Annotated in this window: 37 protein-coding genes and 1 other RNA gene; 7 read left to right on the top strand and 31 right to left on the bottom strand. The window is 70.5% G+C overall.

The annotated features are described in order from the left end of the window. The first annotated feature begins 6 nt into the window (after positions 1-6). The 3 genes from VGT80_RS15815 to VGT80_RS15805 all read left to right on the top strand — a co-directional run bounded on the left by VGT80_RS15815 (position 7) and on the right by VGT80_RS15805 (position 3,782). A complete protein-coding gene (locus VGT80_RS15815; protein WP_327457472.1) occupies positions 7-2,340 on the top strand; it encodes a UvrD-helicase domain-containing protein in 2,334 nt (777 codons plus the stop codon). Between the two features lie 89 nt (positions 2,341-2,429). Continuing rightward, positions 2,430-2,873 carry a hypothetical protein gene (locus tag VGT80_RS15810; RefSeq protein ID WP_327457470.1) on the top strand — a complete coding sequence of 148 codons (444 nt, stop codon included), beginning with the start codon at positions 2,430-2,432 and terminating at the stop codon, positions 2,871-2,873. Positions 2,874-2,915: 42 nt separating this feature from the next. Next, the gene (locus tag VGT80_RS15805) at positions 2,916-3,782 is read left to right on the top strand and encodes a 50S ribosomal protein L11 methyltransferase (RefSeq protein WP_327457468.1); all 867 of its coding nucleotides are present in this window, start codon (positions 2,916-2,918) and stop codon (positions 3,780-3,782) included. Here the strand turns inward: VGT80_RS15805 and VGT80_RS15800 are convergent. After that, a complete protein-coding gene (locus VGT80_RS15800) occupies positions 3,779-4,123 on the bottom strand; it encodes a GIY-YIG nuclease family protein (RefSeq protein WP_327457466.1) in 345 nt (114 codons plus the stop codon). The genes VGT80_RS15805 and VGT80_RS15800 overlap by 4 nt on opposite strands. 97 nt (positions 4,124-4,220) lie before the next feature. Here VGT80_RS15800 and VGT80_RS15795 point away from each other — a divergent pair, with 97 nt between their 5' ends. Further along, positions 4,221-6,032 carry an aminopeptidase P family protein gene (locus VGT80_RS15795; RefSeq protein WP_327457464.1) on the top strand — a complete coding sequence of 604 codons (1,812 nt, stop codon included), beginning with the start codon at positions 4,221-4,223 and terminating at the stop codon, positions 6,030-6,032. Here the strand turns inward: VGT80_RS15795 and ligA are convergent. From ligA to VGT80_RS15690, 21 genes are all read right to left on the bottom strand, one after another. Continuing rightward, positions 6,029-8,122 carry an NAD-dependent DNA ligase LigA gene (gene ligA / locus VGT80_RS15790; protein WP_327457462.1) on the bottom strand — a complete coding sequence of 698 codons (2,094 nt, stop codon included), beginning with the start codon at positions 8,120-8,122 and terminating at the stop codon, positions 6,029-6,031. The genes VGT80_RS15795 and ligA overlap by 4 nt on opposite strands. 50 nt (positions 8,123-8,172) lie before the next feature. Next, positions 8,173-9,864 carry a DNA repair protein RecN gene (gene recN, locus VGT80_RS15785; RefSeq protein WP_327457460.1) on the bottom strand — a complete coding sequence of 564 codons (1,692 nt, stop codon included), beginning with the start codon at positions 9,862-9,864 and terminating at the stop codon, positions 8,173-8,175. A 126-nt stretch (positions 9,865-9,990) separates the two neighbouring features. After that, positions 9,991-10,995 (bottom strand): outer membrane protein assembly factor BamD, encoded by a 1,005-nt coding sequence (locus tag VGT80_RS15780; RefSeq protein ID WP_414693917.1) that lies wholly within the window; start codon positions 10,993-10,995, stop codon positions 9,991-9,993. A gap of 105 nt (positions 10,996-11,100) precedes the next feature. Further along, positions 11,101-11,994 carry a UDP-3-O-acyl-N-acetylglucosamine deacetylase gene (gene lpxC / locus VGT80_RS15775; RefSeq protein WP_327457458.1) on the bottom strand — a complete coding sequence of 298 codons (894 nt, stop codon included), beginning with the start codon at positions 11,992-11,994 and terminating at the stop codon, positions 11,101-11,103. A 348-nt stretch (positions 11,995-12,342) separates the two neighbouring features. Continuing rightward, a complete protein-coding gene (gene ftsZ, locus VGT80_RS15770; protein WP_327457456.1) occupies positions 12,343-13,830 on the bottom strand; it encodes a cell division protein FtsZ in 1,488 nt (495 codons plus the stop codon). Positions 13,831-14,151: 321 nt separating this feature from the next. Next, positions 14,152-15,489 carry a cell division protein FtsA gene (gene ftsA / locus VGT80_RS15765; protein ID WP_327457454.1) on the bottom strand — a complete coding sequence of 446 codons (1,338 nt, stop codon included), beginning with the start codon at positions 15,487-15,489 and terminating at the stop codon, positions 14,152-14,154. Positions 15,490-15,508: 19 nt separating this feature from the next. After that, the gene (locus tag VGT80_RS15760; RefSeq protein WP_327457452.1) at positions 15,509-16,234 is read right to left on the bottom strand and encodes a cell division protein FtsQ/DivIB; all 726 of its coding nucleotides are present in this window, start codon (positions 16,232-16,234) and stop codon (positions 15,509-15,511) included. A 148-nt stretch (positions 16,235-16,382) separates the two neighbouring features. Further along, complete coding sequence (locus tag VGT80_RS15755; RefSeq protein ID WP_327457450.1) at positions 16,383-17,330, bottom strand: D-alanine--D-alanine ligase; 948 nt, start codon at positions 17,328-17,330, stop codon at positions 16,383-16,385. A 118-nt stretch (positions 17,331-17,448) separates the two neighbouring features. Further along, entirely contained in the window at positions 17,449-18,057 is a 609-nt protein-coding gene (locus VGT80_RS15750) for a class I SAM-dependent methyltransferase (protein ID WP_327457448.1), read from the bottom strand. Next, positions 18,057-18,962: a UDP-N-acetylmuramate dehydrogenase gene (gene murB / locus VGT80_RS15745; RefSeq protein WP_327457446.1), complete on the bottom strand. Its 906-nt coding sequence runs from the start codon at positions 18,960-18,962 to the stop codon at positions 18,057-18,059. The genes VGT80_RS15750 and murB overlap by 1 nt, the downstream gene beginning before the upstream one ends. Before the next feature lie 10 nt (positions 18,963-18,972). Next, positions 18,973-20,394 carry a UDP-N-acetylmuramate--L-alanine ligase gene (gene murC, locus VGT80_RS15740; protein ID WP_327457444.1) on the bottom strand — a complete coding sequence of 474 codons (1,422 nt, stop codon included), beginning with the start codon at positions 20,392-20,394 and terminating at the stop codon, positions 18,973-18,975. 46 nt (positions 20,395-20,440) lie between these two features. Further along, a complete protein-coding gene (gene murG / locus VGT80_RS15735) occupies positions 20,441-21,538 on the bottom strand; it encodes an undecaprenyldiphospho-muramoylpentapeptide beta-N-acetylglucosaminyltransferase (protein WP_327457442.1) in 1,098 nt (365 codons plus the stop codon). Positions 21,539-21,549: 11 nt separating this feature from the next. Next, complete coding sequence (gene ftsW / locus VGT80_RS15730) at positions 21,550-22,737, bottom strand: putative lipid II flippase FtsW (RefSeq protein ID WP_327457440.1); 1,188 nt, start codon at positions 22,735-22,737, stop codon at positions 21,550-21,552. Then, positions 22,734-24,143, bottom strand: coding sequence for a UDP-N-acetylmuramoyl-L-alanine--D-glutamate ligase (murD, locus tag VGT80_RS15725; RefSeq protein ID WP_327457438.1), 1,410 nt, complete (start codon positions 24,141-24,143; stop codon positions 22,734-22,736). The genes ftsW and murD overlap by 4 nt, the downstream gene beginning before the upstream one ends. 19 nt (positions 24,144-24,162) lie before the next feature. Next, positions 24,163-25,278: a phospho-N-acetylmuramoyl-pentapeptide-transferase gene (mraY, locus tag VGT80_RS15720; protein WP_327457436.1), complete on the bottom strand. Its 1,116-nt coding sequence runs from the start codon at positions 25,276-25,278 to the stop codon at positions 24,163-24,165. Beyond that, a complete protein-coding gene (locus VGT80_RS15715) occupies positions 25,278-26,681 on the bottom strand; it encodes a UDP-N-acetylmuramoyl-tripeptide--D-alanyl-D-alanine ligase (RefSeq protein ID WP_327457434.1) in 1,404 nt (467 codons plus the stop codon). Before VGT80_RS15715 ends, mraY begins: the two co-directional genes overlap by 1 nt. Continuing rightward, complete coding sequence (locus VGT80_RS15710; RefSeq protein ID WP_327457432.1) at positions 26,674-28,125, bottom strand: UDP-N-acetylmuramoyl-L-alanyl-D-glutamate--2,6-diaminopimelate ligase; 1,452 nt, start codon at positions 28,123-28,125, stop codon at positions 26,674-26,676. Before VGT80_RS15710 ends, VGT80_RS15715 begins: the two co-directional genes overlap by 8 nt. Beyond that, the gene (locus VGT80_RS15705) at positions 28,122-29,873 is read right to left on the bottom strand and encodes a penicillin-binding protein 2 (protein ID WP_327457430.1); all 1,752 of its coding nucleotides are present in this window, start codon (positions 29,871-29,873) and stop codon (positions 28,122-28,124) included. Before VGT80_RS15705 ends, VGT80_RS15710 begins: the two co-directional genes overlap by 4 nt. Next, the gene (gene ftsL / locus VGT80_RS15700) at positions 29,870-30,253 is read right to left on the bottom strand and encodes a cell division protein FtsL (RefSeq protein ID WP_327457428.1); all 384 of its coding nucleotides are present in this window, start codon (positions 30,251-30,253) and stop codon (positions 29,870-29,872) included. The genes VGT80_RS15705 and ftsL overlap by 4 nt, the downstream gene beginning before the upstream one ends. A gap of 67 nt (positions 30,254-30,320) precedes the next feature. Further along, positions 30,321-31,268, bottom strand: coding sequence for a 16S rRNA (cytosine(1402)-N(4))-methyltransferase RsmH (rsmH, locus tag VGT80_RS15695; RefSeq protein ID WP_327457426.1), 948 nt, complete (start codon positions 31,266-31,268; stop codon positions 30,321-30,323). Beyond that, positions 31,265-31,735, bottom strand: coding sequence for a division/cell wall cluster transcriptional repressor MraZ (locus VGT80_RS15690; protein WP_327457424.1), 471 nt, complete (start codon positions 31,733-31,735; stop codon positions 31,265-31,267). The genes rsmH and VGT80_RS15690 overlap by 4 nt, the downstream gene beginning before the upstream one ends. 360 nt (positions 31,736-32,095) lie before the next feature. Here VGT80_RS15690 and VGT80_RS15685 point away from each other — a divergent pair, with 360 nt between their 5' ends. The 3 genes from VGT80_RS15685 (at position 32,096) to VGT80_RS15675 (ending at position 34,921) form a co-directional block, all read left to right on the top strand. Next, positions 32,096-33,115 carry a fatty acid desaturase gene (locus VGT80_RS15685; protein ID WP_327457422.1) on the top strand — a complete coding sequence of 340 codons (1,020 nt, stop codon included), beginning with the start codon at positions 32,096-32,098 and terminating at the stop codon, positions 33,113-33,115. 73 nt (positions 33,116-33,188) lie between these two features. Then, the gene (locus tag VGT80_RS15680; protein ID WP_327457420.1) at positions 33,189-33,509 is read left to right on the top strand and encodes a hypothetical protein; all 321 of its coding nucleotides are present in this window, start codon (positions 33,189-33,191) and stop codon (positions 33,507-33,509) included. Positions 33,510-33,580: 71 nt separating this feature from the next. After that, on the top strand, positions 33,581-34,921 hold the full coding sequence (locus tag VGT80_RS15675) for a PQQ-dependent sugar dehydrogenase (protein WP_327457418.1): 1,341 nt from the start codon (positions 33,581-33,583) through the stop codon (positions 34,919-34,921). A gap of 30 nt (positions 34,922-34,951) precedes the next feature. Here VGT80_RS15675 and rnpB read toward each other — a convergent pair. From rnpB to VGT80_RS15630, 9 genes are all read right to left on the bottom strand, one after another. Continuing rightward, an RNA gene (rnpB, locus tag VGT80_RS15670) (RNase P RNA component class A) lies at positions 34,952-35,343 on the bottom strand. Positions 35,344-35,408: 65 nt separating this feature from the next. Beyond that, a complete protein-coding gene (locus VGT80_RS15665) occupies positions 35,409-35,741 on the bottom strand; it encodes a hypothetical protein (RefSeq protein WP_327457416.1) in 333 nt (110 codons plus the stop codon). A 113-nt stretch (positions 35,742-35,854) separates the two neighbouring features. Further along, a complete protein-coding gene (locus VGT80_RS15660) occupies positions 35,855-36,469 on the bottom strand; it encodes an FMN-binding negative transcriptional regulator (protein ID WP_327457414.1) in 615 nt (204 codons plus the stop codon). Then, the gene (locus tag VGT80_RS15655) at positions 36,469-37,191 is read right to left on the bottom strand and encodes an N-acetylmuramoyl-L-alanine amidase (protein ID WP_327457412.1); all 723 of its coding nucleotides are present in this window, start codon (positions 37,189-37,191) and stop codon (positions 36,469-36,471) included. The genes VGT80_RS15660 and VGT80_RS15655 overlap by 1 nt, the downstream gene beginning before the upstream one ends. Positions 37,192-37,202: 11 nt before the next feature. After that, entirely contained in the window at positions 37,203-38,096 is an 894-nt protein-coding gene (locus tag VGT80_RS15650; protein ID WP_327457410.1) for a DMT family transporter, read from the bottom strand. Positions 38,097-38,101: 5 nt separating this feature from the next. Continuing rightward, positions 38,102-39,187, bottom strand: a complete 1,086-nt coding sequence (locus VGT80_RS15645; protein WP_327457408.1) for a hypothetical protein — start codon at positions 39,185-39,187, stop codon at positions 38,102-38,104. Between the two features lie 10 nt (positions 39,188-39,197). Then, positions 39,198-40,340 (bottom strand): acyl-CoA dehydrogenase family protein, encoded by a 1,143-nt coding sequence (locus VGT80_RS15640; RefSeq protein WP_327457406.1) that lies wholly within the window; start codon positions 40,338-40,340, stop codon positions 39,198-39,200. Positions 40,341-40,361: 21 nt separating this feature from the next. Continuing rightward, positions 40,362-40,745, bottom strand: coding sequence for an Ig-like domain-containing protein (locus tag VGT80_RS15635; protein ID WP_327457404.1), 384 nt, complete (start codon positions 40,743-40,745; stop codon positions 40,362-40,364). Further along, a complete protein-coding gene (locus tag VGT80_RS15630; protein ID WP_327457402.1) occupies positions 40,742-41,944 on the bottom strand; it encodes an acyl-CoA dehydrogenase family protein in 1,203 nt (400 codons plus the stop codon). Before VGT80_RS15630 ends, VGT80_RS15635 begins: the two co-directional genes overlap by 4 nt. Positions 41,945-42,149 lie beyond the last annotated feature (205 nt).

The raw sequence follows: 42,149 nt of genomic DNA, 5'->3' as shown, positions 1-42,149 counted from the left end.
CTTCCGATGTCCGACTCCTCCGGCCCCTCCCCCGATCTGCCTGCCCCGCGCGTCAGCGATCTGGCGCGCCCGAGCGCTCCGATGGGCGACTACATGGCCGGGCTGAACCCCGAGCAGCGGGCCGCGGTGGAGGCGACCGAGGGTCCGGTGCTGGTGCTGGCCGGCGCCGGCACCGGCAAGACCCGCGTGCTCACCACCCGCCTGGCCCACATCCTGGCCACCGGCCGGGCGCGGCCATGGGAGCTGCTCACCGTCACCTTCACCAACAAGGCCGCGCGCGAGATGCGCGAGCGGATCACGGCCATCATCGGGCCCCAGGCCGAGGGGCTGCGCTGGCTCGGCACCTTCCACTCGATCGCCGCCCAGATCCTGCGCCGCCACGCCGAGCTGGTGGGGCTGAAGTCCAACTACACCATCCTCGACGACGACGATCAGGAGCGGCTGATCAAGCAGCTGCTGGAAGCCGAGAACATCGACCCCAAGCGCTGGACGCCCAAGGCGCTCGCCGGGATGATCGACCATTGGAAGAACCGCGGCTGGACGCCCGACAAGCTGCCGCCCCAGGAAGGCGCCCATTTCGCCAACGGCAAGGGCGAGACCCTCTACCGGCTCTATCAGGCGCGGCTGCGCATCCTCAACGCCTGCGACTTCGGCGACCTCTTGCTGCACAACCTGACCATCTTCACCGGCCACGACGACGTGCTGGCCGAGTACCATGGCCGTTTCCGCTACATCCTGGTGGACGAGTACCAGGACACCAACGTCGCCCAATATCTGTGGCTGCGCCTCTTGGCCCAGAAGAGCCAGAACGTCTGCTGCGTCGGCGACGACGACCAGTCGATCTATGGCTGGCGCGGCGCCGAGGTGGACAACATCCTGCGCTTCGAACGGGATTTCCCGGGCTCGAAGGTGGTCCGGCTGGAGCGCAACTACCGCTCCACCAGCCACATCCTGGCCGCCGCCTCGGGCCTGATCGCCGCCAACAAGGGGCGGCTCGGCAAGACGCTGTGGACCGAGAGCCAAGGCGGCGAAAAGGTGGTGGTGCGCGGCGTCTGGGACGGCGACGCCGAGAGCCGGCTGATCGCCGACGAGATCGAGCAGGCGAAGAAGAAGGGCCGCAATTACCGCGACATGGCGATCCTGGTCCGCGCCGCGTTCCAGATGCGCGCTTTCGAGGACCGCTTCCTCCTGCTGCAGATTCCCTATGTGGTGATCGGCGGCCCCCGATTCTTCGAGCGGGCCGAGATCCGCGACGCGGTCGCCTATCTGCGGCTGATCTATTCGCCGAGCGATGACCTGGCCTTCGAGCGCATCGTCAACACCCCCAAGCGGGGCATCGGCGACACCACGGTGCAGAAGCTGCTGCAGGTGGCCCGCCTGAACGGCGTCTCGGCCTGGGCCGCCGCCCGCCAGCTGGTGCTCACCGACGAACTCGCCGCCCGCACCCGCAGCCAGCTCGCCAACTTCCTGCGCGACCTCGACCGCTGGCGCGGCGAGGCCGAGCGCACCCACCACGCCCGGCTGATGGAGACGGTCCTGGAGGAGAGCGGCTATACCGACGCCCTGCGCCTCGACCGCACGCCGCAGGCCCAGACCCGGCTGGAGAACCTCAAGGAACTGGTCGGCGCCATGAGCCAGTTCGACACCCTGGAAGCCTTCCTCGAACACGTCTCCCTGGTGCTCGACCTCGACAAGACCTCCGGCGGCGACCGGGTGCAGATCATGACCCTGCACCAGGCCAAGGGGCTGGAGTTCCCGCTGGTGTTCCTGCCGGCCTGGGAAGAAGGCATCTTCCCCTCGCAGCGCAGCCTCGACGAGAAGGGCGAGAAGGGCCTCGAGGAGGAACGGCGCCTGGCCTACGTCGGCCTCACCCGCGCCCGCGAGGAGGCCCGCGTCTCCTTCGCCGCCAACCGCCAGGTCTATGGCCGCTGGACCAGCCAGCTCCCGAGCCGGTTCGTCGACGAACTCCCGCTCGCCAACGTCGAGGCCTCTTCCGAAACGGGGTATTACGGCGGCGGCCCCGGCATGCAGCAGCACGGCAGCCGCTGGGACGAGGCGCCCAATTTCGGCGCCGGCTATTCCTCGCCGGGGTGGCGGCGCGCCCAGGCGGCCGGCTATCGCGGCAGCCATCCGGGCCGCCAGCAGGTGATCGAGGGCGAAGGCCGGCTGGTGGCGGTCTCCGATGCGTCGGCGGCCAGCGACTACAAGCGCGGCGACCGGGTCTTCCACCTGAAGTTCGGCTACGGCCAGGTCACAGCCATCGACGGCAACAAGCTCACCGTGGCCTTCGAAAAGGCCGGCGAAAAGAAGGTCATCGACAGCTTCGTCGAGAAGGGCTGACGCCGCCGGCGACCCACATCTAGCTTCACCCTGAACCAATCCGTCCACCGCGCTTTGTTAGGCCGCGGCATGGAACGGAGACATCAAAGGTGAACGCGCTGTGGACGGGAGCGGGGGTGGCGCTGGCGGCCGGCCTGCTGATGGGCGCGGTGGCCAAGCCGGACCTGGGCGGCGACGATCGCCCCGCCGGGCCGCAGATCCTCGCCGGCTGGGGCGGCGGACGCTCCACCGGACCGTTCGACGACGGCGCGGCCTTCGCCAACTTCAAGGGTCAGCTGCCGGACTATGTGCTGGGCACCGACTGGAAGAGGTCGCTCAATCCGCCGGCGCTCACCGCCGAGCCCTCGCCCCTGCCGCGAGAAACCAAGATGGCCGCCATCGAAACGCCGCCGGACCTGCCGCTCACGCGGGCGACCTACCAGGAGCCGCCGCGCGAACCGCCGAGCTATCCTTCGATCGAGGGCGGCCAGACGTCCGACGCCGGCCTGCCGCCCCCCGCCCGTCCCGAGACCGGAGACGACGGCCGGGGCTAAGCGCCCTCGCCTTTCGCCGAGGCTCTCGCTAGACGGAGCCGGATGAGCGAACAGGCCGTCCAGATCATCGCCCGCGGACCCCGCGCGCAGGCCGAGGCCGCCGCGGCGGCCCTGGACGCCGATCCCGCCACCGAGGCCCTGACCTATTCCATCCTGGAGGAGGACGAGGACCACGACGTCTGGCGCATCGACGCCTTCCCGACCGCGGCCGACGAGCAGGTGGCGATCGCCGGCGTCCTCGCCGGCTTCGGCGGCCTGAGGGTCGCCGTCGAGGTGCTGGCCGACGCCGACTGGCTGGCCATGTCGCTGTCGGGCCTGCCGCCGGTCAGGGCCGGCCGGTTCTTCGTTTATGGCGCCCACGACAAGGGCCTGGCCCCGCCCAACACCGTCAACCTGCGGATCGAGGCGGGCGCGGCCTTCGGCACCGGCCACCACGGCACCACCGTCGGCTGCCTGATCGCCTACGACCGGCTGCTGAAGCAACGGCGTTTCGAGCGGGTGCTGGACGTCGGCTGCGGCACCGGCGTGCTGGCTATCGCCGCGGCGCGCACCGGCTCACCGGTCGCCATCGGCACCGACATCGATGCGCCCTCGGTGCGCATCGCCAACGAAAACGCGGCGCTCAACCGCGCCCACGCCCGCTTCGTCCACGCCAGCGGCCTCGACGCCTCGGCCGTGCGCGACCACGGCCCCTACGACCTGGTGTTCGCCAACATCCTGGCCCCGCCGCTGGTGGCCCTGGCCCAGGACATCAAGGACGCCCTGCAGCCGGGCGGCTATGCGATCCTCTCGGGCCTGCTGCGGACCCAAGAGCGGCGGGTGCTGGCGGCCTATGTCTCGCGCGGCTTTCGGCTGGAGCGCCGCCTGCACCGCGACGCCTGGTCGGCCCTGACCCTGCGGCGGGGCTAGCCGACCACCTTCCCGGCGCCGAGCTCACCGCGCCAGCGCGTTTCGGCGGCCTTCAGCAGCGTATCGACGCCCATCGCGCTCGCGCCCTCGACATCGAGCACCTCCAGCGGTTCGTAGGCGAAGGCCGCTTCGCCGTGGGCGTTCCAGGCGGCCTGCATCTCGCGATTGGAGTAGCCGCCGGTCCGCAGGCCGAACCAGATGCCATTCTGCTTCTGGTCGAGGTCGCGGGCAGCCCCCGTCCAGACCTGGCCGGTGGCGGCGCAGCGCACCGCGAACACGCCCACCGAAGGCTTGCGCTCCTTGTAGTCGCGAACCGCGTCGCGTCGGGATTGCTTGTCCATGCGCCGGGATAGGCGCGCCGATTCATGCCGTCAAACCCAGCTCCGCTTCCGGCGCGGCGCTCTTTGCCGGCCGCCCGGGACGGGCTACATCGCTGGGATGCGTCAGACCTTCGATGAATCCACCGACCGCTCCTTCGGAGCCAAGCACGTCCCGCTGATCCGCCAGGCCATGGCCGAGCAGGGTCTCGACGGGGTGCTCGTGCCGCACGAGGACGAGCATCAGAACGAGTATCTGCCCGCCGCCAACGACCGGCTGGCCTGGGCCACCGGCTTCACCGGCTCGGCCGGCGCCGCGGTGATCTTCAAGGACAAGGCCGCCGTCTTCGTCGATGGCCGCTACACCCTGCAGGTCCGCGACCAGGTGGACCAGTCGCTGTTCGAGATCCGCGATCTCGTGGAAGGCGGCGTGCCCGCCTACATCGAGACCGCGCCGCGCGGCGCCCGGATCGGCTACGACCCGCGCCTGCACAGCCCCGACGCCCTGGAGCGCCTGAAGGCCGCCGCCGCGAAGTCCGGCGCGGAGCTCAGGCCCGTCAGCCAGAACCCCATCGATCAGGCCTGGGGCGCGGCGCGGCCGCCGCAGCCCGTGGCGCCCGTGGCGCCGCATCCGCTGGAATATGCCGGTGAGGAGTCCTCGGCCAAGCGCCACCGCCTCGGCGCGGAGCTCAAGGCGCGCGGCGCGGACGCCTCGGTGCTGACGGCGCCGGCGTCGATCGCCTGGCTGTTCAATGTGCGGGGCGGTGATGTCATCCGTTCACCCCTGCCGCTCGGCCAAGCCGTGCTGAATTCGGACGGCTCGGCGCGGCTGTTCCTCGATCCGCAGAAGGTGACGCCCGACCTCAGGACCTGGCTCGGCAACGAGGTGCAGCTGGAGACCCCTGAGGACCTGCCCCGCGCGCTGGCCGACCTGAAGGGCAAGCGAGTGGTGGTCGATCCCGGCCAGTCCTCGGCCTGGTACTTCGAGGCGCTGAACGGCGCCGGCGCCCAGGTGCTGCGCGGCGAGGACCCTTGCCTGCTGCCGCGCGCGCTGAAGAACGCGGTCGAGGTGGAAGGCGCCCGCAAGGCCCACGCCCGCGACGGCGCGGCTCTGACCCGCTTCCTCCACTGGCTGGCCACCGAAGGCCAGACCAGTCCCCCCGACGAGATCACCGCCGTCGCCAAGCTGGAGGCGTTCCGCGAGGACACCGGCGCGCTGAAGGACCTCTCCTTCGACACCATCGCCGGCGCGGCTTCCAACGGGGCCATCGTCCACTATCGGCCGACCAAGCGGCTCAACAAGCGCGCCGAGGCCGGCTCCCTGCTGCTGGTCGATTCCGGCGCCCAGTACCTCGACGGCACCACCGACGTGACCCGCACGGTCGCCATCGGCGAGCCCAGCCATGAGATGGCCGAGCGCTTCACCCTGGTGCTGAAGGGCCACCTGGCGCTGGCCCGCGTGCGCTTCCCGGCCGGCACCACCGGCTCGGCGCTGGACGCGCTGGCTCGCGCGCCGCTCTGGGCGCACGGCCTCGACTACGACCACGGCACCGGCCATGGCGTCGGCTCCTACCTCGGCGTGCACGAGGGCCCGCAGCGCATCGCCAAGGCGCCCAACAGCGTGGCCCTGCGCCCCGGCATGATCGTCTCCAACGAGCCCGGCTACTACAAGGAAGGCGCCTACGGCATCCGCATCGAGAACCTCCAGGTGGTCACGCCGGCGCAGGAGGTGAAGGGGGGCGAGCGGCCGATGATGGCCTTCGAGACCCTGACGCTCGCCCCCCTCGACCGCCGGCTGATCGTGGTCGCGATGCTGACCGAGGAAGAGCGCAGCCAGATGGACGCCTATCACGCCCGCGTCCGCGCGGTGATCGGCCCGCTGCTGCCGGACGACGTCCGCGCCTGGCTGGACGAGGTGACCGCGCCGCTCTAGCTCCCGACCAGCTCCAGCCACTGGTCCTCGGTCAGCACCTCGATCCCGAGCTCGGCCGCGGTCTTCAGCTTGGAGCCCGCGCCGGGGCCCGCCACCACGATATCGGTCTTCTTGGAGACGGAGCCGGAGACCTTGGCGCCCAGCCGCTCGGCCTGGGCCTTGGCCTCGTCGCGGGTCAGGCGTTCCAGCGCGCCGGTGAAGACCACCGTCTTGCCGGCCACCGCCGTGTCGGTCTTCGGCTTCTCGGCCTCCAGCACGATCAGCTCGCCGCGCAGGTCCTCGACCATGGCGCGGTTGTGGTCCTCGGCGAAATAGGCCGCGGCGGCCTCGATCACCGCCTCGCCGATCTGGTCCAGGTTATCGAGCTCCTCGATCGCCTCGGGATCGCGCGCGGCCACCTTGTCCATGGCCGCCAGGAACCCCTGCGCCGTGCCGTAGCCGCGGGCCATGACCACCGCCGTGGTCTCGCCGATGTGGCGGATGCCGAGCCCATAGATGAAGCGGTCGAGCGCGATGGTCCGCCGCGCCTCGATGCCGGCCAGCAGGTTGGTGACGCTGGTCTCGCCGAACCGTTCGATGGCCAGCAAATCCTCGCGCTTTTCATGCAGGCGGAAGATGTCGGCCGGCGAGTTGAGCCACCCGCGCTCGGTGAAGATCACCAGCTGCTTCTCGCCCAGGCCCTCGATGTCGAAGGCCCGGCGGGACACGAAGTGGCGCAGGTGGGCGAGCTTCTGGAACGGGCAGGCGAACTCGCCCGAGCACCGGCGCACGACGGTTTCGGCGCCCGACGCCGTCGTCTCGCGCACCGCCTCGGTGTGCAGCGGACACGGGCAGATGTCCGGGAAGTCGTAGGGCTTGGCGCCCTTCGGCCGCTCCTCCGGGACGACGCTGACGATCTGCGGGATCACGTCGCCGGCGCGCTGCAGGATCACCGTGTCGCCGACGCGGACGTCCAGCCGGGCGATCTCGTCGGCGTTGTGCAGGGTGGCGTTGGTGACCACCACGCCGCCCACGGTCACCGGCGTCAGCCGGGCCACCGGCGTCAACGCGCCCGTGCGCCCCACCTGGATGTCGATCGCTTCGAGCACCGTGCGCGCCTGCTGCGCGGGAAACTTGCGCGCAATGCCCCAGCGCGGGGCCCGGGAGACGAAGCCCAGGCGGTTCTGCCAGTCCAGCCGGTCGACCTTGTAGACCACGCCATCGATGTCGTAGCCGAGGTGCGGACGCAGCGCCTCCATCTCGCGGTAGGCTTCCTGCAGGCCGTCGACCCCCGCCACGCAGCGGCTCTGCGGCGTGGTCTGGAAGCCCCAGGCCTTCAGTTTGCTGAGCGCCTCCCACTGGGTCTCGGCAAACGGCGCCGAGATCAGCCCCCAGGCATAGGCGAAAAACCGCAGCGGCCTGGCCGCGGTGATCTTCGGATCGATCTGGCGCAGCGATCCCGCGGCGGCATTGCGCGGGTTGGCGTAGGTCTTCTGGCCCGCCGCGGCGGCCGCCTCGTTCAGGGCGGCGAACTCCTCGTGACCCAGATAGACCTCGCCGCGGACCTCGACGGCATCGGGCCAGCCGGAGCCCTGCAGTCGCTTGGGGATCTCCGCCAGGGTCCGCACGTTGGCCGTCACGTCCTCGCCCACCCGGCCGTCGCCGCGGGTGGCCGCCTGGACGAGCACCCCGTCCTCATAGCGGATCGAGCAGGAGAGGCCGTCGATCTTCGGCTCGGCGGTATAGGCCACCGGCTCTTCGCTGAGCCGCAGGAACCGCCGCACCCGGGCGTCGAACTCGGCGGTGTCCTCGTCGGAGAAGGCGTTGTCGAGGCTGAGCATGGGCACGCCGTGCTCGACGGGCGAGAACTGCTCGGAGCGCGCCGCGCCGACCCGCAGCGTCGGGGAGTTCTCCCGCATCAGCTGCGGGAAGCGCGCCTCGATCTCGCCGTTGCGCCGCTTGAGCGCATCGTAGTCGGCGTCGCTGATCGAAGGCTCGTCCTGCTGGTGATAGCGGACGTCGTGCGCCGCGATCTCATCGGCGAGCGCGGTCAACTCGTCGAGGGCCTCGGACTCGGTGAGATCGGCGACGGGCTTAGGTGTGACGGACATCTCGGAAAGCTCTAGCGCCCTTCCTTTCCCGCGCAAGCGGGAGAGGAAGGTCACATCAGCGCCCGCGCCGCGGCGCGCGCGGCCTCGGTGATCTCAGCGCCGGCCAGCATGCGGGCGATCTCTTCCTCGCGGTCCGCGGCGGTAAGCGGCTCGACCACGGTGCGCACGCGCTCGCCCTCCCCGGCCTTGGCGATCCGCCAGTGGGTGTCGCCGCGGGCGGCCACCTGCGGGCTGTGGGTGACGACCAACACCTGGGCCTCTCCGGCCAGGCGCTTCAGGCGCAGGCCGACCGCGTCGGCGACCGCGCCGCCCACGCCCTGATCCACCTCGTCGAAGATCATCAGAGGCGCCGGGCCGGCCCCGCGGCCGGCCAGCGCCGCCTTCAAGGCGAGCGCGAAGCGGGCCAGCTCGCCGCCAGAGGCGATGGCGCCCAGGTCGGCAAAGGGCGCGCCGGGGTTGGTGGCGATCTGGAAGGTGACGCGGTCGAGCCCAGTGGGGCCGGCGCGATCCTCCGGCATGGTCTCGAGGCCCACCTGGAACCGCGCCTTCTCCAGCTTCAGCGGCGCGAGCTCGGCCATCACGGCCGTCGCCAGGGCCTCGCCGGCCGTCCGCCGCGCAGCGCTCAGCGCCTCGGCGTCGGCGAGGTAGGCCTTGCGGGCCGTCGCCAGCTCGGTCTCGGCCGCCCGCAGCGCGTCCTCGGAGGATTCCACCGCCCGCAGGCGCTCGGCGAAGCGCACTCGAAGGATCGGCAACTCCTCGACACTGACGTGGAGCTTGCGGGCCAGGCCCCGCAAGTCGAACAGCCGCTCCTCGGCCTTCTCCAGCCGGTCGGGCTCGAACTCGAAGGCTTCGGCCGCCGCGTCGACGGCGGCTTCGGCCTCCTGCGCCTCGATCAGCACCCGGTCGAGGGCCGCCGAGGCCTGTGTCAGGCGCTTGACGGCCGCGGCGTCCTCCGTCGCCCCGGCGCTGAGCGCGCGCTCCCGCGCCCGGTCGAGCGAGCGCACCGCCCCGGCCATGCGGCTGGTCAGGCCCTCGAACACCTCGCGGGCGGAGCCGATCTCGGCCAGCGCCTTTTCGGACGCGCCCAGGATCGCCCGCTCCCCCGCCAGTTCGGCTTCCTCGCCTTCGCGGGGATCGAGCCGCTCGATCTCGGAGAGCCGCAACGTTAGCTCCTCGGCCTCGTCGGCGGCGGTCTGGGCGATACGATGCAGCGCCTCGACCCGGGCGCGCGCCGCGCGCCAGCCTTCCCAGGCCCTGGCGACGGCTGCGGCTTGGGCCTCCAGTCCGCCAAACACGTCGAGCATCGGGCGATGGGTGCGGGCGTCCAGCAGGCCGACGGTCTCGTGCTGGCCGTGCACTTCCAGCAAGGCCTCGCCGATTTCCTTGAGCACGCCGACGCCGGTCGCCTGGTCGTTGACGAAGGCGCGGCTGCGGCCGTCGGCGCCCAGCGTGCGGCGCAGGACGAGGTCCTCGTCGCGGGCGTAGGAGAGGCCCTTGTCCTCCAGCAGATCCCAGACCGGGTGGTCCGGCGCCGGGGCGAAGACGGCGGAGGCCGCGGCCTGGGCGGCGCCGCGCCGCACCAGGCCCGCGTCGGCGCGCGCGCCGGTGGCGAGCCCCAGGGCGTCCAGGATGATCGACTTGCCGGCCCCGGTCTCGCCGGTCAGCACGGTGAGGCCCGGCCCGATGGACAGGTCCAGGGCCTCGATCAGGACCACGTCGCGGATCCACAGTCCGATCAGCATGGGTGCGAGGATCGCCTGAGAATCAGCGCCCGCGAAGGCCGCCTGTCGGGGAAATGTTGATCACCTTTTGTTCCGAAAATCAAGATGCCACCCGTCGCCCTCTCCCGCGGCGCGAGGAAGGACGGCTCAGCCGAACGGATGGAAGAGGGAGCGCTTCTTCTTCGGCTTGTCAGGGACCGCGGCCGGCGTGGCCGCAGCGCTGGCGTCGGTGGTGGTCTTGGCGGCCGGCGTGGCGTCCGCCGTGGTCTGAGCGGCCGGCGCGGCGGCGGTGGGCGGCTTGATGGTGGTGGACTTGTCGCGGGTGAAGGGCAGGCGGAACAATCCGCGCCGGCCATGCACGCTGGGCTCCACCGCGGGCCGTAGCCCGTTCGAGGTCAAGAGCTTGTAGGCGTCGGCGTACCAGGGGTCGCCTGGATAGTTATAGCCCAGCACCGCGCCGTTCTTCTTCGCCTCGTCGATGAGGCCGAGCGTCAGATAGCCCTCGACCAGCCGGTAGAGCGCCTCGGGAGTGTGGGTCGTGGTCTGATAGTGGTCGACCACGCCCTTGAAGCGGTTGATCCCCGCCAGCGTGTCGCCCTGGCGCAGGTAGTAGCGCCCGATGTTCATTTCCTTGCCCGCCAGCTGGTCGTTGACCATGTCGATCTTCACGCGGGCGTCGCGGGCGTATTCGGTGCTGGGGTAGCGCTGGGCCACCTCGCGCAGGTTGTCGAGCGCCTGACCGGTGGCCGCCTGGTCGCGGCCCACGTCGACGATCTGCTCGAAGTAGCAGACGGCCTTCAGATAGTGCGCATAGGCCGCCGCCGGGTTGCCCGGATAGAGCTGGATGAAGCGATCGGCGTCGGCGATCGCCTCGGGATAGTTGTTGCCCTCGTAGTGGGCGAAGGCCTGCATCAGGATCGAGCGGCGGGCCCATTCCGAATAGGGGTGCTGGCGTTCCACCTCGCCGAAATAGTCGACCGCCTGGTTCCACAGGCGGCGATCGAGGTAGTCGGCGCCGGTCGCATAGAGCAGCTCCACGGGGCGCTCTTCATAGGCCAGCTTGGGCGTCTTCTTCTTGCCGGCGCAGCCGGCGACGGCGAGTGCGCAGAGGGCGGCGACCAGCGCCGGGCGAGCCCACGAATTCCGAAGCAAGATCACCTTCACCTCAAAGGACTTAACGCGCGCCCCCACGCGAGTCACCGCTTCTACACCACGCGCCCGATGGCGCAAACGGAACGGGGGGTCGCAGTCGCGGAGTTAGACCGCCTGCCTCAGCGCTTCGGCGAAGGTCACGTAGCGCCAGGCCTCCGGCCGCGCCGCCAAGGCTCGGACCAGCAGGTTGTTGATGGCATGGCCGGCCAGCTCGCCCTCGAAGCGGCCGAGGATCGGCGCGCCCAGCACATAGAGATCGCCGATCGCGTCCAGCGCCTTGTGGCGCACGAACTCGTCGGGGCGGCGCAGGCCTTCGGGGTTGATCACCCGGTCGCCTTCGATCACCACGCAGTTCTCCAGCGTGCCGCCGCGCGCGAGGCCAAGGCTGCGCAGCTGCTCGACCTCATGCAGGAAGCCGAAGGTGCGGCAGTCGGCAAGCTCGTCGCGGAAGGCCTGTCCGTCCATGGCCATGTCGATGGCCTGAGTCCCGATCACCGGGCTTTCGAAGCGGATCTCGAAGGCCACTTCGAAGCTGTCGGCCGGCTTCAGCGCGGCGCGCTTGTCGCCCTCGACCACTTCGACGGTCTCCAGGATCTCGATGTAGCGACGCGGCGCGTCCTGCATCCGCAGGCCCGCCCGGTCGAGGACGCGGATGAACGGCAGGCTGGAGCCGTCCATGATCGGCATCTCCGGCCCGTCGAGCTCGACCAGGGCGTTGTCGACGCCCAGCATGACCAGGGCGGCCATCAGGTGCTCGATGGTGGCGACGGTGACGCCCGCCTCGTTGCCGATCACGGTGCCCAGCTGGGTCTTCACGACCGTCTCCGGCGCGCAGGGCACGCGGTTGTCGCCGCCGGTCACATCGGTGCGGACGAAGACGATGCCGGTGTCGGGGGCGGCCGGACGAACGGCCACGCGGGTGTAGGCGCCAGTGTGCACGCCGACGCCGGCGAACGTCGCCGGAGCCCGGAGCGTGTGCTGGAAGGCGTCTGCGGTCACGCTGGACCTTTCCGAAAATCTTGCGGCCCGAACGGCGTCGGTCGCTACGTCCCCAACTCACCGGCTAAGGTGGTTGATGCGCCGCAGCAAAGCACTTCGTGTTTCGCAATGTTTCGCTTTGGGAAAGGTTAACGGGCGCCCCTCGGAGCGAGCCAAATTCGTCAACGATTCTGAACGTTCAGGCGCTTTGCCGCAGGTCCTTTCCCTCCCGTTTGCATGGGGAGGGTCGACGCGCCGCAGGTGCGGGGGATGGGGAATAGTGGATCAGGCGCGGAGCTTGATCGTGACCTCCCCACCCGTCTGTCGCTTCGCTCCAGCCCCCCTCCCCACGAAGGGGAGGGAAGGAGATCAGTTCGCCAGCCGTCGCAGGAAGGACGGGATCTCCAGGTCCTCGGCCGCTTCGGCGTGCTCTTCCGGGGCCGCGGCTTCCAGCGGCTGGGCGCCGCCGCGGCTCGCGGTTGGGCGGGCGGCCGGCGCGCTGGCCGGCGCGTCGTAGCGCGGACGTCCGCCGAACAGGCTGAGGAAGCCGCCGCGCGGACGACGCTCATAGGCGGGCTCGGCGAACAGCGGTTCGTCGTCGATCTCGTCGTCTTCGGCGACCGAGGGGTCGACGATGCGGGTGACCGGGGCGGTGATCCTGGGCTCGGCGGCCGAGGTGTTGGCGGCGGGCGCCTTGTAGAGATCGGGCTGCTCTTCCTCGAAGGCGAGGCCGAGCGCCGGTTCGGCGGTCTCGGAGGCGGCAATCGGTTCGGCGATCTCGGGCGCCGTCTCGCCGGCGTCGTCCGGCGCAGTGGCTTCCAGCTCGGAGATGCGCAGCGGCGGGGCGGTCAGCGAGCGGCGCTCGGGCTTGGGCTCGATGGCGGCGATCGAGGCGCCGTCCATGCCGGTGGCGACCACCGACACGCGGATCATGCCGTCCAGCGACGGGTCGAAAGCCGCGCCGAAGATGATGTTGGCCTCCGGGTCGACCTGTTCGGAGATGGCGTTGGCCGCCTCGTCGACTTCCAGCAGGGTCATGTCGAGGCCGCCGGTGACATTGACCAGCACCGCCTTGGCGCCCTTCAGCGACACTTCGTCGAGCAGCGGGTTCTGGATCGCGTTGTGGGCGGCCATCAGGGCGCGGTCTTCGCCGGCCGCCTCGCCCGTGCCCATCATCGCCTTGCCCATCTCGGTCATCACCGTGCGGACGTCGGCGAAGTCGAGGTTGATCAGACCCGGCAGCACCATCAGGTCGGTGATCGAGCGCACGCCCGAATGCAGCACCTGGTCGGCCATGCCGAAGGCTTCGGCGAAGGTGGTCCGCTCATTCGCGACGCGGAACAGGTTCTGGTTGGGGATGACGATCAGGGTGTCGACATAGCGCTGCAGCTCGCCGATGCCGGCGTCGGCCAGGCGCATGCGGTGGCGGCCTTCGAAGTGGAAGGGCTTGGTGACCACGCCGACCGTCAGGATGCCGCGCTCGCGGGCGCACTTCGCGATGATCGGGGCCGCGCCGGTGCCGGTGCCGCCGCCCATGCCCGCGGTGATGAACACCATGTGGGCGCCGTCGAGATGCTCGCCGATCTCCGGGATGCTCTCCTCGGCCGCGCTCATGCCGACCTCGGGATGAGCGCCGGCGCCCAGGCCCTGGGTGACGGTCACGCCGAGCTGGATGCGCCGCTCGGTCTTGGCGAACTGGAGCTGCTGGGCGTCGGTGTTGGCGACGACGAACTCGACGCCCTCCAGACCCGCCTCGATCATGTTGTTGACCGCGTTGCCGCCGGCCCCGCCGACGCCGAACACCACGATCCGAGGCTTCAATTCCGTCGCCCGGGGGGCTGTGAGTGAGATGGTCATGGGACCCCTGCCGTCTGCCGAATGCCGCTGGGGCGCCCGCGACCCCCCGCGAACGCTCCTCCTTAAGGATGGGTTACTAGGCGACCGACATCCTTAATCGAGGGTTAAGCCCATACCGTGAGTCGCCGCTCGGGCGAGGTCCACGACTCCGCAAAAAAACGCTTGCGACTCAAAGGCTCAGCCGAATCGGCGGCGCCATCTGCGACCGTCTGTCCGGCCGCTGCAACCGGGGGTTAGCGGTGAATTATTGTTCGCCGATTCACCGACGGGGATGTGACAGGGTTCAGCGCGGAGCCGAGCCGGCGAACGCCGGCCGGTCGCCTACAGGTTCTCGCGCAGCCAGGCGGCGGCCTTGGCGACCGGGTTGGCGCGGGGGTCGAGCGGTTCGCGGCGCAGCTTGGCCGAGGTGAGCGCGCGGGTGGAGACCGCCTCGCGCGGGCCGAAGGCGGCGCGGTGCAGGACGCCGGCGGCGGCGGTGAACGCAGGCCCTGAGGCGGCGTCGGCTAGGTGCGGCACGCGGCGCGGACGGCCCAGGCGCACCGGGCGGTCGAACACGCGGACGGCGACCTCGCGGACGCCGGCCAGCTGGCTCGCGCCACCGGTCAGCACTAGGCCCGCGCCGGGCTCGATGGGCGCGCCCGACGCCTTGAGCCGGTCGCGGAGCAGCTCCAGCGTCTCCTCGACGCGCGGGGCGATGATGCCCTTCAGCAGGGACCGCGGCGCGATCACCGGGCCGGCGCCGGGATCGTCGCCCCGCGGCGGCGCCTCGATCATCTCCCGGTCTTCATTGGCCGATGCGATCGCCGAGCCGTGCAGGGTCTTGATCCGCTCGGCGCCGGCGATGGAGGTCGAGAGACCGCGGGCGATGTCCTGCGTCACGTGATGGCCGCCGACCGGCACGGTCTCGACGTGCACCAGCGAGCCCTGATTGAACACCGCGGCCGAGGTCGAGCCGCCGCCCATGTCGATGCAGACGGACCCTAAGTCCATCTCGTCTTCCTCCAGCGCGGCGAGCGCCGAGACGAAGGGGGCGGCGACGACGCCTTCCAGCTGCAGGTGGGCGCGCTCCACGCAGGCGCCCAGGGTGTGGAAGATGCTCTCGGCGATGGAGACGACCAGCAGCTCGACGCCGAGCGCGCGGCCGAACATGGCGCGGGGATCCTTCACCCCGCCCTGACCGTCCACCGACCAGCCGACGGGCAGGATGTGCACGGCCCGCCGGCCGGGCAGCTTGATCTGGGAGAGGGCGTGCTGGATGGCGCGCACGAGGTCGTTGTCGGCGATGGGCCGCGCGCCGATCGAAACCCGGCCGGCCACGCGGTGCGAGGTTAGCTGGCCGCCGCCGGTCGCCACCGTCACGCCCTGGACGGAGACGCCGGCCACCGTCTCGGCCCGCTCGACGGCCTGGGCGATGGCCTCGGAGGCCTCGTCGAGGTTGACGATGGCGCCGCCGCGTACGCCGCGCGACTGGACATACCCAACACCCGCCGTCGTGAGAGTCCGGTCCACCCGGCGCACGCCCTCCGGCTTCATGATGAAGCAGGTCACCTTCGAGGCGCCCAGGTCGACGGCCGCGACCACCGGCGGGCGCACGAGCGCGGCCTTCAGTCCCTCGCGGCCGTCCTTCTTGTCCTGCGGCTTGGCGGCCAACTTCAGCATTCTCTCGTCACTTCTTCTCTCACGCGCCGGCGATCGGCAGCCGTCCGGGCGGGAGCGGCTCGCGCGGCCGGACGGCCACCACGTCGGGGTTGCGCAGGTCGATGCGTTCGAAACCCAGGTCGAGGATCCGCGAGCGCTGGTCGAGCTGCTCGAGCTGCATCAGGGCCGCCTCTTCGTCCACGGCGGGGAGCTGGATCAACGAGCCGTCCTTGAAGCGGATATCCCAGCGCCGATCGTCGACGCGGACCAGGGCGTCCATTCGGCCCATCAGCTTGGGGCGCTGGGCCAGCAGCGGCAGGATCTTCGGCGCGGCCTCGGCGCCGCCGACGCCCACCACCAGGGGCAGGCTGGCGAAGCGGGCGGGATCGGCTTCGGGGATCACCAGGCCGTGGTCGTCGATGACCATGGTCTTGCCCTCGTGCTGCCAGACCGCTAGTTGCCGGCGCTCGGCGACGGCGATCACCAGGGTGTCGGGCAGCAGGCGCACGATGCGGGCGTCCCTCACCCAGCCGACGGCTTCGATGCGCTTGCGAAGCGCGGGCAGGTCGAGACCCAGCAGCGGCTCGTCCTTGTAGACGCCGGCCGCCTTGACGATGTCGCCGGTGGCCATGGCCGAGGCGCCCTCGATGCGCACCTTGCGCAGGCGGAAACCCGCCTGGCCGAACTTGCCGTCGACGGCGGACTGGGCGGTGGCGACCAGCCGCGCGCCGCGGTGGCCGGTGGCCAGGACGGCGACGCCGACCACGGCCAGCAGCCCGGCGGCGGCGGTCAGGATGAGCTTGGGAGAAGGCCCGGTCGCCTTGGACGCGCGCGGCTTGGCCGGCGCCGCCCCCGACGCTTTCAGCCGGGGACGCTGTGCCGACTTGGGGGCCGCTTTTGCCCGAGGTTTCGCTTCAACTCGCGACCCTCCCCGCACCGCCGCGGGCATACGCGTCCTCCGTAATCCAAAGCACCAGAGCATCGAAATCCACGCCCTGCTGAGCCGCCTGCTCGGGGACGAGCGAGGTGGGCGTCATGCCGGGCTGGGTGTTCACCTCCAGAAGGACCAGAATGTCCTTAACGTCGTCATAACGCAGGTCGGACCGGGTAACGCCCCGGCAACCCAGGGCCGCATGCGCCATCTCGGAGAGTTTCAGCGCTTTTTCAAAGACATGGGGCGGAATGAGGGCCGGAACCACGTGTCGCGAACCGCCCTCCCCGTACTTCGCCTCATAGTCATAAAATCCGGTGCGCGGAATGATGTCGGTGACGGTCATGGCCTTGCCGTCCATGACCCCCACGGCCAGTTCCTTGCCCGCGATGTAGGGCTCGATCATCACCTCCTCGCCATAGGTCCACGACGGATCGACGATCTGCTGCGGTGGGCTGTTGGCGCCTTCGAACACCAGGAACACCCCCACCGAGGAGCCCTCGGCGTTGGGCTTGACCACATAGGGCGGCGCCAGGACGTGCTCGCGGGCCGCCTCGAAGCGGTTGAACAGCCCGCCGCCCGGCACCGTCACGCCGGCCGCCGCCAGCACGGCCTTGGATTTCGCCTTGTCCATGGCCAGGGCCGAGGCCAGCACGCCACAGTGGCTGTAGGGCACGCCCAGCGTCTCCAGCACCCCCTGGACGCAACCGTCCTCGCCCCAGGCCCCGTGCAGGGCGTTGAAGCAGACGTCGGGCCGCAGCGCGCTCAGCACCTGGGCGAGGTCGCGGCCGGCGTCCACGCGGCTGACCTTGGCGCCCAGCCGCTCCAGCGCATCGGCGCATTCGCGGCCGGAAACCAGGCTCACCTCCCGCTCGGAGGAGAGCCCGCCCAGGAGGACGGCGACGTGGTGTCCGGAAAGCGGGGCGGCCATGGGCGACTCAGATGTTGGACGGCGGAGGCCTCTGCGGGTGACGGAGCGCAGCCCCGGGGTCAAGAGGCGGCTTGGGCCGAGGGCGTCGCGGACCCCGCGAGGATCGGCGCCGCGGCGGTCACCGCGCCCGTGTCGGGAAGTGCGCCTGCGCCAAGGCGCGGAGCGCCTCGGGCGGCATTTCCTTCTTCGTGGCCAGCGCCCAGAGGTCGAAGGCCCAGGGGCGGCGCATCGTCGCGACGCTGACGAAGCCCGCCTGCCGCAGCGCCGCCTCCAGGCTGCGGATGGTGAAACCCGTGCGATGGGCCATGTAGAGGTTGCCCTGGGCCAGCGCCGCCCGGTGGCCGAACAGCATGTCGTGGGGCGAGATGGGCCCGACGGACGACACATAGGCGGGCTCCTCCAGCCGGTCCTCCGCCACCAGGGCGGCCACCGCCTGCAGGTCCGGACAGGTGATCACCGCAAAGCCGTCGGGCAGCAGGACCCGGTGGAACTCCGCCAGCGCCACGGGGACCTCGAACGGATAGAGGTGCTCGATATTGTGGCTCGAGAACACCGCGTGGAACGCAGCGTCGGCGACCGCGGCCATGTCGGTCATGCTGCCGATGATGTCGGGCCGCACAGCCGGATCGATGTCGAGCCGCACCTCCTCCCAATGGGGCGTGTCGAACCCCTTGGTGGTCTGCGCCTTGCGCTTGGGCCCGCAGCCGACGTGCAGGAACGCCGCCATCAGGCCGGCCGCCCGATGCGCTTGATCTCCCAATCGAGCTCGACGCCGAACTTCGCCTTCACGTCGGCGCGGACCGCTTCGCCCAGCCCCTCGAGGTCGGCGGCCGTGGCCTCGCCGGTGTTGATCATGAAGTTGGCGTGCAGCGGCGAAAACATCGCCCCGCCGAACAGCTTGCCGCGCCAGCCGGCCTCATCGACCAGCTTCCACGACGCCTGGCCGGGCGGGTTCTTGAAGGTCGAGCCGCCGGTCTTCTCGCGGATCGGCTGGGTCTGTTCGCGCCGCGCGGTGATCTCGGCCATGCGCCCCTCGACGGCGGCCCGCGCGTCGGGGGTCCCCTGGAACAGGGCGCCGGTGAAGATCATCGGCTCGGCGGCCGCGCGGGCCGATTTGCGATAGCTGAAGCCCATGTCGGCGTTGGAGAGCGTCAGCCGCTCGCCGGCCCGGGTCACGGCCGTGGCCTCGACCAGCACGTCCTTGGTCTCGGCGCCGTAGCAGCCGGCGTTCATCACGCAGGCGCCGCCCACCGAGCCTGGCACCCCGCGGTAGAATTCCAGGCCGGCGATCCCAGCCTTGGCGGCCTCGCGCGCCAGGATGGCGTCCGGTACGGCCGCGCCGGCGAAGATGCGGGCGCCGTCCCGCGCCTCGACCTTGGCGAAGCCGCGGCCCAGCCGGACCACCACGCCCTCCACCCCGCCGTCGCGCACCAGGGTGTTGGAACCGACGCCCAGCGGCGTCACCGGCACGGCGCGATCGAGGCCCTTCAGGAAGCCGGCGAGGTCGGCCTCGTCCTCCGGCAGGAACAGCACGTCCGCCGGACCGCCCACGCGGAACCAGGTGAAAGGGCCCAGCGGCTCATCGCGCAGCAGCTTGCCGCGCACCGCGGGCAACCCTTCGCGCCAGCTCATGGGCGCCAGCTCATTCGGCCGCCTTGCCGAGCGCCTGCAGCTGATCGGGCAGGGCATAGGCCCAGCTGGTGATGTCGCCCGCCCCCAGCAGCACCACCAGGTCGCCGGCCTTGGCCTCCTTGCGGATCAAGGCCGGCAGGTCGGCCGGGCTGGCGAGCGCGATGGCCCGGCGGTGGCCATAGCGGCGCAGGCCCTCCACGAGGGCGTCGCGGTCGATGCCGTCGATCGGCGTCTCGCCGGCCGCATAGACATCGGCCACGATCACCACGTCGGCGTCGTTGAAGGCGTGGCGGAAATCGTCGAACAAGTCGCGCAGGCGCGTATAGCGGTGCGGCTGGACCACGGCGATCACGCGGCCCTGGGTCACCGCGCGGGCGGCCCTGAGGACCGATGAGATCTCCACCGGATGGTGGCCGTAGTCGTCGATGATCCGCACGCCGTCAGCCACGCCCGTGGTGGTGAACCGCCGCCGCACGCCGCCGAAGCCGGCCAGACCCTTGCGGATGTCCTCGCCCGACACCTTGAGCTCGTGCGCCACCGCGATGGCGGCCAGGGCATTCAGCACATTGTGCTGGCCGGGCATGGGCAGGTGCAGATCGTCGATGCGCAGGCTGCCGTCCTCGCGCGGCGCGATCACCGCGTCGAAGCGGGCGCCTTCCGGGCCCATGGTGATGTTCTCCGCGCGGACCTCGGCCTGCGGATTGACGCCATAGGTGAGCAGCCGGCGGTTCTCGACGCGGGCCGCCAGCGCCTGGACCTCCGGGTGGTCGGTGCAGACCGCGGCGAAACCATAGAAGGGGATGTTCTCCACGAAGTCGCGGAACGCCTTCTTCACCGCCTCGAAGTCGCCGTAGTGGTCGAGGTGCTCGGGATCGATGTTGGTGACCACCGCCACGGTGGAGCGCAGCTTCAGGAACGAGCCGTCGCTCTCGTCGGCCTCGACCACGATCCAGTCGCCGGTCCCGACCTTCGCATTGGTGCCATAGGCGTTGATGATGCCGCCGTTGACCACGGTCGGGTCGAGCCCGCCCGCGTCGAGGATGCAAGCCACCATGGAGGTGGTGGTGGTCTTGCCGTGGGTCCCGCCGACCGCCACCGAGAACTGCAATCTCATCAGCTCGGCCAGCATTTCCGCGCGGCGCACCAGCGGCAGGCGCCGTTCCCGGGCCGCGACCATCTCCGGATTGTCGGCCTTCACGGCGGTCGAATAGACCACGGCCGAGGCGCCATCGATGTGGGCCGGGTCATGGCCGATGAAGATCCTGGCGCCCAGCTTCTCCAGCCGCTCGGTGTTGGCGCCGGCCTTGGCGTCGGAGCCCTGCACCGTGTAGCCGATGCGCAGCATGATCTCGGCGATGCCGCTCATCCCGATGCCGCCGATGCCGATGAAGTGCACGGGGCCGATCTCGAAGGGCACGGGGCGTCGCGTCATCCGCTGGTGCTAGCGCATGCGTGGGGCTTTTTCACCCCATTCCAGCTCAGCGCCCGCGGGCGGTCTGCTCGACCACATCGGCCAGACGCTCGGCCGCGTCGGGCATGGCGACCGCGCGGGCGGCCGCGGCCATGCGCGCCAGCCTGCCCGGATTGTTCAACAGCTTTTCGAGCGCGTTCGAGAGGCTGTCGACGGTGAGCTGGCTTTCGCGGGCGACCTCGGCGCCGCCGGCATTGGCCAGCAGCTTGGCGTTCTGGCCCTGATCGTCGTCGATGGCGATGGCCAGCGGCACCAGGATCGAGGGCCGGCCCGCCACGGCGAACTCGCAGACCGAGCCCGCGCCCGAGCGGCCGATCACCAGATGGGCCGCCGCCAGCCGGCCGGCCATGTCGCGGAAGAAGGGCGCGATCTCGGCGTCGATCACGGCGTTTCGGTAGATCCGGCGCGCGGTCTCCATGGATTCGGGACGGGTCTGCTGCTGGATGGACAGCCGGCGCTTCAGCGCCTCCGGCAAGGCGGCGATCGCCTCGGGGACCAGCTCGGAGAGCAGTCGCGCACCCTGGCTGCCGCCGGTGATCAGGAGGCGCACCTGACCCTCCGGGGTCGGGGGATCATAGGGAACGTCGTACAGCGCGCGGATCGCCGGGCGGACCGGATTGCCGACCACGATCTGGCGGCCGGCCACCTTCCTGGGCGCCTTGAGCAGGGTCGGGAAGGCGCAGGCGACGCGGGTCACATGCGGGGCGAGGAAGCGGTTGGCCCGGCCCATCACCGCGTTCTGCTCGTGGATCACGGTCGGTCGCTTGTCGAGGATCGCGCCCACCAGCGCCGGAGCCGAGGGGTAGCCGCCGAAGCCCACCACCACATGCGGACCGATCTCGCGGTAGAGGGCGCGGGCCTGCATCGCGCCGCGCATCACCGCCAGGCCCGCGCGCGCCATGCCGATCGGATCGCCGGGCCTGTAGGTGGCGGCCGAAAGCCCGATCCGCCGCTCGGCGGGGAACTCGCCGGCGAAGCCCGCCACCCGCTCGTCGGAGGCCAGCACGATGGTCCAGCCGCGCGCGATCAGGGCCTCGGCCAGGGCCTGTGCGGGGAACAGATGGCCCCCGGTGCCTCCGGCGGCGACGACGGCGACCTTGCGCATGACGCCCGCCCTTAAGCGAACGCGCCGGCCTTGGCGAGGCCTTCGCTGTGGCTGTAGGCGCCGGGCCGGCGTCGCGTCAGGGCCAGCGCCATGCCCAGCGTCAGGCCCATGGCCAGCATCGAGGAGCCGCCATAGGAGATGAACGGCAAGGTCATGCCCTTGGTCGGGATCAGGTTGAGGTTCACCGCCACATTGATGAAGGCCTGCTGCCCGACCAGCACGAACAGGGCCGCGGCGGCCACTTGCTCGAAGGGATCGGAGAGCTTCATCGCCCGGTAGAGGCCGCGGATCACCACGAAGGCGAAGAGCGCGATCAACAGCAGGGAGAACAGCAGGCCGAACTCCTCGGCGCCCACGGAATAGATGAAATCGGTGTGCAGGTCAGGCACGTGGCGTTTCATGACGCCTTCGCCCGGCCCCCGGCCGAACAGGCCGCCGGCCGCCTGGGCGATGGCCGCGGAATCGACCTGGTGGGTGTCGGCGGTGTCCGGCGAGATGAATTTCTCCACCCGGCTGTGCACGTGCGGCAGCAGGAAATAGGTCGACGACAGGCCGGCGGCGGCCACGCCCCCCAGCAGCATGACCCACGACAGCGGCACGCCGGCCATCCAGAAGGCGGCGCCGAAGGCCACGGTGATCAGCACCGTCTGGCCGACGTCGGGCTGGATCAGCAACAGGCCGATGGACAGGAAGTAGAGCCCGAAGGCGATGGAGACGCCGGGCACGCCGGTCCCCTTCTGCCCCTCGGAGAACATCCACGAGACCAGGATCACCAGCGCCGGCTTCATGAACTCCGAAGGCTGCAGGGAGAAGCCGCCGAACTCCAGCCAGCGGGTCGCGCCCTTGGCGTTGTGGCCCAGGAACGGCAAGGCGATCATGATCGCGATGGCCGCCAGCCAGATGAAGAAGGCCGCGCGGCGGATCCCCTTCACCTCCAGCATCGAGACGCTGATCAGGATGACCACGGCGCCGGCCGCGAAAACGCACTGGCGGACCGCGAAATGGAACGGGTCGCCGACGTTCATGCGGGCCGCCGCGGCTGGACTGGCGGCGAAGGCCAGCACCACGCCGATGGCGATCAGGATGGCGATGACGCCCAGCATCCAGCGATCCACCGTCCACCACCAGACCCCGATCGGCGAGCGGTCGGAGCGCGGGAAGGCGTGGGCCTGGGAGTGGGTCTGAGAGACGGTGCTCAAGCCGCGCCTCTCGCGGTATTCGCGAGCCTTTGCACGGCGGACCTGAACGCCTCGCCGCGTTCCTCGAAATCGGCGAACTGGTCGAAGGAGGCGCAGGCCGGAGACAAGAGCACGATCGCCTCCTGGCCGGTCGCGGCCGCATCGGCATAGGCCTGGTTGACGGCGGCCTCGATGGTGCCGCTGACGACGGCGCCGGCCTTGCCGCGCAGCACCTCGGCGAACACCGGGCCCGCCTCGCCCACCAGATAGGCCTTCTCGATCCGTCCAAAGAGGTCGGAGAGCGAGCCGATGCCGCCGGACTTCGGCTGGCCGCCAGCGATCCAGAACACCTTCGGATAACTGGACAGCGCCTGGCGCGCCGCATCGGCGTTGGTCGCCTTGCTGTCGTTGACGAAGCGCACCTTGCCGAGGTGGCCGACGGTCTCCATCCGGTGCGCCAGGCCCGGGAAGCTCATCAGGTGCTCGGCGGCCTCGGCCGCGGCGATGCCCAGGCCCTTGGCGGCGGCGTAGGCGGCGGCGGCGTTCTGCCAGTTGTGGCGGCCGGGCAGCGAGCGGGCGCGCTTCAGGTCGGCGACCTCGCTCGCCCGTTCGCCGGTGGCGTCATAGAGCAGGCCGTCGAGCGCATAGACGCCGCGGCTCATGGCCTTGGAGGCCGAGATCGGCACGATGGTGCGGCGGTTGGCGGCGGTGATCTCGGTGCAGATCTGCTGGCCCCAGGGATCGTCGACGCCGATCACGGCGGTGTCGCCCTTGCCCTGGTTCATGAGGACGCGGCGCTTGGCGGCGACATAGCCCTCCATGCCGCCGTGCCGCTCGAGGTGGTCCGGCGAGATGTTCAGCAGCACCGAGACGTCGGCGCGCAGGCTCGAGGTCAGGTCCAGCTGATAGGACGACAGTTCGAGCACATAGACCGCGCCGCCGTGCATATCCTCCAGCCCCAGGACGCCGTAGCCGATGTTGCCGCCGATGCGCACGTCGCGGCCGGCTTGCGCGCAGATGTGGCCGATCAGGGCGGTGGTGGTGGACTTGCCGTTGGTCCCGGTGATGGCGACGATCTTCGGACGCTTGTGCTCCGGTGCGGCGTTCACCGTCCGGGCGAAGAGCTCGATGTCGCCGACGATCTCGACGCCGGCCTCACGCGCCTCCACGACGGTCCAGTGCGGCTCCGGATGGGTCAGCGGCACGCCGGGCGAAAGCATGATCGCGGCGAACTTCGACCAGTCGGCGGTGGTCAGGTCGACGACCGGCAGGCCTTCGGCTTCGGCGGCGGCGCGGGCTTCGGGTTTCTCGTCCCACACGGCGACCTCGGCGCCGCCGGCGACCAGCGCGCGTGCGGCAGCGAGGCCCGTACGGGCCAGGCCGAACACGGCGACCGTCCTGCCTTCGAAGCCGCGGACCGGGATCATGGCGTTCGCTTGCCCTCCCCTACCGCAGCTTCAGCGTGGCCAGCCCCAGGAGGGCCAGCATGATCGAGACGATCCAGAAGCGGATCACGACGGTCGATTCCGACCAGCCGAGCTTCTCGAAGTGGTGGTGGATGGGCGCCATCAGGAAGATGCGCCGCCCGGTGCGCTTGAACCAGGCGACCTGGATCACCACCGACAGGGTCTCGGCCACGAACAGACCGCCGACGATGGCCAGCACGATCTCGTGCTTGGTGGCCGCCGCCACCGTGCCGAGCGCGCCGCCCAGGGCGAGCGCGCCGGTGTCGCCCATGAAGATCTTGGCCGGCGGGGCGTTGTACCAGAGGAAGCCCAGGCCGGCGCCGATCATCGCCCCGCAGAACACCGCGACCTCGCCCACGCCTGGGACGAAGTGCAGCTGCAGGTAGTTGGCGAAGACGAAGTTGCCGACCAGGTAGGCGATGAAGCCAAACGCAGCCGCAGCGATCATGACGGGGACCGTTGCGAGGCCATCCAGACCGTCGGTGAAGTTCACCGCGTTGGCCGCGCCCACGATCACGATGGCGGCGAAGATCACATAGACCCAGCCGAGGTTCAGCAGCGCCTCCTTGAACACCGGGAAGGCGAGCGAGGTCGAAAGGTGCGCGCTGCCGGGCTCGGGCGAGGGCGCGCCCCAGTGGATCATCATCCCGACCGCGGCGGCCGCGATCAGCGCCTCCAGCACCAGCCGCAGGCGGCCCGAGACGCCCTCGGTCGATTGCTTGGTGACCTTGGCGTAGTCGTCGAGGAAGCCCAGCACCCCATAGCCGGCGGTGACCAGCAGAACGGCCCAGACATAGACGTTGGTGAGGTCGCTCCACAGCAGGGTGCCGGCGAACAGGCCGGCCAGGATCATCACCCCGCCCATGGTCGGCGTGCCGGCCTTCTCGATGACGTGACGCTCGATGCCCTCGGCGCGGATCGGCTGGCCGCGGCCCTGCTTGGCCTGCATCCAGCGGATGAAGCGCGATCCCATGGCCACCACCACCAGCTGGGCGGTGAACAGGGCCATGCCGGTGCGGAAGGTCTGGTAGCGAAGCAGGCGCAGGGCGGTGGTGTGGCCGTGGGCGGCGAACTGTTCGTACAGCCAGTACAGCATCAGCCGCGCTCCCCGGTTCCGAGCGCGACCAGGGCCTGGGCGATCAGCCCCGCCTTGGATCCGTTCGAACCCTTGACCATCACCAGATCGCCAGGCTCTGCGGCCCGGGCGACCTGCGGCGCGATCTCCGCCGCTGTTTCGGCGTACGCGCCTCGCCGAGTCGACGGAAGGGCGTCGAAGAGGGATTTCATCAGCGGGCCGGCGCAGAAGACCAGGTCGACCTGGGCGGCCTCAAGGGGTTCCGCGAGGGCGGCGTGGAAGCCTGGCCCCTCAGCGCCCAGCTCCAGCATGTCGGTCAGCGCGACGATGCGCCGCCCTGCCGTCATGCGAAGGCCAAGCGTGGCGATGGCCGAGGCCATGGAGATCGGGTTGGCGTTGTAGCTCTCGTCGATGAGGGTGAAGGCGCCGCCCTTCACCGCCACGGTCGTCTCCGCGCCGCGGCCCTCCAGCGGCTCGAAGGAGCCCAGCGCCGCCAGGCTGTCGCCCAGATCGACATCCAGCGCCTCCAGCATCAGCAGGACGGCCATGGAATTCAAGCCCCAGTGCTGGCCGGTCTGCAGGATCGGGAAGTCCAGGCCCTTGCCGTGAAACCGCGCCTGGACGGCGGCATGGTCGCCGCCAGGTCCGTGGGTCGGCTGGAAGTCGATCAGCCGGGCGTCGCAGCCCTCGCCGGTCCCGAAGGTGCGGATCTTGGCGCCGGCCGCCAGGGCCTCGGCCTTGAGCAGTTCGAACCAGCGGTTGTCGGCGTTGAGCACGGCGATGCCGCCAGGCGCCAGGCCCTCGAACACCTCGGCCTTGGCGCGCGCCACCCCGGCCTCACCGTCTGCGAAGTTCTCGGTGTGGACGGGGCCCACGGTCGTCACCACCGCGGCGTGCGGGCGGACCATACGGGTCAGCGGGGAGATCTCCTCGGCGTGGTTCATGCCGATCTCGAACACCGCGCGTTCGGTGTCGCGGGGCATGCGGGCGAGCGTCAGCGGCACGCCGATGTGGTTGTTGTAGCTCTTCACGGAGGAATGCCAGCGCCCGGCGAGCTTCAGGCCGGCGGCGATCGCCTGGGTGACCGAGGTCTTGCCAACCGAGCCGGTCACCGCGCCGCGCCGGGCCTGAGCCGCCCGGTCGCGCGCCGCCGCGCCGAGCTTCTCCAGGGCGGACAGGGTGTCGGGAACCATCACCGCGGAGCCGGCCACGGTGCGCGAGGCCAGCGTGCCCACGACGCCCTTCTCCATGGCCTGCTCGACGAACTCATGGCCGTCGCGCACGCCGCCCAGGGCGACGAACAGGTCGCCGGGCTCGATCGTCCGGGTGTCGATGGAGACGCCGGTCGCGGAAAACGGCTGGCCCGCCAGCTTGCCGCCGGTCGCCGCCGCGATCTCCTCGGACGTCCAGAGCGACTCAGCCATGAACGAGCTCCAGGGCCTGGGCGGTCTCGGCCACGTCGTCGAACGGGTGCACGGTCGCGCCGACGATCTGGCCCTGCTCATGGCCCTTGCCGGCCACCACCAGGATGTCGCCCTCGCCCAGAAGGGCGGCGGCGGCGCGGATCGCCTCGCGGCGGTCGCCGATCTCCTTGAGGCCCTTGGCGCCGGCCAGCACCTCGGCACGGATGGCCGCCGGGTCTTCCGAGCGGGGGTTGTCGTCGGTGACCATGGCGACGTCGGCCAGGCGCCCGGCGATCTCGCCCATGATCGGCCGCTTGCCGCGATCCCGGTCGCCGCCGGCCCCGAACACCACGATCAGCTTGCCCCGCACGTGGGGGCGCAGCGCCTTCAGCACCGTCTCCAGCCCGTCGGGGGTGTGGGCGTAGTCCACATAGGCCTCGCCGCCGCGCGGGCCGGTCCCGACCCGCTGCAGCCGTCCGGCCGCGCCGACCAGCATCTCCAGTCCGGCCAGCGCCTCGTCGACGCTCAGGCCGGCGGCCATGGCGAGCCCCATGGCGACCAGGGCGTTGGAGGCCTGGAAGCCGCCGGCCAGCGGCAGCCGCGCCTCGCAGGCCAGGCCATGCACGTCGAGCTTCAGGCGTTGTCCCTCGGGCAGCAGGGTGCGCTCCAGGAGCCGGATCCCCTGCCCCGCCTCACCGATCGAGACCACGGCCTGGCCAGCGCAGACCGCCGCCGCCGCGAAGGCCGGATAGGCGTCGCTGTCGGCGTTGAGCACCGCGGTTCCGCCGCGCGGCAACAGGGTCTCGAACAGGCGCAGCTTGGCCGCCCGATAGGCCTGCATGGTCCCGTGGTAGTCCAGGTGGTCCTGGGTCAGGTTCAGGAAGCCGGCGGCCTTCAGGCTCACGCCGTCCAGCCGGCGCTGGTCGACGCCGTGCGACGAGGCCTCCATGGCGAAGTGCGTCACGCCCATGCCCGCGACCCGGGCCAGCAGCTCGGCGACGTCGGCCGCGTCCGGCGTGGTCAGGCCGGCGGGCGTCAGCTGGTCGTCGGTCCCGTCGGGCCGCGACACCGTCAGCCCCAGGGTGCCCATGCTCGCCGAGGTGCGGCCGGCGTGGGCGAACATCTGGCGGCAGAAGTTGGCGACCGAGGTCTTGCCGTTGGTGCCGGTGACCGCGATGCAGGTCTGCGGCTGCGCGCCCCAGAAGGCCGCCGCGGCGAGCGCATAGGCGCGGCGCGGGTCGGGCGTGGCGATCAGCGGGACCGCGAGGCCCGCGATGTCCTCGCCGGCGATCACGGCCGCGGCGCCGGCTTCCACGGCCTTGGCGGCGAAGGCGCGGCCATCAACCTGGGTCCCCGGCAGGGCCGCGAACAGGAAGCCCGGCTTCACCTTGCGACTGTCGGCGGTGACGCCGGCGATCTCCGGATCCGGGCTGACGTTGCGGCGGACGACCTGCGAGAGCTTCACCGCTCTTCTCCCGCGTCATCCGGCTTGGCGGGGCCGGGATCGAAGGCCACCAGTTCGGCGCGGCGCTTGACGCCCACGAAGGGCGCGATGCGCTCGATGATCTTGCCGACCGCCGGGGCCGCCACGATGCCGCCGGTCGGATCGGCGCCGGTCTTGTCGGGGTGCGGTTCGTCCAACAGGATCGACACGAGATAGCGCGGCGCGCTGGGCGGACCGTCGGTGGGGAAGGCCGCCACGAAGGACGAAACCTGTCTGGTGTGGCTGTAGCCGCGGATGGCCGGGTCGTACTTGTCGCCCGTGCCGGTCTTGCCGCCCACGTTGAGGCCCACGACATTGGCCGACTTGCCCGAGCCGCCGGTGACGTTGGCGCGCATCAGCTGCAGCACCTCCAGGCTGGTCTTGTCCGAGATGACTCTGGGACCCGCGACCTTGGCTCCCGGTTCCAGCCGATGGATGGTGAGCGGCAGCAGATAGCCGCCGTTGAGCAGGGCGCCGTAGGCCCGGGCCAGCGCCAGCGGGCTGACGTCGATCCCGTGGCCGAACGAGGTCGAGGCGATGGCGTCCTCGTTCCACACCTTGGGGGTCAGCGGCCGCGCGCTCTCCAGCAGCTCGACCTTGGCCGGCCGGGTCAGGCCGAGCGCATCGAAATAGTGTTGCAGCCGCTCCGGCCCGATGGCCACGGCGAGCCGGGCGGTGCCGATGTTCGAGGAGTGCTGGAACACCTCCACCAGGGTCAGCACCTGATGGGTCGCGTGGTAGTCGTGGATGGTCCGGTAGCCGATCTGGAAAGGCGTGCGCGCGTCGAAGGTCGACTGCGGGGTGGCGACGCCGGCGTCCAGGCCGATGGCCATGGTGAAGGCCTTGAACACCGAGCCCATCTCGAAGACCGACGAGGCGGCGCGGTCGAGGCGCGCGTCGGGGCTCGAGTCGCCCGCGCGGTTGGGGTCGTAGGTCGGCCAGCTGGCCATCCCCAGAACCTCGCCGGTGTGGACGTTGGTGACGATGCCCACCGCGCCCCTCGGCTGGAAGGTCGCGGCGGCCTTGCCGAGCTCGTCCTCCAGCGCCGCCTGGACGCGCAGGTCGATGGACAGCGGCATGGCCGCGCCGGTGGTGGCGCCGGTGCGCACGTCCTCGTTGAAGGCGAGCTCCGCGCCGGCCAGGCCCTCGCCGCCGGAATCGGTGAAGCCGATCAGGTGGGCCGCGGTGGTGTTCAGCGGATAGACCCGCTTGGACTCCGGCTCGAAGCTGACGCCCGGCAGACCAAGGTCGTTGATCTTCGCCCGCACGTCCGGGGTCAGGCCGCCGGCCAGGAAGGTCCGGCGGTTGGCGCGCAGGGCGCGCTCCAGGCGCTCTGCGGGGACGCCCGGCAGGGCTGAGCCCAGCGCGCGACGGGTCTCCGAGATGTCCCAGATTTCGCGCGGGTCGACGTAGAGGCCGTAGTGCAGCAGGTCGACGGCCAGCAACTGGCCATTGCGGTCGACGAGATCGGCGCGCGCCGCGCCGGCCACCGCCGCGCCGGCGTCGCCTTTGCCTGCGTCCGAGAACAGGGCCGCCCGCGTCGCCCCGACGCCCAGCGCCACGAAGCCCATGGCGAAGAAGGCCAGCACCACGAAGATGCGGATGCGCGTGTCGTCCTCGGCGCGGCCGGAGGCGCGGGTCCGCTCGAAGGCGTGCTCCAGCCCCCACATGCGCCGCAGCATCCAGCGGTACAGCGATGAGCCGCCGAAGGTCTGCTGGCCGAGACTCATCGCGCGGCCCCCAGGGGGGGTGCGGCGGCGGGCGCGCCCGGCAGCTCGGCCGTGGGGCTCGGCGCGGCCGGGTGGATGGCGATGTCGCCCAGCACGTCCGGGCTCGCCTCGTGCTTGATCGAGACCGGCGCCATGCCGAGATAGGTCTCCGAGAGCTTCTCGATGCGAGCCGGCCGCTCCAGATGGGTCACCTCGGCCTGCAGCAGGCGGATGCGGGCCTTCTCCCCCTCGATCTGGCGCTCGGCCGAGGCGATGTCGGCGCGTTCGCGCCCGGCCACGGTCTTGGCCAGATAGACGCCCAGGATGAGCAGCATCAGCACGCTGAGCGCGACCAGGTCGACCAGCCGAAATCCCCGGACCCTGCGGGCGAGCAGGCTCATGCCGCCCATCCTTCGCGTCTTGCGACGCTTCGCAGGGCAAATCCTCCGAAGCCTTGGCGTAGGAGGATCATGCCGCATCCCTCCAGACGGGCGCGGAGGTCCTCACCGCCGCCCGCAGCTTCGCTGATCGCGCGCGGGGGTTGGCCGCCACCTCCGCCGCCGACGGCGCGTGGGCGCCGTTGAACAGCAGCTGGAAGCTCGGCTCTGCGCCCGCCTGCTTCGGCGGCGCGTGCCGCGACCCGGCCGGCGTCCGCCCCGCCCGCACGGCGAGGAAGGTCTTCACGATTCTGTCTTCCAGCGAGTGGAACGTAACGACGCACAGCCGTCCGTCCGTCTTCAGCGCCCGCTCGGCGGCGAGCAGGCCCGCCTCCAGTTCCGAGAGTTCCTCATTGACCGCGATCCGCAGGCCCTGGAAGGCGCGGGTGGCGGGATGCACCTTGGCCCCGCGGCGACCGCCCAGCGCCTTCTCGATGAATTCGGCCAATTCCAGGGTGCGGCTGAACGGCTGCTCGGCGCGGCGCCTAACGATGGCGCCGGCGATCCGCCGGCTCTGCCGCTCCTCGCCATAGACGAAGAAGATCCGCGCCAGCTCCTTCTGATCGGCCGTGTTGACCAGGTCCGCGGCGGTCTGGCCGGCATCGCCCATGCGCATGTCGAGCGGACCGTCGCGCATGAAGGAGAAGCCGCGTTCCGGCTCGTCGATCTGCATCGACGAGACGCCCAGGTCGAGCGCCACGCCGTCGACGGCGGCCGCGCCGACCACCTCGTCCATCTCGGAGAACCGCGCCGGCTCGAACCGGAAGCGCGCGGGGTCGAGCCCCTCGGAGAAGCGGCGGGCGGTGGGATCGCGGTCGAAGGCGATGACGCTCGCGCCCGCGGCCAGGATGCCGCGACTGTAGCCGCCGGCCCCGAAGGTGCCGTCGACGATGATCTTGGCGGGCGCAGGCTGAAGGGCGTCGAGGACTTCGGAGAGCAGCACGGGGATGTGCGGCGCGCTCGTCGGAACCCTCGTCACGGAGCGCCTCCGCCGAGGCGGGCGAGGCGCTGCTGGGCGCGCAGATTGGCGAGGCCATCGCGGGCGGCTTCGCGCTGGGCGGCGCGGTGCGCCTGGAAAGCTTCCCTGGACCAGATTTGGAAGCGGTCGCCGAGCCCCACGATGGTGACCCAGTCGGAGAGGCCAAACATGTCGCAGAGGGTTTCCGGCAGGGTGATGCGGCCGGCCGTGTCGAACGAGAGCTTGGCCATGCCGCCCAGCACCGAGGTCTCCAGCGCGCTCCTCAGGGGATCGCCGAACTCCAACTCCTCGATGACGCCCAGGTAGCGGTCGAACAGCGGCTTGCCGCCGCCTTCGATGCAATCGGCCTCGATGGAGGGGAAGCAGAACACCCCGTCGAAGGGTCCCGCGGCGAGCGCGCGGAAGTCCTGCGGCACGACAATGCGCCGCTTGGCGTCCAGCTGCTTCTCGAAGGTCGAGAGGAACATCTCGCCCAGCCCCTGACTCCGGCCGGGAGATCCGGCCGCCCCGCTCCTTGCAACCCGGCGGCGCCCCAACGCGGCCGGGTTTGGTTAGCGAATGGTGACTGGGGTATCATGGGATTAACTGGGATACAATGACTCTGAATGACTATTGCGCGTGAAAACAACACTCTGAAGCCAAGTATGGTTAATGCGAATTAGTTATCCACAGAACATACATGGAACTCTGTGGATCGCGCGGTTTCCGATGCGCGTCTGACGGGACGCTTGCGACAAATCACGGATCAAACGAGGCGCGGCAGAGTTCCAACATAAGTCACAAACTTCCCATAGCTTATGACGGCCGATTCCCCCCGAGACCCTCCCATGACCCTCTCCATCGAGCTGCGCGGCCTACGTGATGGGCTGGCGGCCTATCAGCGGCCGAGCCACGGGCGCAGCGTGTTGGAGATCGTCATCACCGCCCTGCCGCTTTTCGCCCTGTGGATCGGGGCCCTGTGGATGGTGCGCGAGGGCTGGTGGTGGGGCGTGGCCCTGACCCTGCCGGCCGCCGCCTTCCTGGTGCGGCTGTTCATGATCCAGCACGACTGCGGACACGCCTCCTTTTTCCGCTCGCCGACCGCCAACGCCTGGACCGGCCGGTTGATCGGGGTCCTCACCATGACGCCCTATGGGTACTGGCGGCGCACGCACGCGATCCACCACGCCACGTCCGGGAACCTCGACCGCCGCGAACTCGGCGCCGTCGAGACCTTGACCGTCGAAGAGTACCGCGCGAAGGGCCGGCTGGGCCGGCTCGGCTACCGGCTCTATCGCCATCCGCTGATCATGTTCGGCATCGGCCCGGGCTATATGTTCGTGCTGCAGCATCGCCTGCCCATCGGCCTGATGAAGGAGGCGCCGGCCTGGCGCAGCGTGATGGCCAACTCGCTGGGCCTGGCGCTGATCATCCTACCGCAGCTCCTGCTGGGCGGGGTCAAGGGCGTGCTCCTGGTGCACCTGCCGATCGTGCTCGCCGCCGCCTCGATCGGGGTCTGGCTGTTCTACATCCAACATCAGTTCGAAGGCGCCTACTGGGCCCGCAACGGAACCTGGAAGCCGCAGGAAGCCGCGCTTCTGGGCTCCTCGCACCTCGACCTGCCGCCGGTGCTGCGCTGGTTCACCGCCAACATCGGCGTCCACCACGTGCACCATGTGGGCAGCAAGATCCCCTTCTACCGCCTGCCGCAGGTGCTGAAGGAGCATCCGGAGCTGAGGGCGATGAGCCGGGTGACGCTGTGGGAGGCCTTCAAGGCCATCCGCCTGTCCCTCTGGGATGAGGCCGCCGGCCGGCTGGTGTCGTTCCGCGAGGAGCGGCTCTCCCGCGCCATGGCGACCGCGGCCTGAGCGGCGGCGCCCGCGCCTCGCCAGCCGGCCTCAGCAGTGCTCTAAGGGACGCGGCTTCCGAGAGGTCCGCCGCATGAAGCTCGCCCTGTTCGCCGCCGCCGTCACGCTCTGCGCCGGCGCGGCCTGCGCCCAGCCCGCCGATCCGCTGCACGAGGCCGCCTTTCAGCCCCGGGCCGGCCTCGATCTCGCGCTCGCGCGCTCCGAGCCCGCACGCCCGGCCGGCGTCGCCAAGACCTCCATCGACCATCGCTTCGATCGCAAGAACCTGGACGGCTCGGTGGGCTTCCTCTGCGGCCTGCAACCCAAGTCGATCACCGAGGGGGCCGCGGCGGCCTACGGCGTCGACCCGAACGGCCGCTTCGTGGGCCTCAAGCTGCACATGACGTTGCGCTAGACCGGGCGGGCCGTTGATGCGCCCATGCCGGGCGGGGCGCCGATCGCACCAGGATCTCGAGGGGACCGACCATGAAATCCACATCGCCGCAGGGCGCCTTTTGGGTCGGCCTCGCCGTGGCCGCCGGCCTGTCCGGCGCCGCCTGGTCTCAGCAGCCCAAGCCGGCCATCCCACAGTTCCCCCCGGGACCCGACTTCCCGGGCGTCGCCGGATCGGCGGCGGAGAACGCCCGCATCACCGCGCTCTGCGGCCGCAACCGCAACGCCAATGACGGCTATTCCCCGACGCCGGCCTTCCCCGGCCAGACCCGGGCTCCGATCCTGAGGGGAACGCAAGGCTACGCGGTGCAGTCGGTCGCCAGGATCGACCGGCCGTTCGGCGCGGACTTCCTGCCCGACGGCAAGATGCTCATCAGCTTCCGCAACGGCGGCATGCGCACGGTTTCGCGCGAGGGCGTGGTGTCCGACCTGCTGGCGAACGTGCCCGAGATGGTCCAGCCGCGGCTGGGGTCCGGCATGTACGACGTGCTGGTCGACCGCGACTTCGCGCGCAACCGGACGATCTATTTCACCTACCACACCCGCTTCGCCGCCGACGCCAAGGCCATGGGCCGGATCGCCAGCGCCCGGCTCTCGACGGACGAGAAGTCCCTGGAGAACGTCAAGGTGCTGCGCGAGGGCGCGGACATCCAGCCCCGGCGCATCGTGCAGGCGCGCGACGGGACCCTGCTGATCATGTCGGCGGGCGACCTGGCCGACGTCGGCCCCGATCCGCAGACGCTGAGCACCCAGGCCGGCAAGGTGCTGCGCATCAACGCCGACGGCTCGATCCCGAAGGACAACCCGTACGTTGGCGACGCCCAGGCCAATCCCGCGGTCTGGGCCCTCGGCTTCCGCGACATCCACGCCGCCCTGATCAACCCGGCCACGGGCGAACTTTGGGCCGCCGAGAACCGGCCGATGGGCGGCGATGTGCTGAACGTGATCCGCCGCGGCAAGAACTACGGCATGTCGGTGGTGGGCTACGGCCGCCAGAACTCCGGCGCCCTGATCAATGGCGGCAAGACCGCCCAGGCCGGCATCGAGCAGCCGCTCTACTGGTGGACCCCGTCCATCGCCCCCTCGGGGATCATGGCCTACACCGGCCAGGCCTTCCCCGCCTGGCGCGGCAATCTCTTCATCGGCGCCATGTCGGGCCAGCAGCTCGTCCGGCTGCAGATGAAGGGCGAGCGGGTGGTCGGCGAAGAGAAGCTGCTGATGGACCGCTGCCAGCGCATCAAGCTCGTCAAGCAGGGTCCCGATGGGGACATCTATGTCCTCACCGACGAGATGGCGCCCAACCCCAACGAGATCCTGCGCCTGGTCCCGGCCAAGGGCGTGCCAGCGCCGCGGCAGCCGGCGGTGAAGCCCTAGGACGGACGCCGCCGAACGGCGAAGAGGAAACGGACCAGACGGCCTGTAAGCCGGGTTCTGTGCCGCCGGCTTTGACACCGACGCGGCGATCATTCCTCTGGACCGGCCCTCGCGGACCGGTTCTCGCGACCTACCCGGGTCCCTGGGCCGGCGACAGCCCTGCCTCCATCACTGGAGACGCGGAACCCCTATTCGGTCTTGCTCCTGGCGGGGCTTGCCATGCCGTCCCTGTCACCAGGCACGCGGTGGGCTCTTACCCCACCCTTTCACCCTTACCCTCCGAAGCCTTGCGGCGAAGGAGGGCGGTTTGCTTTCTGTGGCGCTATCCCTGGGGTCACCCCCGGCGGGCGTTACCCGCCGCCATGTCGTCGTGGAGCCCGGACTTTCCTCGAGCTTGCGCCCGCGATCGCCCGGCCGTCTGGTCCGAGCCTAGGGTGGCGCCTTGGGCCCGGCGGATCAACTCCGCCGGGCCGCCAGCATATGCGGTCTAGCCCGGGATACGGCGGGCGACCTGGTTTTCCTGCCGGTTCAGCCGATGCTGCTGAGCCCGGGTGATATAGCCGCCGTTGCGGCGCGCCATGCGATGGTCGCGCGCGGCGATGCGCCGGTCGGCGACCAGCAGGCGGTGGGCCTTGGCCGGCGAGATGCGGCCGGTGCGCTCTTCGTGGCGGATCACGGCGCGCTGGTGGGCGGTGCGGTCGAGCACCTGCTCCTGGCGCGGATGGCCGGGCTGCAGGGGTTGGGCCGAGGCGGCCGAGACCGTCGCGCCGAAAGCCAGCGCTCCGAAGGCGGCCGCAAGGGCGGTGCGCTTGAGGTTCATGGGTCTTGCTCCAATCGATCCGCTTGCGCCGCGAGGGGGAGATCGCGACCAAGCCCGTGGAGCATCGCGCCCGCCGCCTGAACCCGTTCTGAGGCGGCCGGATCGGTCGCGGTTCAGGAACGCGGCCGGATTGCGGCGGCCATCCGCCGGGCGATCGGGTGGTCCCCGAGCGCCGCGGCCACCCCGGCCTGATCGGCGGCGGACTTGTTCTGCGAGAGCTTGGTGGTTCCTTCCAGCCGCTCGACGGTCAGGCGGCCGCCGACGATCGCCCGCGTCATGGTCTCGAAGCGGTCGGGGCTCATCTTGTGGCGCGTCCACGCAGGCTTGGGCGCCAGGCGCGCCTCCTCCTGGGCCGCCAGCTCGTCGAGCAGGGCCACCAGCCCTTCGTCGTCGAGCACCGCGACCGGCCCCTCGGCCTCCACGGTGATGTAGTTCCAGGACGGAACCTGGTCGTCACCCTCATACCAGTCGGGGCTGACATAGGCCTCTGCCGCCAGGCTCACCATCACGGCGCGGAAGCCGCCCGCGAGGAATCCGCTCAGGGCGTTGCTGCGCGACAGGTGGAAGTCGAGCGCCAGCCCGCTCGGAAGCCGCCGAACGACCACCGGGGCGTGGGCGATCAGCAGCCGGTCCTGCGGCGCGGCGACCAGGGTCACGAACGGATGGGCGGCCAGCTCGGCCAGCAGGCGCGCCTCGTCGGCCTCGTGGAAGTGTCCGGCGGGATGCATCAGCCGATCAGCCGCAACAGGGCGATCAGCCGGGCGCGGGTCTCGCCGTCGGCGACCCCGTCGACCTTGTCCTGCCGCCAATGCCGCTGGAAGGCGCGTACCACGGCGGCGGTGTGCGCATCGAACCTGCCGGTCGGCGCGCTGTCGTAGCCCAGCCGGGTGAACCCCGCCTGCAGGGCGAAGACCGCGGTGCTGTCCTCACCCTCGGCGAGCGGCGCGCCGGGCGCGGCGGCGGCCTCGACCCACAGGCCGTGACCGGCCTGCGCCAGATGCTTCCAGGGGAAGAATTCGCCCGGATCCTCCTTGCGCTCGGGCGCCACGTCGGAGTGGCCGACGATGTCGACGTCCTCGATGGTCCAGCGGCTGCGGATGTCGCCCACCAGGGCGGTCACGGCGGCGATCTGCGCGTCGGGGAAGGGCCGATAGCCGAACTCGTGGCCGGGATTGACGATCTCCACGCCGATCGAGGCCGAGTTGATATCGGTCTCGCCGCGCCAGGAGGACTTGCCCGCATGCCAGGCCCGCCGCTCCTCGGGCACCAGCCGGAACACCCGCCCGTCTTCCTCGACCATGTAGTGGGCCGAGACCGCCGCCGCGGGATCGCGCAGTCGCGCCAGCGCCGCCTCGCCGCCCTGCATGCCGGTGTAGTGCAGCACCAGCATATGCGGCGGCCCTTTGGGGCGCGGCCCGAAGTTGGGCGACGGGGCGTCGATGAACTCCATGACGCTGAGCTTTACTGGGCCCGATTGCGGATGGCGAGCAGCAGCGGCGCCACCTGGTTGCGTCGCAGCGCGATGATCAGGACGCCGGCCAGCGCCACGGTGGTCCCGATCGCCATGCGCGGCCCGAACGGATCGTGCAGCAGGGCCACGCCCATGCCGATGGTGGCCAGCGGCGTCATCAGGGTCAGCGGCGAGATCAGGTTCGCCTCGTAGCGTTGGATCAGGAAATAGTAGGCCGTGTGCGCGCCCACCGAGACGACCAGGCCGGAATAGAGCGCCGCGGCCAGGAACGGCCAGCCGGCCCTCATGCCGGCCTGCACCTGGCCGGGTTCGAGCAGGGCCGACAGCGCCGCCAGCGGCACGAAGGAGGCCAGACCCACCCAGGCCTGGAATTGCAGCGGCTTCACGCCCTCCATCTGCTTCATCATCACCGCGCCCAGCGAGCCGGTGAAGGCCGAGCCGACGACGAACAGCAGGCCGGTCGAAATGGTGAGGCCTCGGGGGTTCCAGATCACCAGCAGCGCGCCGCCCAGCGTGAGCGCGATGCCCAGCGCGCGGCGCCAGCGGACCCGTTCGCCCAGCATCAGCACGGAGAGCAGGGTGGTGATCGGCACGCCCAGCTGGCCGACCACGGCGGCGGCCGACGGCGTCGACGTTTTCAGGCCGATGAACAGCAGGGCGAAGTTGCCGCCGCCCATCAGCAGGGCCACCGCGATCAGCCGCCAGCGCGGCCGCGGCGCCGGAAACAGCCACGGGAAGGTGGCCAGCGCCACCACCGCGAACCGCACGGCCGCATAGAACAGCGGCGGCGAGGCGAGCTCGCTCACCGCAAATTTCGAGACGATGTTGTTCGACGCCCAGACCAGGCAGACCAGCACAAGCAGCCCGAAATCGCGTAACGCCATGGGCCTCAGCTCGCCTCCCGCGCCCGACCGAGCCAGGCGAGGATTTCCGGATTCAGCTCGCGCGGATAGGTGTGGCTGAGGTCGTCGAGCTCGCGATAGGTGACCGCGGCTCCGGCCGCCGCCAGCGCATCGCGCGCCTCGCGGGCCATCGCCACCGGGAACATCCAGTCGAGCGCCCCGTGAGCGATGTGGATGGGCAGGCCCCGGAGCCGATCGCCATCGGCCATGGCGGCCAGCATCGGGTGGAAGGCCGCCGAGACGGGCGCCAGGTGGGTGAAGGGCGAGCCGGGTTCCAAGCCGCTCACATAGGCGAACGTGCCGCCGTCGCTCATGCCGGTGAGCAGGATACGCGCCGGATCGATCCGCCAGCGGGCGCGCGCGGCCTCGACAATGCGGGCAAGGTTCGGCGTGTCGGGATCGGGGCCCGTGAGCGCCCAGGTGTCGCCGATCGCCGTCGGCGCGGCGAGGATGACGCCATGGCTGCGGGCGTCGCGAAGCCAGGTCCAGAGGAAGGATCGGCCGCTGCCCGCCCCGCCGTGCAGGGCGACCACCAGCGGCCAGTCGCGGTCATCGGCGTAGTCCTCGGGCGCGTAGAGCGAGACCCCGCCGCGCGCGCCGGGCTCCTGACCCAGATGCATGACGCCGGTATCGTCCCGCACCGGGGCCTGCGCCAGGCGCTCCACGAGGTCGGCGTGGCCGCGCACGGCCGGGTCCAGGAAGAAGCGGCTGATCGGCGCCAGACCGGCGGCCAGCGGATAGAGCGCCTCCTGCGCCCGGGGAAGGCCGCGCATCGCGCGGTACACTTGGCCCATGTCGCCCCCATCGTCGCGGGCGTCACGTAGCGCCTCGAAGGCTGCGACGGCGTGGTCGGCGGCCGTGTCCAGGGCCCGGCGCACCTCGGCGAGCTCGGCCGGCCAGTCCGACAGTCCGGCGCGCGCCGCCCGCAGCGGCGCATCGGGCTCGCCCACCGCGCTCAGCAGGACGTCCAGATCCGGTGGATGCAGGTGGCGGGCGATGAAGCCGAGGGCTTCCAGCGCGCCCAGCAAGGGTGGGAGCAGCCGGCCGAGGTCGAGGGCTTGCCGGTCTTCCAAGCCTCGCGCCTTAGGCCGCCTGCCCGAAGCTCAGGAACTCATAGCGGGCGAGGTGGTGGTCGATGCCGCCGAAGGCGCTCTCGATCAGGGTGGCGCGCTTGAAATAGTGGCCGATGGCCATCTCCTCGGTCATGCCCATGCCGCCGTGCAGCTGGATGGCGTTCTGGCCGACGAACTTGCAGGCCTTGCCGATTTGCACCTTGGCGGCCGCCACGGCCTTGGCCCGCTCGGCGTCCTCGGCGAGCTTGATGGTCGCCATGTAGGTCATGGAGATCGACTGTTCGAGCTGGATGAACATGTCGACCATCCGGTGCTGCAGCACCTGGAACGATGAGATCGGCGCGCCGAACTGCTTGCGCTGGCGGGTGTATTCCAGCGTGCCTTCGTGCAGCTTGCGCAGCACGCCGCAGGCCTCGGCGCAGGTGGCGGCGATCGCCTCCTCCACCACCTTCTCGACCAGCGGCAGGCCATGGTCCTGCGGGCCGATCAGCGCCTCGGCGCCGACCTTGACGTTCTCCAGCGTCACCTCCGACGCGCGATTGCCGTCGACGGTCGGATAGTCGCGCGTGGTGACGCCCTTGGCCGACTTCTCCACGATGAAGGCCGAGACGCCCTGCCCGTCGCGCTCGCCGCCGCCGGTGCGGGCGGTGACGATCAGGTGGGTGGCGAAGGGTGCGCCCACCACCACCGCCTTGTGGCCGTTCAGGACGTAGCCGCCGCCGTCCTTCTTGGCGGTGGTCTTCAGGTCGGCCAGGTTGTAGCGGCCCTGCGGCTCGGCGTAGGCGAAGGCGAAGATGGCCTCGCCGGAGATGATCTTGCCGATCAGGTCGGCGGCCTGCGGATGACCCGAGTGCTTCAGGAAGCCGCCGCCGATCACCACCGTGCCGAGGTAGGGCTCCACCACCAGGGCTTTACCGAACTCCTCCATGACGACCATGTTCTCGACCGGGCCGCCGCCCAGCCCGCCCAACTCCTCGGAGAACGGCGCGCCGAGGATGCCGAGCTCCTCGGCGAAGGCCTTCCAGACGGCCGGACTCCAGCCCGGCTCCTTGGTCACGACCGCGCGGCGATGGTCGAAGCTGTAATTGTCTGAGAGGTAGCTCGCGACCGTGTCGCGCAGCATCGACTGTTCGTCGGTGAAGCTGAAGTCCATCGCGGGTCCTTAAGGGCCGGACTATTCCGACGTGGTGAAGGTCAGGCGGTACGGCGTGGCGGCGTGGCCCTGCTCGTCCTTGAATTTCTGATAGCGGTCGGTGTTGAGCCAGATCACATAGGTCGTATGGGCCTCGAGCTTGACCGCCAGGCTGAAGCTCTTGCCATCGTCAGACTGCACGGGCCCGCCGTCCACCGCCGGGAAGGCCCGCTCGCCGCCCGTGGCGAACGACCAGCTATTGGGCATCATCGGGCGGTCGTAGGTGACCTGGATCTGGCCGATCCCCGCCGGCACCACCGAGTCCGGCGGCGGGAAGGTGCTCACCACACGCGGCGCGTCCTGCGCGGCCGCGGCGCCGGCGAGGCCGAGCGCGGCGGCGAACGTCAGGGCCCCCAGCCGCCTCAAAGGCCCAGCACCATCTTGGCGATGATGTTGCGCTGGATCTCGTTGGAGCCGCCGTAGATCGAGGTCTTGCGGCCGTTGAAGTATTCCCCCGCCAGGCCGCGCGCGTCGTCCGGGCCGATGCCGGCGTTGCCGCCGATGTCGCGCAGGAAGGGCGCGCCGTAGTGGCCCACGGCCTCCAGGGCCAGCTCCTGGATCCGCTGCTGGATCTCGGTGCCCTTGATCTTCAGGATCGAGCTTTCCGGGCCCGGCCCCTTGCCGCTGCTTTCGCCGGCGAGCGTGCGCAGTTCGGTGAACTCCAGCGCCGTCAGGTCGATCTCCAGCTCGGCGACTTTGCGGCGGAAGAAGGCGTCGCCGATCAGGGCGCCGCCGGCGTCCGAGCGCTCGGTGCCGGCGATCTCGCGCAGCTTTTCGAGGTTGCGCTTGGAGCGCGCGACGCCGGCGATGCCGGAGCGCTCGTGCGCCAGCAGCGCCTTGGCGCAGGTCCAGCCCTGGTTCTCGTGGAAGATGCGGTTCTCGACCGGGACCTTCACATTGTCGAGGAAGACATCGTTGACCTCGTGGCCGCCTTCCAGGGTGATGATCGGCCGGACGGTGACGCCTGGGCTCTTCATGTCGATCAACAGGAAGGAGATGCCGGCCTGCGGTTTGGCGTTCTGGTCGGTGCGAACCAGGAAGAAGCCCCAGTCGGCGTACTGGCCCAGCGTCGTCCACGTCTTCTGGCCGTTGACGATGTAGTATTCGCGGCCGTCGTCGGCGGTGATCCGCTCGGCCTTGGTCTTCAGCGACGCCAGGTCGGACCCGGCGCCGGGTTCGGAGTAGCCCTGGCACCACCAGACCTCGCCGTTGTAGATGCCCGGCAGGAACTGTTTCTTCTGTTCCTCGGTCCCGAAGGTGTAGATCACCGGCGCCAGCATCGCGACGCCGAACGGCAGGACCGGCAGGGCGTCGGCGCGGGCCAGTTCCTCGGACCAGATGTACTTCTGGGTGGGCGTCCAGCCCGTGCCGCCGAACTCCGTGGGCCACGACGGCGCGACCCAGCCCTTCTTCGCCAGCACCTTGTGCCACGACAGGTACTCGTCCTTGGTCAGCGGCCGGCCTTCGTCCTGGGCCTTGCGCAGATCGGCGGGATAGTTCCCGGCGATGAAGGCCCGGACCTCGTCGCGGAAAGCGTTTTCTTCAGCCGAGAAGTCGAGGTTCATGGCCGGCTCCTGAGGCGGTCGTTCTGCGCCGTGTCGACGAGGCCGCGACCTTACGCGCAGGGCTTGGCCATTGAAAGATGACGATGACGTCAACGTCATCGACGGCGGCGGGTCAGCGCGAGCCGCGGGGTCGGAAGACGATCGGGATTTCGACCTGGGAGCCCTCGACGGAATCGCCGTTGGCGGTGAGCGGGCTCATGCGGAA

The organism is Phenylobacterium sp. (assembly GCF_035944335.1).
Lineage (GTDB): Bacteria > Pseudomonadota > Alphaproteobacteria > Caulobacterales > Caulobacteraceae > Phenylobacterium.
This window is presented reverse-complemented; position numbering and strand designations above follow the sequence as displayed.

Excerpts from the sequence above, each read along its gene's own strand:
- VGT80_RS15665 (WP_327457416.1), bottom strand. The coding sequence starts at position 35,741 with ATGAACCTCAAGCGCACCGCCCTTGCGGCCGCCTTCGGAGCGCTGGCT.
- ftsA (WP_327457454.1), bottom strand. The coding sequence starts at position 15,489 with ATGCTGAAGTTGGCCGCCAAGCCGCAGGACAAGAAGGACGGCCGCGAG.
- ftsZ (WP_327457456.1), bottom strand. The coding sequence starts at position 13,830 with ATGACCATCTCACTCACAGCCCCCCGGGCGACGGAATTGAAGCCTCGG.
- VGT80_RS15680 (WP_327457420.1), top strand. The coding sequence starts at position 33,189 with ATGAAGCTCGCCCTGTTCGCCGCCGCCGTCACGCTCTGCGCCGGCGCG.
- VGT80_RS15795 (WP_327457464.1), top strand. The coding sequence starts at position 4,221 with ATGCGTCAGACCTTCGATGAATCCACCGACCGCTCCTTCGGAGCCAAG.
- murB (WP_327457446.1), bottom strand. The coding sequence starts at position 18,962 with ATGAGCTGGCGCGAAGGGTTGCCCGCGGTGCGCGGCAAGCTGCTGCGC.
- murG (WP_327457442.1), bottom strand. The coding sequence starts at position 21,538 with ATGCGCAAGGTCGCCGTCGTCGCCGCCGGAGGCACCGGGGGCCATCTG.
- ligA (WP_327457462.1), bottom strand. The coding sequence starts at position 8,122 with ATGTCCGTCACACCTAAGCCCGTCGCCGATCTCACCGAGTCCGAGGCC.
- VGT80_RS15715 (WP_327457434.1), bottom strand. The coding sequence starts at position 26,681 with ATGGCTGAGTCGCTCTGGACGTCCGAGGAGATCGCGGCGGCGACCGGC.
- murC (WP_327457444.1), bottom strand. The coding sequence starts at position 20,394 with ATGACGCGACGCCCCGTGCCCTTCGAGATCGGCCCCGTGCACTTCATC.
- VGT80_RS15640 (WP_327457406.1), bottom strand. The coding sequence starts at position 40,340 with ATGGACTTCAGCTTCACCGACGAACAGTCGATGCTGCGCGACACGGTC.
- VGT80_RS15660 (WP_327457414.1), bottom strand. The coding sequence starts at position 36,469 with ATGCATCCCGCCGGACACTTCCACGAGGCCGACGAGGCGCGCCTGCTG.
- VGT80_RS15800 (WP_327457466.1), bottom strand. The coding sequence starts at position 4,123 with ATGGACAAGCAATCCCGACGCGACGCGGTTCGCGACTACAAGGAGCGC.
- VGT80_RS15685 (WP_327457422.1), top strand. The coding sequence starts at position 32,096 with ATGACCCTCTCCATCGAGCTGCGCGGCCTACGTGATGGGCTGGCGGCC.
- ftsL (WP_327457428.1), bottom strand. The coding sequence starts at position 30,253 with ATGAGCCTGCTCGCCCGCAGGGTCCGGGGATTTCGGCTGGTCGACCTG.
- VGT80_RS15815 (WP_327457472.1), top strand. The coding sequence starts at position 7 with ATGTCCGACTCCTCCGGCCCCTCCCCCGATCTGCCTGCCCCGCGCGTC.
- VGT80_RS15675 (WP_327457418.1), top strand. The coding sequence starts at position 33,581 with ATGAAATCCACATCGCCGCAGGGCGCCTTTTGGGTCGGCCTCGCCGTG.
- VGT80_RS15690 (WP_327457424.1), bottom strand. The coding sequence starts at position 31,735 with ATGTTCCTCTCGACCTTCGAGAAGCAGCTGGACGCCAAGCGGCGCATT.
- VGT80_RS15650 (WP_327457410.1), bottom strand. The coding sequence starts at position 38,096 with ATGGCGTTACGCGATTTCGGGCTGCTTGTGCTGGTCTGCCTGGTCTGG.
- VGT80_RS15750 (WP_327457448.1), bottom strand. The coding sequence starts at position 18,057 with ATGGCGGCGTTCCTGCACGTCGGCTGCGGGCCCAAGCGCAAGGCGCAG.
- VGT80_RS15805 (WP_327457468.1), top strand. The coding sequence starts at position 2,916 with ATGAGCGAACAGGCCGTCCAGATCATCGCCCGCGGACCCCGCGCGCAG.
- VGT80_RS15705 (WP_327457430.1), bottom strand. The coding sequence starts at position 29,873 with ATGAGTCTCGGCCAGCAGACCTTCGGCGGCTCATCGCTGTACCGCTGG.
- VGT80_RS15755 (WP_327457450.1), bottom strand. The coding sequence starts at position 17,330 with ATGGCCGCCCCGCTTTCCGGACACCACGTCGCCGTCCTCCTGGGCGGG.
- murD (WP_327457438.1), bottom strand. The coding sequence starts at position 24,143 with ATGATCCCGGTCCGCGGCTTCGAAGGCAGGACGGTCGCCGTGTTCGGC.
- VGT80_RS15630 (WP_327457402.1), bottom strand. The coding sequence starts at position 41,944 with ATGAACCTCGACTTCTCGGCTGAAGAAAACGCTTTCCGCGACGAGGTC.
- VGT80_RS15655 (WP_327457412.1), bottom strand. The coding sequence starts at position 37,191 with ATGGAGTTCATCGACGCCCCGTCGCCCAACTTCGGGCCGCGCCCCAAA.
- recN (WP_327457460.1), bottom strand. The coding sequence starts at position 9,864 with ATGCTGATCGGACTGTGGATCCGCGACGTGGTCCTGATCGAGGCCCTG.
- mraY (WP_327457436.1), bottom strand. The coding sequence starts at position 25,278 with ATGCTGTACTGGCTGTACGAACAGTTCGCCGCCCACGGCCACACCACC.